Source organism: Polynucleobacter sp. AP-Nickl1-40-C4, from assembly GCF_035012665.1.
GTDB lineage: Bacteria > Pseudomonadota > Gammaproteobacteria > Burkholderiales > Burkholderiaceae > Polynucleobacter.
The window spans coordinates 346,029-403,699 of record NZ_JAYGQR010000001.1; the positions used below are offsets into that span (position 1 = coordinate 346,029).

A 57,671-nucleotide genomic window follows, 5' to 3' on the forward strand; every position below is an offset into this window, starting at 1 on the left:
ATCTTTTCAAACAGGCATCCGCTTCTATAAAACGAATTTGATCTAGCACCCCGAAGCAGTTGCCGTAGGGACGCTCACACTATTAGTGCCAGGCAAACTAGACCAGGCAGGATTAGATGAGGTTACGGGCAGCATATAAGCCCAGTGCGTGAGACCGGCTGCTCCATTTCCGGTTGACATCTGCATCAAAAATGCAGGTTGACCGCTAGATGTAGTTAACTGCCCAGAACCTACGGTTAGAGATGATCCATAAAAACCAATAGATACCGAATTATTGGCTGTTACAGACCCCACAATAGTTGATGCAGACCAAGTAGCGCCATTATTGGTGCTAGCAAAAGAGCAGCCCAATAAAAATCCCTGATTGACAGAAGTGATATGCCAAATAGTCTGATCGTTTACCGCACTAGTCTTTGGATTTCCGGAAGAGCTATAGGCATAGGCCAGCAAATAATCCGTAGGCACATACCAATACGTATCCACAAAAGCAGTAAGATCTTTTGTTGCCAAAGTAGATGGGGTTGATTGTGCTTGCACACTATCGCCAGCACCGCAACCAGATAGTCCGCCTGTAAGCATGATCAATAGGCAAACATAGAGCTTTCTCGTTATATGTTTTTTAATTATTTTTTCCATTTAGATAATGCCACTTCATCGGTAACGCGGGCATCAACCCAGCGAGCCCCTTCAGGGGTGTCTTCTTTCTTCCAAAATGGGGCCGCCGTCTTAAGGTAGTCCATGACGAACTCACAGGCAGCAAATGCTTCACCTCTGTGTGCGCTGGTGACCACCACTAATACGATTTGATCTTCGGGCAATAAGGGACCAACACGATGGATCACTAAGGCCTGATAAATATCCCAGCGCGCTTTGGCTTGATCCAGAATTTCCTGTAGCGCTTTTTCAGTCATGCCGGGGTAATGCTCAAGCGTCATGCCCTTTACTTGGCTACCGTCATTCATATCTCGCACGGTACCCAAGAAAGAAACTACCGCACCTACTCGCGGATCACCTTTACGTAATGCCGCTATTTCAGCGCTGACATCAAAATCGCTCTCTTGGATTTTGATTGGCATATCAGCCCCCAGTCACCGGAGGAAAGAAAGCAACTTCTGCACCATCTTGCAATGCTGTATTTGCATCAACCATGTGCTGGTTCAAGGCGCAACGCAAGACTTTGCCATCTGCCAAGACCTCAGACCATGGATTGCCACGTTCAATGAGGTGCGTTCTGAGATCGGCAATGGTTTTTACTGTCGCCGGGATAGTAATACTCTCTTGTGAGATGCCAAGCGCTTCACGTAGTGAGGCAAAGAATCGTAATTCGAGTTTCATGAGCTAATCGTAAACCGATTATTTGAGCAGCGCATCAAATGGGATGTACTTCACCAAATCGCCAGCTTTGATTGGCTGGTTTGGCGGGCAATCAACCAGGCCATCACCCCAAGAGGCGCTAGTGAGCACGCCAGAACTTTGATTAGGAAATAAATCTAAGCCGCAGTTGCTATTCAATTTGACACGCAGAAACTCATTACGTCGATCGGCTTTCAACCAATCAAAATCTGCGCGCATTAAATATGATTGAGGAAGACCCGCTTCACGGCCCTGCAACTTCAGAATAAAAGGACGTACAAACAATAGGAAAGTTACAAAACTGGATACCGGATTGCCTGGCAGACCAATAAACCAAGCCTCACCATCCTTAGGTTCGTCTGATTTTCGGACTGCACCAAATGCCAATGGCTTACCTGGCTTAATCGCGATCTGCCATAGATCCAATCTTCCTTCAGCGGTAACTGCTGGCTTGATGTGATCTTCTTCGCCAACTGAGACGCCACCAGAGGTAATAATTAAATCATGGTCCTTGCTGGCTTTACGCAATGCTGCACGGGTTGCTTCTAAGCGATCTGGGACGATACCCAAATCAGTGGCATCACAACCCAGAGATTTAAGGCAGGCCAATAAAGTGTCACGATTAGAGTTATAAATGCCGCCTGGTTTTAATGGCTCACCAGGAAGGGCTAATTCATCGCCAGTGAAAAAGGCGGCCACCTTGACGCGACGTTTAACGCTTAAGTGAGTCAAACCCGCTGAAGCAGCTACACCCAACTCTTGTGGGCGCAAGAAAGTACCTGCGGTGAGAGCAGTTTTGCCAGCAGTGAGATCTTCGCCTCTACGACGAATCCACTGACCTGCTATTGGAGCGGTATTGATAGTTACTTGACCGCTTTCACCCTCTAGCGCGCAATCCTCTTGCATCACGACTGCATCCGCACCAGGAGGTACGGGGGCTCCTGTGAAAATTCTAGCGGCAGTGCCTGACTCCAAGGGGGTTCCCATCGATCCAGCCGGAATGCGCTGAGTAATCTTGAGTGATTTTCCTGGAGTAGCAATATCAGCAGAGCGAACCGCATACCCATCCATCGCAGTGTTATCAAGTGGAGGCACATCAACAAGGCTATTGACGTTTTCAGCGAGCACACGGCCTAAAGCGGCCTGCATGGCAACTTTCTCACTCTCGCCAACAGTTTGAGCATGCGAAAGTAAGTGATCTAAAGCCTGCTGCGCAGTCAACATCGGTGGCTTTGTCATAGAGTAATTATTTATTGCTTAAATTTTCTAAGTTAAGAATTAACTTAGATGTGAAGTAATAAACGCTTTAACTTGATTCACGTCGGCATCGATATTTTCTACGCGCTGCGGCTTAGATTTAATGTCTTTAAATGCTGGTGGACATTCTGCTGGACGTCCTAAAGCAATTTCAATTGTTTCTTCAAACTTAATGGGGAGCGCCGTCTCGAGCACGATCATCGGGATTCCGGCTTGCAAATGCTCACGAGCCACTTTCACGCCATCAGCGGTATGGGTATCAATCATGACGCCATAGCGTTGATCAATATCACGAATAGTTTCTAAGCGATTCTCGTGAGTGCTACGGCCAGATTGGAAGCCGTATTTACCCAGCTCTTTAAAGACTGCCTCTTTTGAGATATCAAAACCACCTGCTTCATCTACTTGCTTGAACATAGCTGCAGTCGCTTTACCATCTTGACCCATAAAATCAAATACGAAGCGCTCAAAATTACTAGCTTTAGAGATGTCCATCGAAGGGCTGGAAGTATGCAAGGTCTCAGCAGACTTACGTGCACGATAGATGCCTGTGGAAAAGAATTCATCCAATACATTGTTTTCATTGGTAGCAACGATGAGATGCTCGATAGGCAAACCCATCATGCGGGCGATATGACCAGCGCAGACATTACCGAAGTTACCGGATGGTACGGTGAATGAGACTTTTTCGGAGCTGGACTTAGTGGCCAGTAGATAACCTTGAAAGTAGTACACCACCTGAGCCACTACACGACCCCAATTAATGGAGTTCACGGTACCAATTTGGTTCTTCGCTTTAAAAGCATGGTCATTGCTGACTGCCTTAACAATATCCTGGCAGTCATCGAAGACACCAGCTACTGCTAAGTTAAAAATATTAGGGTCTTGCAAGGAATACATCTGTGCAGACTGAAAGGCACTCATCTTGCCGCGGGGAGAAAGCATAAATACCTTCACACCCTCTTTACCGCGCATCGCATATTCAGCTGCGCTACCCGTATCACCAGATGTAGCGCCCAAAATATTGAGCTGCTGACCTTTTTTCTTGAGAGTGTACTCAAAAAGATTGCCCAGCAATTGCATGGCCATGTCTTTAAAAGCCAAGGTTGGGCCATTTGAAAGACTCAATAGCCCAATGCGTGTTCCCTGCTCTTCGCCCAACCAATGCAAAGGCGTGATGTCTTTAGCGTTATCTTGTGCACGGCCATTGCAATAGACCTGCTCGGTATACGTTTTACGCAAGATTGCACGCAAATCCGCCTCAGGAATATCGTCGCAATACAGACTCAATACTTCATAAGCGAGGTCTGCGTATGACAAGCCGCGCCAAGAATCCAATTGCGCTGCAGTGACTTGTGGGTATTGAGTAGGTAAATACAACCCGCCATCAGGCGCCAATCCACCCAACAAAATTTCTAAGAAGGATTGTTGTGGACTATTGCCACGAGTAGATTGGTAACGCATATATTTTGCTGAGTTTTACTTAAGACAGATTTTCTAAACGGATCTTCACCACTTCGCCAGTAACTGTCTTGAGATTCTGAATCTCATTAATCGCGGCAAGCATGTTCTTTTCTTTAGTCTCGTGAGTTAAAGCCACCAAATCAGTTTGACTTTCACCCTCATCAGCTTCTTTTTGCAAAAGTGCGTCAATAGAAACACCATGCGATGCCAAAATTTTAGTGATGTCAGCTAATACGCCAGCTTGATCAGCTACACGCAAGCGCAGATAGTAACTAGTAGTGATTTCGCCAATAGGGAGCACTGGTGTGTCATGGACAGCATCTGGCTGGAAGGCCAAGTAAGGCACACGATGCTCAGCGTCAGCGCTTAGCAAACGAGTGATATCTACTAAGTCAGCAATCACTGCGGAAGCAGTTGGCTCAGAGCCTGCACCTTTGCCGTAATACAAAGTTGTTCCAACGGCATCGCCAAATACTTGCACGGCATTCATGGCGCCCTCAACGTTTGCAATCAAACGCTTGGAAGGAATGAGAGTTGGATGGACACGCAACTCGACACCAGTTGACGTTTTCTTGGCAATACCAAGCAACTTAATGCGATAGCCTAATTGCTCTGCATACTTAATATCAATTGCATCTAATTTAGTGATGCCTTCGATGTGTGCTTTTTCAAACTGCATTGGAATACCAAATGCAATCGCACTCATGATGGTCGCTTTATGCGCAGCATCAACACCTTCGATATCAAAAGTCGGATCTGCTTCTGCATAGCCTAGGCGTTGCGCTTCTTTAAGCACTGTTGCGAAATCCAAACCTTTGTCGCGCATCTCTGACAGGATAAAATTCGTAGTGCCATTAATGATGCCTGCAATCCATTCGATACGGTTCGCTGTTAAGCCTTCACGCAACGCTTTAATAATGGGGATACCACCAGCAACAGCAGCTTCAAAGGCAACCATCACGCCCTTAGCATGCGCAGCCTTAAAGATTTCGTTACCGTGAACAGCAATCAATGCTTTATTAGCTGTAACTACGTGCTTACCTGCCGCAATTGCCTCAAGAACCAAGTCTTTAGCTATGCCATAACCACCAATAAGCTCAACAACGATGTCGATCTCTGGGTTATTGATCACGGCACGGGCATCACTCACCACTTGTGCGCGGTCTTTAACCAATTCTTTGGCACGTTCTACATTTAAATCAGCAACCGTATTAATACGAATGCCGCGCCCAGCACGACGAGTAATTTCATCTTGGTTACGCTCGAGAACAGTGAATACGCCACCACCAACAGTGCCAATACCTAACAGACCTACTTGAATCGGTTTCATGATGCCTTTGCTGCAGTTGAAGAAGCCTTGCGGCTGTGCTTATTACGATAACGCTCCAGAAAACGAGCAAGGCGGCCTATAGCTTCCTTGAGAACATCTTCGTGAGGCAAGAACACTACACGGAAGTGATCAGGTTTGCCCCAGTTGAAACCAGAGCCCTGCACTAACAATACTTTTTCTTCTTTTAAAAGATCAGCTACAAATTGCTGATCATCTTCAATTGGATAAACCTCAGGATCTAGCTTTGGAAATAAATACAAAGCAGATTTTGGCTTCACGCAAGTCACGCCTGGAATATCAGTTATGAGCTTCCATGCAAGATCACGTTGCTTTGCAAGGCGGCCACCCTCACCCACTAAATCATTAATGCTTTGATAACCACCCAATGCTGTTTGAATCGCATATTGACCTGGCACGTTCGCACACAAGCGCATTGAGGCCAACATATTGAGCCCCTCGATATAGTCTCGGACCATCTCTTTATCGCCTGAAACCACCATCCAGCCGGCACGGTAGCCGCAGGAACGGTAATTCTTAGAAAGACCATTGAAAGTAATGATGACTACATCAGTAGATAAAGAAGCTAACGAGAGATGCCTCTCACCGTCGTACAACATCTTGTCGTAAATCTCGTCCGCAAACAAAATCAAACCATGTTCACGAGCAATTTGAGTTAACTCCAGCAGCACTTCTTTGGAGTAAATTGCACCAGTAGGATTGTTTGGATTAATCACCACAATCGCTTTGGTACGCGGTGTAATTTTTTTACGGAGATCGTTTAAGTCTGGCGCCCACTCTTTGGATTCATCACAAAGATAGTGCACTGGTGTGCCACTCGACAAACTGACTGCAGCAGTCCAAAGCGGGTAATCTGGTGTTGGGACCAATACCTCATCACCATCATTTAAGAGTGCATTCATCGACAGAACGATGAGCTCAGAAACACCATTGCCGGTATAGACATCATCCAAGGTCACGCCTTGAATGCCTTTTTCTTGGCAATACTGCATGATGGCTTTGCGAGCAGCAAAGATTCCCTTGGAATCAGAATAAGCTGATGCATTGCTTAAATTGCGAATCATGTCCAACTGAATCTCTTCAGGCGGATCAAAACCGAAAACCCCTACGTTTCCGATGTTTAATTTGATGATTTTGTGGCCCTCTTCCTCCATGCGCTGAGCAAGCTCAAGCACCGGCCCACGTATGTCATAACAGACGTTATCGAGCTTTTGGGACTTTAGGATCGGTTTCACAATAAATTTAAGGGTAAGTTCTTGAAATATGAGAAAAAACAGCTAGCTATAATCCACATAATTATGACAGAGAGTCCACTTGAAGCTTCAATCTGACCCCCATTCCGGAGCGAATACGATCACTGGCTATGGCGATGGCTACGTAGAGATCAATAAGATCCCTTACGACCATGCGGTCCTACTCAGCTCGGACGGCGCCATCTCTAACTGGTCTGCGCAAACATTTGATAGCTTAGAAGCTAGTCATTTCGCGCAAATGGTTGATTTAAAACCAGAATTAATCCTCATCGGGACCGGTAGCCGCCAGCGCTTTCCTAAGCCAGAACTCCTTAAATCCTTGATTGAAGCCAAAATTGGCTTTGAAATCATGGATTCTCAAGCCGCCTGCCGCACTTACAACATCCTAGTCGGTGAGGGTCGTCAGGTCGTGCTTGCCCTGATTGTGGAACCCACTTAATGCAATTTGGCCAGATTCGGCAGTCATCAGCCCTGCACCCAGGCAAGATTTTGCTGCTGGTCATTATTTACGGCCTGCTTTGGTTTGGCACCCTCAATTACCGCCACCTCATCCCATCCGACGAAGGCCGCTATGCAGAAATAGCACGAGAAATGCTGGTTACCGGTGATTGGATTACTCCGCGTTACAACGGTTATAAGTATTTTGAAAAACCCCCTCTTCAAGCTTGGGCAACTGCCGCCGCATTTCAGGCATTTGGTATTGGCGATTGGCAAGCGCGCCTTTGGACAGCGCTAACGGGTTTCCTAACTATTCTTTTGGTCGGCTTTACTGGTGCGCGCATCTTCAACGCGAGAGCAGGATGGTTGGCTGCTGTTGTATTGGCATCGAGTCCGATGTGGATTATCAGTGGTCACTTCAATTCGCTCGACATGGGCTTGTCCTCATTTTTAGTGGCGGCTCTTTGTAGCCTCTTGCTTGCACAAACTTCGCATAACAAAAATAACTGTCGCAACTGGATGTGGGCTTGCTGGATTTTTATGGCGCTAGCAACACTATCCAAAGGTGTTATTGGCGTAGCGATTCCTGCAATGGTGTTTATTGCTTACTCCATTAGTACATGGGACTGGAAAATCTGGGCTCGCTTGCGTTTATTTAGTGGAACTATTTTGTTCTTAGCTATCACTGCCCCTTGGTTTGTATTGGTAGCGCAACGCAATCCCGAGTTTCTAGAGTTCTTCTTTATTCATGAACATCTACAACGCTTCACACAAGATGATCACAGTAGAAATGGCCCGATTTACTACTTTGTACCACTCCTCCTCATTGGCCTACTCCCCTGGATTCTGCAGGTCCCTGGGGCGTTTGCACAAGCATGGAGCGAGCGCCGTTGCGAATTCTCAGCGGGCTGGTTATTAGTCTGCTGGTTTGCTGTGATCTTTGCATTCTTTAGCGTATCGCACTCTAAGCTTCCGGGTTACATCATCCCCGTTTTCCCAGCGCTCGCTTTAATTATTGGCAATCGTTTAGATCGCTTACTTGGTCACACCAACACCATGGCATTACCATGGAAATTACAGACACTTTGCTTTGCAATTTTGGGGTGTGTTGGATTTTTCTTTTTAGATGCCATTGGTAAACAAGCAAGACCTGATGAGATTGAAGCTTATGCGCAATATACCTATTGGGTGATTGCTGCATTAGTAGCGCTTGTCAGTTTTAGCGCTTACGCTGCATGGCAAAGCAAGCGCAATGGCATTCAAAGCATCGTCAGCTTTGCTTGTGGGTTCTTTCTCTGCGCGATCATCACAGGAACAGGTCACGAGACATTGGGCCGCGCAGTTTCTGGTATCGACCTAGTCGAGCGAGTCAAAGCCTCTATTCCAGAAAAAGTGAACTTCTATTCAGTGCGTCTTTTGGATCACACCGTGCCTTTCTATTTAGGCAGAACGATGATCATGGTTGAATCACCCGATGAGCTTGAGTTTGGGGTTAATCAAGAGCCAGAACTTTGGATGCCGACATTAGACGCCTTTATTGCCCGCTGGCAAGAAGATCAAACAGCTTATGCCATGATGGTTCCAGAGCAATTTGATGCGCTTAATACTCAGGGCTTCCCAATGCAGGAAGTCGATCGTGATTCACGCAGGGTCATTGTCAAGCATCCAGATATCTCGCAGTAATATAGGACACCATGTCAAACTTCATCCCCTTCACGCGCCCTAGCTTCAATCAAGAAACCATTGACGCTGTTTCAGAGGTATTGCGCTCAGGATGGGTGACATCTGGACCGAAATTGGCCGAGTTTGAAGCTGCTTTAAGCCAATACTTTGGCGGTCGTCCGGTACGCTGTTTTGCCAATGGCACCGCAACCATGAAGATCGCTCTGCAAGTTGCCGGCATTGGTGATGGCGATGAAGTAATTACCACTCCAATTTCTTGGGTGGCAACTTCTAATGTGATTTTGGGTGTTGGCGCCAAACCAGTATTTGTGGATATCGATCCCATTACACGCAATATTGATCTAAATAAAGTGGCTGCTGCAATCACGCCAAAGACACGTGCGATCATGCCGGTCTATTTAGCTGGATTACCTGTTGATATGGAACAACTCTATGCGCTAGCCAAACAGCACAAGCTTCGTGTAATTGAAGATGCAGCGCAGGCCTTTGGCTCACAGTGGCAAGGCAAGAAGATTGGTAGCTTTGGTGACCTGGTGAGCTTTAGCTTCCAGGCCAATAAGAACCTCACCACTGTTGAGGGAGGCTGCCTTGTTCTCAATAATCTAGATGAAGCAAAACTGGCTGAGAAATTCCGTCTACAAGGATTAACTCGTCAAGGCATGGATGGTATGGATGTGGATGTATTGGGCGGCAAAGATAACTTGACCGATGTGAATGCAGCTATCGGTCTTGAACAACTTAAGCAACTTCCCTCTTATCAAACACGTCGTGCTGAACTCGCGCACCAATACTTTGATGTGCTTCGTGCCAAATTAAAATCGGCTGGATTGGAAGACTTACATTTAGAGCTTCCAGTAGAAAATTTCACGGATAGTAACTGGCACATGTTTCAAGTTGTTTTGCCACTCGAGCAGCTCAATACGGATCGCGCTCAAGTGATGACGGAATTAAAAGATATGGGCATTGGCACTGGCGTTCATTACCCCGCCATTACCGGGTTCACTCTTTATAAAAACCAGGGTTACAAAATTTCAGACACTCCGATTGCTGAGCGCATTGGTCGATCCATTCTCACCCTCCCCTTATTTCCGGCAATGGCAGATGAAGATATTGACCGTATAGCCAGTGGATTGGTCGGAATTTTGCTGAAATACCGCAAAAACTAGCGTTCTTGGGTTAAACCCAAAGAATCAGGCAAAATTGCAGCATGACCGCAAATTTAGTTGCCAACCCAACACTCAGCATTGTTATTCCCGTTTACAACGAGGAGGACGGATTAAAGGCTCTATTTGATCGCCTTTATCCAGCATTGGATACCCTGGCTGCCAAACGCAAGATCACCTATGAGATCGTATTTGTTAACGACGGTAGTAAAGATCGTTCCGCCGGCATTCTTTCAAAGCAAGTGGAGTTACGGCCTGATGTAACCCGTGCAGTTTTATTTCACAGCAACTTTGGTCAACATATGGCCATCATGGCTGGCTTTGAATACGCCAAAGGCGAACACATCATTACTTTGGATGCAGACCTACAAAATCCTCCCGAAGAAATTGATGCTTTAACTGAGCAGTTATTAAAGGGTCATGATTACGTAGGCACTATTCGCGCCGATCGCCGCGATAGCTTCTTCAGAAAATTCGCTTCACGCGCCATGAATCGCTTGCGTGAAAATATCACGCGCATCACGATGACCGATCAAGGTTGTATGTTGCGTGGATATAGCCGTCGCATTGTTGACTTAGTCCGCCAATGCGATGAAAGCAATACTTTTATACCGGCACTGGCGTATACCTTTTCTGCAAATCCAGTAGAGATCACCGTTAAACATGAAGAACGTTTTGCCGGTGAATCCAAATACAGCCTGTACCAATTGATTCGCTTGAACTTTGACTTAGTCACCGGCTTCTCTGTCATGCCGTTGCAGATCTTCTCAATACTCGGCATGCTGCTATCCCTTGCTGCTGGTAGCTTATTTGCCTACTTGCTAGTTCGCCGCTTCCTTCTGGGCGCTGAGGTTGAGGGGGTATTCACCCTCTTCGCCCTGACCTTCTTCCTGATTGGTGTGATGCTCTTTGGGCTCGGACTTTTAGGTGAATACATTGGTCGCATCTATCAGCAAATCCGCAAGCGCCCTCGTTATGTAGTGCAAACCGTTTTAGAGAAAAAATAATTGCGCGCAGTCGTCTTTGCTTATCACGATGTTGGCGTCAACTGCCTCAAGACACTTCTCAATGCGGGGATACAGATTGATCTAGTCGTTACCCATCAAGATGATCCCAATGAGAATGTTTGGTTTGGAAGCGTTGCAAAACTCTGCGAAGAAAAAAATATTTCTTACATCACTCCGAACGCGAATGAATTAGCAACTTTAATTCCGAAGTTTCAAGCGCTAGCGCCAGACTATATTTTTTCTTTCTACTATCGCTTCATGATTCCAGGGCAGATTTTGGATTGCGCCAAAATTGCCGCACTTAATATGCATGGCTCACTACTCCCAAAATATCGTGGGCGTGCGCCAGTGAATTGGGCCATTCTGCATGGCGAAACAGAGACCGGCGCAACTTTACACGTCATGGAAGCGAAACCGGATGCAGGAGATATTGTTGGGCAAGCAGCCGTCAGCATCGGCACAGATGAAACTGCTACGGATGTATTTGGCAAGGTCAGTCAGGCTGCTATCAGCGTGATCGATCAGGTCTTGCCCAGCCTTTTAAAGGGAATTGTTCCCCGCAAGGCAAATGAGCTCCAAAAAGGCAGTTATTTTGGCGGTAGAAAGCCTGCAGACGGGCAAATTCACTGGAATCAGACTGCTAAACAGGTCCACGACTTGGTTAGGGCTGTCGCACCCCCTTATCCAGGCGCCTTTTGCGACCATGATGGCAAAACCATGATTGTGGCCCGCACCAGCCTAAATGGGCCATTTCCAGACAAGCTCAATCTTGGGGTTTGCGGCATCCAAGTGGTTGATAATCGGGTATTCGGTATTTGTGGCGACCATCAAGCAGTTGAAGTTTTGGAATGGTTTCCAGCAAGCAAATAAGCAGAAAATTCAGCAATAGCAAATTAGATTAAAACGAGGCAGTAGAGATGAAAAAAATACTCATTCTTGGTGTTAATGGTTTTATTGGTCACCACCTTTCGAAGCGCATTCTTGAGACAACCGATTGGGATGTCTACGGCATGGATATGCAAAACGATCGTCTTGGTGATTTAGTTAATCATCCTCGCATGCACTTCTTTGAAGGCGACATCACAATTAATAAAGAATGGGTTGAATATCACATTCGCAAATGCGATGTCATCTTGCCTTTAGTGGCGATTGCAACGCCAGCTACGTATGTTCAGCAACCACTCAAGGTATTTGAGCTCGACTTCGAAGCCAATCTCCCAATCGTGCGCTCTGCTGTTAAGTACAAAAAGCATTTGGTATTCCCATCAACTTCGGAAGTGTATGGAATGTGTGAGGATGGTGAATTTGATCCTACTAAATCCAATATGGTTTATGGCCCAATTAACAAGCCACGCTGGATCTATGCTTGCTCTAAGCAATTAATGGACCGTGTGATCTGGGGTTATGGCATGGAAGGATTGCGCTTTACTCTCTTCCGCCCATTTAACTGGATTGGCCCTGGCTTAGATAGCATCTATACACCTAAGGAAGGCTCTTCCCGTGTTGTGACTCAGTTCTTGGGTCACATCGTTCGCGGCGAATCCATCAATGTTGTGGACGGTGGTGCCCAGAAACGTGCCTTTACTTATATTGATGATGGTATCGATGCTTTGATGCGCATTATCGATAACAAAGATGGTGTTGCTAACGGCAAGATCTACAACATCGGCAATCCAAAGAACAATCACTCCATTCGCGAACTCGCTAATCAGATGCTGGAAATTGCTCGCAGTATTCCTGAGTATGCAAAGAATGCGAATGAAGTAAAGATTGTAGAAACTACATCTGGCGCTTACTACGGCGAAGGCTATCAAGACGTTCAAAATCGTGTTCCAGCAATAGATAACACGATGAGTGAACTAGGCTGGAAACCAACTACTACGATGTCTGATGCGCTCAAGAACATCTTTGAAGCCTATCGTGAAGACGTAGAAAAAGCCCGCACTTTAGTTGATAAAGAATAAGCGAAAGTAAATTCAAAGGTACATGGCTAAGATTGCTCTCAAGGTTGATGTTGATACCTTACGCGGAACCAAAGAAGGTGTTCCCAATCTAGCTCGCACTCTAGAGCGTTTTGGCCTTAAAGCCACCTTTCTATTTAGCCTTGGCCCTGACCATACAGGGTGGGCCTTAAAGCGCGTCTTCCGCCCTGGCTTTCTGAAAAAAGTTAGCCGCACTTCTGTTGTAGAGCACTACGGTATTAAGACGCTCTTATACGGCGTACTTCTTCCTGGCCCCGATATCGGCAAGAAAGCTGCTGCAGAAATGCGTGCCATTGATAAAGCAGGTCATGAGACAGGTATTCATACTTGGGATCATGTTGCTTGGCAAGATGCAGTTCGTAATCAAGATGCACCCTGGACAAAAGCAATGATGCAAAAAAGCTGGGATCGTTTTGTAGAAATCTTCGGTCATGCACCGGTAACCTATGGTGCAGCTGGTTGGCAAATGAACGATGCCGCCTTTGAGCAACTCGATCAATGGGGTATTGCCTACTCCTCTGATGGTAGAGCTGAACCCAATCTCATGCCTTATCGCCTTGCGCTGCCTTCAGGAAAAGCGAAGCATGTTCAGTACCCAACAACACTCCCGACCTTTGATGAACTTATTGGCATCGATGGCGCAGATGAATTTGGCGCAGTCAAAAAGTTATTAGAGATCACCCAAAGCAATCCAAATGACCAAGTCTTCACACTGCACGCTGAACTAGAGGGGCAAAAGCTATTGCCTGCGTTCGAGCAACTATTAGCTGGATGGCTAAATCAAGGCCACGACCTCGTCACCATGGGCGAGCTTCACAAATCCTGGGAAGCCACCAAGCAACTCGATAAAATAGCTGTACTACCGCTGACCTGGGGAGAGATACCCAATCGTAGCGGTGATTTAATCATTCAAAATAACTAATTAATTTAATAAGCATTAGAGACAACCAACGAAGGATCATCATGACAGTAGCTATCGGTAAACCCATGCCGCAGTGTGCGATTCCAGCAACCTCTGGATTAACATTTTCGCCTGATTCCGCGAAAGGCAAAAAACTGGTCCTCTACTTCTACCCTAAAGACATGACTCCAGGCTGCACAGCTGAGTCCGGAGAATTTAGAGACAATATTGAAGCATTCACCAAAGCCAATACTCTGGTGGTAGGCGTTTCACGAGATAGCCTCAAGTCACACGACAATTTCCGCAGCAAACTAGAACTCCCATTTGAGTTGGTTGCTGATACCGAAGAAACGCTTTGTCAGATCTTTGGCGTCATGAAAATGAAGAATATGTACGGCAAGCAAGTTCGTGGCGTCGAGCGCAGCACCTTCCTATTTGACTCATCCGGCAAACTAGCAAAAGAGTGGCGTGGCCTTAAGGTTCCGGGTCATGTGACAGAGGTGTTACAGACTGCTCAAGCCACTAAATAATTTTTACAATAATTTGATCTGAGGTGCTTGCAAACCCCAAAATTTGGGGTAAAGTGGTTCATATGCACCGTAAACGACGGGAAAGTCTGACAATCCGTTTGAATCAGAAGCCTGAATATCTCAGATCAGGTACGGGGAGTAACCCCCTCCGTTTTTCAGACCTTAATACAACCAGTTTCGTAATAAACCGTCAATGCAATCCGCTTGGCGGTTTTTTCTTTTAGGAGAGTCCATGCCACTGCCCCCAATCCCCACTCAAATTGCTGATCAAGTCAAACTCAGTCGCAAAGATACTCCCGACTTAAAGAAACGCCCTGCTCAAGCAAAACCGATGGTAGTGGAAGCCGTTGACTGGACCAACGACGCAGAGGAAGATTTATCCGCTGCAGAAGTAGCTCTCGAGAAGATCAAAGCAGATCATCGCCCCACTTCTAATGTGCGAAACGAAAGCAAGGCGCCTACACCAGCAAAACCTAAACGTGTAATTCGTACTGGACCGCCGAGCTTATTTGTTCTCGATACCAACGTATTGATGCATGATCCAAGTTCCTTGTTCCGCTTCTCTGAGCACGACCTATACCTGCCGATGACCACTCTAGAAGAGTTGGACAATCACAAGAAAGGCATGACTGAGGTAGCCCGCAATGCTCGTACTGTTAGCAGATCCCTGGATCAACTGATTGCTGGTACTAGTGGCACTCTGGATGAAGGCATCCCCCTAAATAAGCTGGGCAACCAAGATGTGACTGGGCGCCTCTTCTTCCAAACCAAATTCTCTACACAAGCATTACCTGAAGGCTTACCTGAAGGTAAGGGTGACAATATGATTTTGGCGGTAGTGAGTGAGCTGCAAAAAACTCGCAAAGGTCAAGAAGTAGTATTGGTATCCAAAGATATCAATATGCGCATCAAAGCCCGCGCACTTGGCTTACCGGCTGAAGATTATTTCAATGACCAAGTTTTAGAAGATCGCGACTTGATGTATGCCGGAGTCATGCAACTAAATGCCGACTTTTGGCCCAAACATGGCAAGGATATGGAAAGCTGGGCTGACTCTAAATCCGGCACGATGTTCTATCGAGTGACTGGACCTTCCGTACAAAGCATGTTGGTCAATCAGTTCGTCTATCAAGAAAATCCCGATGGTTCCACGCCTTTCTATGCTCAGGTTAGAGAAATTAATGGCAAGACTGCTCTCTTGCAAACACTCAGAGACTTCTCTCATCAGAAAAATAATGTTTGGAGTGTGACTGCACGTAACCGTGAGCAGAACTTTGCCATGAATCTGCTCATGAATCCGGATGTGGATTTTGTGACTTTATTGGGTCAAGCGGGAACTGGTAAAACCTTGCTAGCACTGGCTGCCGGCCTCGAGCAGGTCCTCGACAGCAAACGCTATAACGAGATCATCATTACACGTGCCACTGTCCCTGTAGGTGAAGATATCGGCTTCCTCCCAGGTACCGAAGAAGAAAAGATGCAACCTTGGATGGGTGCATTTGACGATAACCTCGAGGTATTACAGCGCAACGAAGATGGCGGCGCTGGTGAATGGGGTCGTGCTGCAACTCAAGAGTTAATTCGCTCCCGCATTAAAGTAAAGAGCATGAACTTTATGCGCGGCAGAACTTTTGTGAGTAAATTTGTGATCATCGATGAAGCGCAAAACTTAACCCCAAAACAAATGAAGACTTTGGTAACCCGTGCAGGCCCTGGAACCAAAATCATTTGCTTAGGTAATATCGCCCAGATTGATACGCCTTACTTAACAGAAGGTTCTTCCGGTTTAACTTATGTGGTGGACCGCTTCAAAGGCTGGCGTCACGGTGGTCATGTGACATTGGCTCGCGGTGAGCGCTCACGTCTTGCGGATCATGCTGCTGACGCACTCTAAGCAATCCCTCTCATGCCGCACTCTTTTAGGGTGCGGCATTTTTATTTGCAGCTTACTCATCCTAAGCGGATGCAGCACATTCGGCAGTAAATCGGGATCCTCTTCGAAAGTTTCTCAATTTAAGCAAGACACTAGCGTCGGCACTGAAGATATCTCCATTGCAGCCGTAGGCTTGGTGGATGTGCCCTATCGCTATGGTGGCAATACCCCAAAGGGTGGTTTTGATTGCAGCGGTCTGATTGTGTATGTCTATAACAAAGCGGCTGGGGTAAAACTACCGCGCACGATTCAATTGATGAGCACCAAAGGTAGAAGCATTGAAGGGCAGCCTCCCGCACCAGGTGATTTAGTGTTCTTTAACACTACCGGTGAAAAATATTCCCATGCCGGAATCTATGTTGGGCAAGGCAGGTTTGTTCATGCCCCTAGTGCCGGTGGCACTGTGCGATTAGACTACATCACATCACCCTATTGGGCAGCTAAATTTACTGAAGCACGTCGTATGGTGCCCTGATATTGACATTCTTTAGGGTTAATAGCACTTTCCCCATGTTTCCTAATATCTTAATTTAGATTACAGTATTTTATTAAGTAGTCCACGAACTGAAGTACTCACAATTGGAGATGTCATGAAAAAAATCATCATCGCTTTAAGTATTGCATTTAGTTTTGCACTCTCTACTTCTGCTTTCGCTGACCAAGCGGCTTGCGAAGCTAAAGCAGTAAGCAAAGAAGGTAAGCCCCTCTATGGCGCAGCTAAAGATGCTTCCATTAAAAAATGCATGGGCGGAGCTCAAGCAAATGAATGTGAAGCTAAAGCAATTAGCAAAGATGGCAAACCACTTTATGGCGCAGCTAAAGCTGCTTCAATCAAGAAATGTGAAGGCGGTAAATAAGCTTTATCAATTCAGCTTAATTGCCGAATAAAAAAAGCCTCACAGTGTGAGGCTTTTTCTTTGGGCAATTTGTTTTCTTATTTGGATTTAAAAAGGCTCGTATCCACCAGAAGAGTAACCAACAGAGCCCATCGCTAAGTTATCAAACTTGGTATACGGACCTTGCCAGCTTAAGCGCACAGTTCCAATCGGACCGTTACGTTGTTTACCAATGATAATCTCAGCCATACCTTTATCGGTGGTAGTGTCCGGGTGATAAACCTCATCACGATAGATGAACATAATTAAGTCGGCATCTTGCTCGATAGCACCTGACTCACGTAAGTCAGACATGATTGGACGCTTATTAGGACGTTGCTCAAGACCACGATTTAACTGGGAGAGCGCCACTACAGGACACTGCAATTCTTTTGCGAGTGACTTGAGTGAGCGGGAGATTTCTGAAATCTCGGTTGCGCGGTTTTCAGAACCAGAGCCACTCATCAACTGCAAGTAGTCAATTACTACTAGACCAAGGGTGCCACCAAAGTTTCTGGCAATGCGACGTGCGCGTGCACGCAACTCTAAGCTTGATAAAGAACCAGTCTCATCAATCAGAATTTGGGTATTACTTAAGCGAGCAATTGCATCTGTGACGCGTGGCCACTCATCGTCTTGCAGCTTACCAGTACGCATACGACCTTGGTCTACGCGCCCTACTGATCCAAGCAAACGGGCAGCCAATTGCTCACCCGACATCTCCATAGAGAACACCACAACAGGCAAGCCTTCAGCAAGCGCAACGTTCTCGGCGATATTTAATGCAAATGCAGTGTTGTGAGTAACGACATAATCATTCGTTACGTAAGTTCTTTGGGGGTGACTAACTGAAATACATTGCGCTTGAGACATTCTGGATGGCTCAATACTTTTAAATGAAAGTCTACGTTGGCGATCCCAGCTTGCTCTTAATCTTTCAGTCTTTTCGGGCAGAGTAAAAGCTTGAAAACCGGGACCAAAACTCATATTTAAAACATAAGATAAGCGGCCTTGCTTCTTTTCACCCTTGTAGGTGTAGCTTGATTTTTTCTGTGCTGTTGAGCAAAAGCCACCCAAAGACCTGGCTAAAGCCGCAACGTCTTCAGACAATTGCTTACTCGCCGTACAGAAACGAATAGAACCCCACTTCTCAATCCACCCATCGGCATCCATCAATCCCTGGAATAATGCGAGACGAGAAGTCTTGTTCGCCTCTAGATAAGTAGCAGGAATATATTTATCAAAACTTCTGCAGCCAAGAACACCTATATCCTGCAATGCAGATCTGAAATAATTTGTTGGAACTGCTTGACGTGCACCATTGGCTGCAATTCTAGCTTTAGAGACTATTCTCCAGTCATATGCATTAGCATGCACCAACTGCATCTCATAGTTCGCAAGCAAATTCATGCGTTCTACAAGCTCAGGTGACTTAGTTGAAAACATAACTGATCCATGAGAAAGGGCTAGAGTGCCATCACCTAGCAACGCACCTAAAACCCATGGATGAATTGGCAATGCATTCGAGTGGCCAAAGTCACCCGAAACAGGATCAATCCACAATCTATTTTTATATCGAACACATTGCAGCATTTCCATTAATCGGGTGGTATTGACAACGCGTGGCTCGGACCAATCGCGATACATCACCCGCCAGAGATGCTCATCACAACACTCAGCTTGACGACCATCAGAAAATGTAACTTTGTATATCTGCTTAAGACCTTGCGGATAAATACCGGTAACCATTGAATGCTGGCCATCAACGGAAGCCAGGCGATCGCCAAAACGCAAATCACCCATCAACTTCCAGCCATCAACCGTTTTCACTTTTGCATCTAGAGGCTGAGCTTTACCCATAGAAGGACGACCCGCAACAATCACTAAGTCACCTTTTTGCAGGCCGCTAGTTTGCTTATCTAAATCTATGAAGCCAGTTGCAATACCGGTGATGTCGCTTCCACCTTGGCGGTTATAGAGCTCATCAATGCGGGCAACAACAGCCTTCAGCAAAGGTTCAATCTCTAGATAGTCGGCTTTGCGACTACCTTCTTCGCCAATCTGAAGAATGCGTGACTCAGCTTCATCCAACAGCGTTCTAACAGTACGTCCCTCAGGAACAAATGCTGAATTAACAATGCTGTCAGAAACTTCGATCAGGCGACGCAAAATACTGCGGTCACGAACAATATCGGCATAGCCTTTAATGTTCGCTGCACTGGGAGTGTTTTGCGCTAATGAATTTAGGTAATCAATACCAACCAAATCACCACCCTGCTCAGATTTAATTGCATCATGAACAGTAATGACGTCAGCGGGATGATTGTCGCCAACCAAACGAGCAATCGCTTTGTAGATCAAAGCATGTTCGGGGCGATAGAAATCTTTATCGTTTAATACTCCACCCAGGTTATCCCAAGAGGAGTTATCGATCAGTAGACCGCCGAGCAAAGATTGCTCGGCTTCTACAGAATGCGGCGGAACTTTTAAAGCCTGCACGACTGCATCCCCAGAACCCATCATGCCGGGATTCAGCGTAACGGAACGTGAACGGGATTCAGCCATGTGGCTTATTTACAGTTCTAAAACTTAAGCTTGCTCGCCAACTACACGAATAGTGATGTCTGCAACTACGTCGGTATGAACAGCAACCGCTACAGGGTGATCACCAACCATTTTCAATGGGCCAGTAGGCAAACGAACTGAAGACTTCTCAATTACAAAGCCTTTAGCTTTCAAGGCATCAGCGATGTCATGATTGGTTACAGAACCAAACAAACGACCGTCAACACCTGCTTTTTGACCGATTTCAAGAACCAAATCTTTGAGCTTGATGCCAACTGCTTCAGCGGCAGCCAATTTCTCAGCAGCTAATTTCTCCAACTCAGCACGACGAACTGCAAAGTCAGCAATCGCTGCTTCAGTTGCACGACGCGCTTTACGTTGTGGGATTAAAAAGTTACGAGCGAAACCGTCTTTAACGCGAACTACGTCGCCAAGGTTGCCCAGGTTAGTTACTTTTTCTAAAAGAATGATTTGCATTGAGGGCTCCCAATTATTTCTTATGTTGATCGGAGAATGGCAATAAAGCCAAGTAACGAGCACGCTTAATAGCAGTGTCTAACTGACGCTGATATTTAGCTTTTGTGCCTGTCAAACGAGCAGGAGTGATCTTGGCGTTTTCGCCAATGAAGTCCTTCAATGTATCTACATCTTTGTAATCAATCTGTTCTACACCAGCAACAGTGAAACGGCAATAACGCTTACGCTTGAACAATGGGTTCTGAGCTGGTTTCTTTTTGAAATCGGGTTTCTTTCCAAACGCCATGATGATTTCCTCTTTAATTTTTCAATTGAATATGGGTAATATGGAAAACAAGTCTTTGATTACGTAGAGTCTTGGGTGCTAAGAATCCCTCAAACACTGCCTCAGTTCCTAAATCCATTCGCTCTAAGTCCTTTTGTATTGGACCGATTGTGATGGCTTCAACGTTCATCTGAATTTTCCTTGCCACTCCTACCTCGTTTGCTTGGCCGCTATGTTCTAGCTGGCAATGCATCACCGGTATTCCTGCTGGTGTAAATCGAATTGCGTCTTTGGATACCAAGATTGCAGTGAGGGTGAAATGATTCAACGCCGCTCCGCTTCTCTCATACGTTTTCTAGTCTGTGTATTCCTCTTCAAATTTTTAACTTAGGCTGCCGCTACTGGAGCGTCGGCTTGAGCTGATTTGCGTGCTTCTTCACGTTGCACTTCTTTCATCATGATGGAAGGCTCTGTTTCAGCTTTCTTAGTCTTGATGATGAGGTGACGCAAAACAGCATCGTTAAATTTGAACGCATGCTCGAGCTCTTCCAGAGTTTTCTGGTCGCACTCAATGTTCATGCAAACGTAATGGGCTTTAGCAAGCTTGTCGATCATGTAAGCCATCTGACGACGACCCCAATCTTCCATACGATGTATTTTGCCGCCCGCAGCTGCTAATGTAGCTTTGTAACGATCGATCATCGCTGGCACTTGCTCGCTTTGGTCCGGATGGACGATAAAGACGATTTCATAATGACGCATCTAACACTCCTTAAGGATAGAGTCACCTGGGCGTCTTGCTAAGTTCTGATGGTTGTGAACTCAGCGCCAGTGTGACAAGGTAGTAACAAATTGTAGGTACTGCTAACAACACTTTTACAACTGCTTTTCAGCACTTACCGTATTACAGGCAAGACCGCTATTCTAGCAAAAAAATCCTGCCAAGTCAGGGATTTACCAGCTATTTGAGCCTGTTTTTCGGCATTCAACGCTAGCTGGAGTGCAATTCTGGCCCTAGGAGCAGTAAGACTGCCTGATGCCAAACACCCGCCAATGTCCTTTTCAGGCAAATCGGACAGGGTTTCACCCGCGCCCGTTCTAGTAGTTCTCACCAAGGCAATTCCATGCTTTACTGCTGCCCCCAGGGGATCTCTCCACGCATCATGAAAGCCCCCCATACCCGAACCCGCAAGGACCAAGCCCTTTACTTTGGAGTTTAGCCAATGGGTAATCGTTTCTGAGCGAGCGCCTGCATGGCTCGTCAATATCTCTACCCAAGGCCATTCACCCTCCTTAGGAATAGGCAAATCCTCACTCCAAAGCGCCTGAACTGCCTTCACGCCCGACAACCAGGATGGATTAATCAACCCAACTGAGCTGCTAGGAGAAGCTTGGATGGGCGCATTGAGGGCGCTACCGTGGCGTTTTGCTAGGTCCATGGCCAAACAACCTCTGCCATCCATTACGGCATATATGCCGCCTGGGCAATCATCTAATGGGCTAGATGCCCAACGAATAGCGTCTAGCAAGTTGGATGGGCCATCCGCCTTAGGTGCATTGGACGGCAACATGGCGCCAGTCAAGATGACTCTTTTGCCTAAATTTTGAGCATATTTACCGCAAGTCAGCTGCAAAAAGACACCCGTCTCCTCAATCGTGTCAGTTCCGTGAGTGACCACTATGCCTTTAACCAAGGTATTAGCAAGGGCCTCTCTCACAGTTTCACCCAAAATTGTTAATAAGGGCTCTGTCAGATTGCGACTATTGATGTTGGCAACCTGCCTTGAAACTAAGCTAATGCCTTCTGGAACGGCAGATTGAATATGGGCAAGCAAAGAGGAAACCTCGACCTGGCCAGCTTCATATTGCAGAGGTTTATCTGCTGGGCTCGGTGCCAAGCCGGCGATCGTGCCACCCATACCCAACACTAAAATGTGGGGTGAGGTTTCAGGAGTATTTTGTTGAGAGCTCATACCCCATTATCCCCCTTAAATAGCTTGATCTATCAAATACTGCTGTATACAATCCCAGTATGGACATAAACACAGTCGATTTTCCGGAGGGGCTGACTGCCCTCCCCAAGCTCACTCCACGTCAGAATGAGATTTTGGAGTTGATTACTAAGGCCATCGATGAAAGTGGTCTGCCGCCAACCCGTGCAGAGATAGCCACCCAACTCGGATTTGCCTCTGCCAATGCTGCCGAAGAACATCTGCGCGCACTTGCCAAAAAAGGTTATATCGAATTAACGCCCGGCACTTCACGCGGCATTCGGATTCCGCAACGATTTAATCAATCGCACAATAGCAATAAATACCGCCAGCTTTCTTTACCGTCAGGCGCATTACAACAACTCACGTTGCCATTAATTGGTCGTGTTGCCGCTGGATCCCCAATCATGGCTGTGGAACATATTGAAAAGCATGTTCCGGTTGATCCAAATTTATTTAGCAAAGGTGCTGATTACTTATTAAAAGTAAAAGGCATGAGTATGCGCGATGCCGGCATTCTGGATGGCGATTATTTAGCCGTAAGAAAGACAACCGAAGTTCGCAACGGTGACATTGTTGTTGCTCGCCTTGATGATGAAGTGACTGTGAAGCGTTGGCAACAAAAGAAAACTGCGAACGGCATGGTCATCGAATTGCAAGCAGAGAACCCAGACTTCAAAAACATTTTGGTTGACGATCGTCAGCCCAACTTTGCCATTGAAGGCCAGGCAGTTGGCTTGATAAGGGCTGAAGGGCTTTAAGCTCAAGCCCCTAAAGCAAAAGGCCTCTTGGTTAGAGGCCTTTTTTATTTACTACGTTACCCAGTCAAATCATTTACGAGTTGGAGCAACTACGTTTGCGTTCTTTGGTGAAGAGGTCACGATGATGACTGACTTAGGACCGCCAAGAGATCCATCCACGATTTCAACAGTAGCAGTTCTATCGCCTTTAGTGAAAACCAAAATACTCGTTTTTGCTTTCACAGCAGTCACTATTGTCCAGCCACCCTTTGGATATTCTGATTGGAAAAATGCGTAGACATCAGTTGCACCTTGAAGTGCATTGACTACCGCTCTACCAACCCATTCGTTGCCACGGCCAATAATGATGGAATCACCACCAGACAGTCGTGCGCCTTGCGGTAAAGGCATGTCACCCAAAAGTTGGGACTGCACCTCTTGAATCTCTTCTGCTGTACCAGTGGGAGAATCTCCCGAACTAGCGCATGCACCCAAGAGTGCTGATAAAAATAATGCGAGGGCACTGATTTTCAAAGTTTGAATTGTGATCATGTGGGTTGTGCTTGATTAAGGTGGTTGACACTTTTTACTTACGATAGTTAAAAGTATTTTAGGTGATGCACCTAATTCGTCAAGACAAATTACTGGAGGCGCGTGAGGGAATCGAACCCCCGTACGAAGCTTTGCAGGCTCCTGCCTAACCACTCGGCCAACGCGCCATACTCTTGAATCAAAAATGGGAAGCTTTTGAGGGCTTCCCATCGAACTTGGAGCGGGAAAGGAGGTTCGAACTCCCGACCTATACCTTGGCAAGGTATCGCTCTACCAGCTGAGCTATTCCCGCATAACAGGGCAGTAGTTTAACAAACAATCTGCAAGAAAGCATTATTCCCAGCAAAACCTAAAAGCCAAGGGAATTCAATCCCCCTGAAAAGCTTAACTGGCTGGGCTTTACAACACTTAGTCTATTTTTCCGGCGAGCTGAGGCAAGGCCTTTTTCATGTAATAGAACATCGACCAAAGCGTTAAAAAGGAGGCAATCCAAATTAACCAGGTACCTACTTGCGCACAATTTAACCAACCAAATAAGGTGTCATTGAGCAATAAAAAGGGAATGGCTACGAGTTGAGCAGTCGTTTTGAGCTTACCAACCATATGAACTGCCACACTTTTTCCGGCTCCCAATAAAGCCATCCACTCTCTCAGGGCGGAGATCGTGATTTCACGACCAATGATGATGAGTGCAACCCAAACTTGAACGCGATCCATATTCAATAAAACCAATAGTGCAGCTGCAACAATCAGCTTGTCTGCAACCGGATCTAAAAATTGGCCAAATGCAGACTCTTGTTTTAAACGGCGGGCCAAGAAACCATCCAACCAATCAGTAATGGCAGCAGAGATAAAGATGATTGCTGCAATCAGATTCTTATCAAACGGAGTAAGCCAAGAATTGGGAAGATAAAAAATAGCTACCAACAGCGGAATCGCTGCAACACGCAACCAGGTTAGAGCGATCGGAAGATTAAAAGGCATTGGATAAGCATAAACCAAGAACGGTCAATGCTCCTAGTGAAGCTGACGATATATCTGTTCAGCGAGCGTTAAGGAGACACCCTCAACACTGGCAATCTCTTCGATACTGGCATTAGAGACGCCCTTTAAGCCGCCAAAACGAGCCAACAACTTTTGACGTCGCTTGGCACCAATGCCCTCAATCTCCTCTAGACGGGAGATTGTCCTAGCCTTAGCGCGTTTAGCTCGCATGCCAGTAATCGCAAAGCGGTGCGCCTCATCCCGTATCTGAGCTACTAATAGCAATGCCGCACTATCTATACCCAACTCCAACGCCTTACGTCCATCTGCAAAAATGAGTGTTTCCAGTCCAACCTTACGGCCTTCACCCTTAGCAACGCCCACAATCAAACCAACATCCATGCCAAATTCAGAAAGAACTTGTCTTGCCGTTTCTACCTGGCCTTTGCCGCCGTCAATCAAAATCACTTGAGGAATCTTTTCAACAGGCAGTTCTTGAAAATTAGCGTAGCGTCTCTGCAAGACCTGGCGCATAGCTGCGTAATCATCACCTGGTGTGATGTCATTAATATTGAACCGTCGATACTCACTCGACTGCATTGCGTTTTTGGCATACACCACACAAGATGCTTGGGTTGCCTCACCAGAGGTGTGGCTAATATCAAAACATTCGATGCGCAGCTGCTCAAGACTTTCCAATTCGAGGCTCAAGATATCAGCCAATGCACGTGCCCTAGCCAACTGCCCACCCGTCTCAACTAAGCGTTTAGTAAGTGCAATCTTCGCGTTTCCCTCTGCCATTCCAAGCCAGTGACGTCTTTGACCTTGAGGTTGGTGCAAGAAAGTAATTTTTCTGCCAGCTTGTGCATTTAATAACTCGTGTAAATCTTCTGGGGGAGATTCATTGAGTTGAGTCAAATCATCACTTGCTGATTGCAGGGCATGATTTAGTACGAGAACCGGTGGAATTAAATTCGCAGCAGTCTCATCGGCATGCTCTTCTAAATAATGCTGAGTAATAAAGGCTTCTAGTATTTCTGCTGGGGATGGCAACTCGCCGGAAGTGGAGCGCAAACCTTTAGGGAAATAGGCTCTATCACCCAAGTGACGGCCGCCACGAATCATAGCTAAGTTCACACAAACCATACCCTCCATTTGTGCTACAGCGATCACATCCACATCACCCTCACCTTCGGCAACGGTATCCATCGACTGTTGCTGCAAGACACTAGATAAGTCAGCAATGCGATCTCGCAACACCGCAGCCATCTCAAACTCCATTGCTTGGCTATGCTTGTGCATTTCTTTTTCAAGCTCGGATAACACTCGGCTGTGATCACCCTCTAAAAAGCGGGTAGCTTGAGCAACATCTTGCCCATACTGCTCAACACTAAGGCGACCGACGCATGGGGCACTGCAGCGATGAATCTGATGCAAGAGGCAAGGACGGCTGCGATTCTTGAAAACAGAATCCTCGCAAGTTCTTAAGCGGAATACTTTTTGAAGAATCTGCACGCTATTGCGCACTGCCCAGCTATTCGGAAATGGTCCAAAGTAATGATTGCGCTTATCCACTTTTCCTCGGTACGAGGCTAGCCTTGGGAACTGATGCCCAGTTAACATCACATAGGGGTAAGACTTGTCATCACGAAAGAGAATATTGAATGGGGGAGCCAACTCTTTAATAAGATTATTCTCTAGAATGAGGGCTTCCGTTTCAGTCCGTGTTACCGTTGTCTCATAGCGGGCAATTTTGCCCACCATCAGCTCGATACGCGGTGATAACTGGGTGCGCTGGAAATAACTAGAGACACGCTTTTTGAGGTTGCGCGCTTTGCCTACATACAGAATATGTCCCGCTTCATCAAAAAAGCGATATACCCCCGGTAATCCGGGTAGCCGTTTAACATCCTGCTGAAGGGTTTCAAAAAGCGAATTACTCATGCGTTGGGATATTTTCTGCCAAATCGTCGATAACTATGGTGATGCCGGTGTTTGCTGGCGTCTAGCCCGAAGCTTATCAAGCATTCATGGGCAAGAGGTTCGTATTTTTTGCGATGATCTGCCAACCCTTAATTTACTCGCATCTGGAGTAGACCCATCCATTAAGCAAAAAATTGATATGCAGCCATGGGAGGCTAGCCATGCTAATGCTCGTCACCCAGTACAAATACCCGATGTTGTGATTGAGGCCTTTGGCTGTGAATTACCAGAACGTTACTTGGCAGGCCTATTTATCGCCCCGGTCAAACCTATCATCATTAACTTGGAATACTTGAGCGCAGAGCCCTGGGTAATTGATTTTCATGGTAAAGCGTCACCTCAGTCACACGGCATTCCGAAATATTTTTTCTTTCCCGGCTTTCAGGATGAGGTGGGTGGGCTATTGCTGGACCCCATTCCAGCAGAAGGTCATCTTGTGGCAAAAAATATTCCTGACGATCTGAAGGCTACATGGTCCAAGTTACGTCCTGGTGCAAAACGGATCAGCATCTTTTGCTACCCAGGTGCGCCACTTAAAAAATGGCTAGCTGACTTAGGTCGTCTTGGTGAAGATGTTGATGTCTTGCTTGCCCATGGTCATGCTGAGCAACTCAGTCTTTATGGAGAGCACCCCATCTCTCTACCCAACAATCTCCAACTGCTCTCAATGCCATTTGTATCTCAGGATGAATATGACTGGGCGCTATCGCAATGCGACTTCAACATTGTTCGAGGGGAAGACTCTTTTGTACGCGCTCAACTTGCTGGCAAACCATTTATTTGGCATATCTACCCTCAAGAAGACCGCGCCCATGAAGTGAAATTAGCAGCTTTTCTGGATCTCTATCTGGAAGAGGCCAACCAAGAATTGAGGCTAGCTACGATTGCCGCCATGACTTGGGCTATGCCCAGCGAATGGTTTAGGGACTTAAACCGCTGGAATGCGCATGCCAAGCACTGGCGCACCCATTTACTTGAAAAACAAGCAGATGGCGGCTTGCCAGCGCGTTTAATCCGCTTTGTCGCCTAATCCCAAGCAATAAAGGCTTGCGGGCGGTTACAATCTTGTTTTTGATAAAAACCGCAGAAAATTAGCTCTGCCCCCAGGAATAGCAAGATGAAAACAGCACAAGAACTCCGCGTTGGTAACGTAGTGATGATCGGCACCGATGCCCAGGTCGTTTTAAAGGCCGAATATAGCCGCTCTGGCCGCAACTCCTCTGTTGTGAAAATGAAATTTAAGAATTTGTTAACCGGCGCGCCAAACGAAGGTGTTTACAAGGCGGATGACAAATTTGATGTTGTGATTCTCGATAAGAAAGAATGCACTTACTCTTATTTCGCAGATCCGATGTATGTGTTTATGGATACTGAATACAACCAGTACGAGGTTGAAGCTGAGTTCATGGGTGATGCATTGAACTACCTTGAAGAAAGCATGCCATGCGAAGTGGTGTTCTACGAAGGTAAAGCACTCTCAGTAGCAATGCCTAACTCATTGGTTCGTGAAATCATTTACACAGAGCCAGCAGTTAAAGGTGATACCAGCTCAGGTAAGGTATTGAAGAACGCAAAATTAGCAACTGGCTATGAATTGCAAGTTCCTTTGTTCTGCAACACTGGTGACAAGATCGAGATCGATACTCGCACCGGCGAATATCGTAGCCGCGCTAACTAATTAGCTGGCTACAGATGTTAAAAAGCCCGGCATGCCGGGCTTTTTTATTTCTACAAATGAATTTAACTTACTCAGCAATCAAACCTAACTGCACAAGCAGGCCTTTAGCGTGCTGGTACTGAGCCTCGTTCTGCAATTCACTCCATATTGGCGCTGGCGCTAAAGGCATCAGACGATTTAAACGTGTTGCAGATTCAGATTGCTTTGTTTTTGAGACTTTTAATTTTGAGAGTAGTTGATCAGCAAGGTCTGGACGATTACAGATCAATACCGCATCGCAACCAGCATCTAGAGCCATTTCTGCACCCTTGACTACCGACCCTGCAACACTTGCGCCTTCCATAGAGAGATCATCACTAAAGATCACACCTTCAAAGCCTAATTCTTGACGCAAGATGGAATGGAGCCAAATCTTTGAAAATCCTGCTGGGTTCTTATCTACCTTTGGATAAATTACATGTGCAGGCATTACTGATGCCAGACTTAGATCTAACCACTCGTAAGGCTTGGCATCATCATTCAAGATTTCTTTTAAAGGACGCTCATCCACTGGGATGGCCACGTGTGAATCAGCCTCAGCCCAGCCATGCCCAGGGAAATGCTTGCCGCAGTTGGCCATGCCAGCAAGACGCAAACCTTCGTTCAAACTTTTCGACAAAGCAAAGACTATTTGTGGATCACGACTAAAAGATCGATCGCCAATCACGCCGCTTCTGCCAAAATCTAAATCCAGCACCGGAGTAAAACTGAAGTCAACTCCACAAGCACGCAGTTCAGTAGCAAGCACATATCCACAAGCTGTTGCTGCAGCCATTGCGATAGCAGCAGATTCTGCAGCATGAGTTGATTTATTTTTAGCACTCCACAATTCACCCAATTTACGCATAGCTGGTAAGTGGGTAAAGCCGTCTGTTCTTGCACGCTGCACTCGACCACCCTCATGATCAATGGATATAAGCACATCAGGGCGCAGCTTCTTAATGGCAGCAGTTAATTTAATGAGCTGCTGACGATTAGTAAAGTTTCTACCGAATAAAATAACGCCACCAGTCAGGGGATGCAAGATGCGTCGACGATCCTCGGCATTTAATTCCAGACCAACTACATCCAGAGTGACTGGGCCGGGGGCCATGGTTGACTTACTCATTTCTTCCTCTATTTCAACTGTATTTTTTATTTACTTTTGAGTAACGATGACATGCGCAATTGCCATATCCTGTTCATCACTCACAGTAACGTGAGCTTCCCAATTTTTTTCTATCATAAATAGCGCCAAAGCTCCTAAGTAAGAAGTAATTGGTTTGCCACTAGGCTCATTTAGGGTTTGGAGTGAACGCCAAGTCATAGGCATTCTCATTCCCAAACCAATCGCTTTTGAGAAGGCTTCCTTGGCAGCAAAACGGGTAGCTAAGAACGCAATCCCGCGCTTATGGTTTCTGGCAAGGCGGTGCTTAAACACCAACATTTCATCTGGCCCCAGAATTTTTTCAGCCAGGCGGCCATTGGTGCGATCGTATGCCGCCTGTAAGCGCTCAATCTGCAGAATGTCTGTGCCTATGCCGATGATCATATTTACTGTAATGGCTTTTTGTTATTTGCCGTTATTAATACTTAAGCACTGGCTCTGCCCTGATCCATCAAGGCTTTCATATCGATGATTGCTTTTTGCCAACCCTTAAATAAGGCCTCAGCAACAATAGCATGGCCAATATTGAGTTCAGATAATTCAGCAATGGCGGCTACTGGTTTGACATTGCCCTCATGCAAACCATGACCCGCATTGACTCTGAGCCCAATACTTTTCCCAAAGATTGCAGCCTTACGAATACGCTCTAACTCTTTAGCCTGGTCGACGCCAGATAAATCGGCGTAACGACCGGTATGCAATTCCACTACAGTTGCACCAACTTCTTTAGCTGCTTGAATTTGTTTTTCTTCTGGATCAATAAATAGAGATACCCGAATACCAGCATCAACTAATTTTTTTGTGGCAGCCCTCACCGCCTCAAAATGCCCTAAGACATCCAAACCACCTTCTGTTGTGACTTCTTCACGTTTCTCTGGGACTAAACAGACGTCGTGCGGCTTTACTTGGCACGCAATATCAATCATCTCAGGCGTTACCGCACACTCTAAATTCATACGGGTTTTGATGAGCGGGCGAAGTGCCAGCAAGTCTGCATCTTTAATGTGGCGACGATCTTCTCGTAAATGCAGAGTAATTAAATCAGCGCCAGCCTCCTCAGCAAGGGCTGCTGCTCTCAGTGGATCAGGATAGACCGTACCCCTTGCATTACGCAAAGTGGCGACGTGATCGATATTGATACCTAGTTCAAGGCTTGGATGGCTGCTCATCTCTGTAGATTACTAGATTTTCTTCAGATCAATCAAAATTTGGCGAGTCGTCAATACCTGATCCTGCAAGTGCAGGCCAAGAAGAAAACGCATTAATTGCTTACTCTCAGAAAGAGTCTCAGGGTCTGAGAAATCTCCCGCTGCAATCGCCAAAAGGGATTTACCAGTAAGAACGGGCCAGTGCCCAGGATCATCGGCCTGAACAGGGCGTACCCCTCGCTCTGGTTGATAGACATATTGTTCTTGAGCTAGAGGCACTTCATTCGTTTCAACGCAGCGATCCAAGGCGGCTGCATACCCCGTCTCCTGCAGGAGTGATAACTCAAACGGACGCAAAATCTCTTCTAAGCCTTTAGACTCAAACTCCAGATTCGATAAAGCATTAATAGTCTCGGAATAGCGATCGTAGAGTTTTTCGTAATCATCTTCACGCGCTAAAAACTTGACGAGCAATTCATTGAGATAAAAGCCACAGAGCAAAGCATCGCCAACCAAAGAAGGCGTACCCCCCACCCATTCCGACTTCGTTAAAGTGCGGAGCTCTGATTTACCACTCCAAGAAACTAGTAGCGGTTGAAAGCGCTGCAATACCGGTCTTAGAGTGGAGTGTGGACGCTTAGCGCCCTTAGCAATCAAAGCCATGCGGCCATATTGCCGAGTAAAGACATCCAGAATTAAGCTGGTCTCTTTATAGGGAATGCTATGCAATACAAAAGCAGGCTCGTCAGCAATACGAATCGAGGCCATGAAACTTATTCCAGACCCTGAGCCCGCAATTCAGCACGATCATCCGCCCAGCCGCGCTTCACTTTGACCCAAGTCTCTAAAAAGACTTTGCCATCAAAGAGTTTTTCCATATCAATACGGGCATCTGTCGAAATCTTCTTGAGACGCTCACCCTTTTGACCAATGATCATTGCCTTGTGACTATCGCGATCAACCAAAATGGTTGCCGCAATACGACGCATCTTGCCATCCATCTTGAACTGGTCGATTACTACCGTGCTGGTGTAAGGCAGTTCTTCACCGGTAAAGCGGAATACTTTTTCACGCAGAATCTCAGCAGCTAAGAAGCGCTCGCTGCGATCGGTAATAGTGTCGCCATCATAGACAGCCTCAGCCTCAGGCAGGTAGCCCTCAAAAACATCTAACAATCTTTCAATATCACCAGGACTCTTGGCGCTCATCGGCACGATCTCAGCAAACTCACACTTCTGATCTTCATGGCCACCTAGTTCGCACCAAGGGCGAGCCATTTCTTTAATGAAGCTAAGGAGTGCTTGGTCACGTTCTGATGGAGTCTGAAAGCGACTATTAAACAAATCTAATTTATTTAAAACCAGTACAACCGGCAAGTCATCTGGCAGTAGCTTTAATACCTTTTTATCATCTTCACCAAAGTACCCAGCCTCAACCACGAAGCAAGCGACATTCACGTCCTGTAAGGCAGTGGTGACAGTACGATTTAACGCCTTGTTTAATGTATTCATTAAACGCGTCTGAAAGCCTGGGGTATCGATAAAGATAAACTGCGCTTCTTCGCGATTCTGAATTCCCAAAATACGATGGCGTGTAGTTTGCGCCTTACGAGAGGTAATGCTGATCTTCTGACCAACCAACGCATTCAGAAGAGTTGATTTACCCATATTAGGACGCCCAACAATGGCGATGGTGCCGCATCTAAACACGATTAGCCCTTCAGCTTAAGATTGAACTGCTCTTCGGTCACTTCTTTTTTGGCTGCCTTCTTTTTAGCCGACCGAGTCTTCTTGGGTTTACGAGATTCTTGCGGCAAAGCCTTGAGCATAGCAATCAAGGCTAACTTTGCCGCGGCTTGCTCAGCAGCACGACGCGAAGCACCCTCACCTTTGACCGCCACTTTATGGCTAGGGATCAAGCACTCCACCTCAAACTGCTGGTTGTGTGCAGCACCAGTAGTGCCGGTAACGTTATAGGTCGGCAATGGCAATTGATAGCCTTGCAAGCATTCTTGCAATAAAGTTTTGTCGTCCTTACCTAAGGTTTTAGGATCTACGTTTGCCAAGATAATGGAATACAGCTTACGCAAACTGGCCTTAGCCGCTTCAAAACCACCATCCATAAAGATTGCGCCAGTCACTGCCTCTAAGGTATCAGCAAGAATAGAAGGGCGACGAAAGCCACCGCTCTTCAACTCACCTTCACCCAAGCGCAAGTAATCCGACAAGGATAAAGTTTGGGCAATTTCGTATAAAGCTTGTTGCTTTACTAAGTTTGCACGTACGCGAGAGAGGTCGCCCTCATCTAAGTCTGAATAACGCTCATAGAGCATTTCAGCAACAACGCAATTCAGAATAGAGTCCCCCAAAAATTCCAAGCGCTCGTTATTTTTCTTACTATGACTGCGATGAGTCAAGGCTTGATTTAGTAGCTCCGGCTTCTTGAAGGTATAGCCGAGGCGCTCTTGCAGCGGTCCAGTTTCGATAACGGCGCGCGCATTCATAATATTTACTCGAATCCGCCAATGCGGCCAAGATTACCCAGGTTCAACCACACAAAGAAGGCCTTACCGACAATGTTTTTATCCGGTACAAAGCCCCAATAACGTGAGTCTGCACTGTTGTCACGGTTATCGCCCATCGCGAAGTAATGCCCTGGAGGTACTTTGCAAGTCACGCCAGACTGCTGGTACTGGCAGAACTCAGAACCCGGAAAACGCTCAGTCGGAAATACAGTAGCCGGACGATCAGGGTCATTCAAGATGTCATGACGATTACCGCCCAAGTCTGCTGGGAAAGTCTCTGTGAAACGTTTGGCATAGCGCATATTCTCAGGATCGAGATACGGCTCGCCACCGCTATATTGCAGAGGCTGACCATTAATAGTCAGACGCTTATTTTCATAAGTGATTTCGTCACCTGGCAAGGCCACTATGCGCTTGATGTAATCCACCGATTCATCACGTGGATAGCGAAACACAACAACATCACCGCGTTTGGGTGAGCCCAAGTCAACGACTTTTTGATTGAGCACCGGTAAACGAATTCCATAGGTAAATTTATTAACCAAAATGAAGTCGCCGATTTGCAATGTAGGGATCATTGAGCCAGAAGGAATCTTAAAAGGCTCAGCGATAAAAGAGCGTAATACAAATACGGCACAAATTACTGGGAAGAAACCTGCTGTGTATTCAAGCCACAAAGGCATACGGTCAATACCAACCAAACGTCTTTGCGGGGCAAAGTGCAATTTGTCAGCAACCCAAGCGATTCCAGAAACAATCACCAATATAAAAAGGACTAAAGCAAAGTTCATTAATCCTCCACCTGCAGAATAGCCAAGAAGGCTTCTTGTGGAATTTCTACGTTACCGACTTGCTTCATACGCTTCTTACCTTCTTTTTGCTTCTCTAATAACTTACGCTTACGGGAAATGTCACCACCGTAGCACTTAGCCAAAACGTTTTTACGCAAAGCTTTGACGTTTTCACGCGCAACGATATTGCTACCAATTGCCGCCTGAATCGCTACATCAAACATTTGACGAGGAATAATGCCGCGCATCTTGGCAACTACTTCGCGCCCACGATGTTGGCTATTGCTTCTATGAACAATCACTGAGAGGGCATCAACCCGCTCACTATTAATGAGGATGTCGACCTTAACTACGTCTGCCGGGCGATATTCTTTGAACTCGTAATCCATTGAGGCATATCCGCGTGAGATGGATTTCATTTTGTCAAAGAAGTCCAAAACAATCTCGGCCATCGGCAACTCATAAGTGAGTTTGACCTGACGACCTAAGTAGTTCATGTCCATCTGAATGCCGCGCTTACCTACGCACAAAGTAATCATCGCCCCTACATACTCTTGCGGCATGTATAAATTGACCGTCACAATCGGCTCAAGAATGGTATTGATCTTGCTAGCCTCGGGCATCTTCGACGGGTTATCCACCATCATGAGCGTGCCATCAGACTGCTCCACTTGATACACCACCGTTGGAGCGGTCGTGATGAGATTCATGCCGTACTGACGCTCTAAACGCTCTTGCACAATCTCCATGTGGAGCAAACCCAAGAAGCCGCAGCGGAATCCAAAACCTAGAGCCTGTGAAACCTCTGGCTCATATAAGAGTGAGGCGTCATTTAACTTGAGCTTTTCAAGGGACTCGCGCAGCTGATCGTATTCACTCGCCTCTACTGGATATAAGCCAGCAAAAACTTGGGGCTTCACTTCTTTAAAACCAGGTAGTGGCTCAGCCGCAGGAACGCGCCCTTGCTGCCCAGGAGTATGTGTCACGGTGTCGCCAACCTTGGCAGCTTTTAATTCTTTAATGCCGGCAATCACAAAACCCACTTGACCAGCAGATAGCTCTGGACGATCTAATGACTTCGGACTAAACACGCCTACATGCTCGACTAAATGGCTTGAACCATTAGCCATCAAGGTAATTTTTTCTTTTGGTTTTAGAGTGCCATTCACAACGCGCACCAACATGACAACGCCTACATAATTGTCAAACCAGGAGTCAATAATCAAGGCTTGCAATGGATCCTCTGCATTACCCTTTGGCGGCGGCACTCTGGCGATCATTTCCTCGATGACATCTGCAACACCCAAACCTGTTTTGGCTGAGCAGGTGACGGCCTCAGAAGCATCGATACCAATGACGTCTTCAATTTCTTTTTTAGCACGCTCAGGATCGGCTTGAGGTAAGTCAATCTTATTGAGCACTGGTACAACCTCAACGCCCAACTCAAGCGCCATGTAACAGTTGGCAACTGTTTGCGCCTCAACACCTTGACTGGCATCTACGACTAACAAGGCACCTTCACAGGCAGACAAAGAGCGACTGACCTCATAAGAGAAGTCAACGTGTCCTGGGGTGTCAATCAGGTTGATGTGGTAAATCTTGCCGTCTTTGGCTTTGTAATTTAACGCTGCGGTTTGCGCCTTAATAGTGATGCCGCGCTCACGCTCAATATCCATTGAGTCTAGAACTTGGGCTTCCATTTCACGATCAGAGAGACCGCCGCAGAGTTGAATAATACGATCGGCAAGCGTCGATTTGCCGTGATCGATATGGGCGATGATAGAAAAATTGCGGATTAAATCCATAGCGTCTTAATAGGTCATTCAAAAAACGCCTTGTCAGAACGCACCACGATGATGCGCTGCAAAAAGTCGTCTTAAAGTGATTGTAATGGGTGGCGCCTAAAAGGCGCCAAACCCCTTTTTTAGACCCAAAATGGGGTTATTTAGGCCTTACAGGAACGACTAAAGTGCTGTCAGCGCGGCGGATAAAGACCGGTACAGCCTTATTAGCGTCCAAACCCTTAACTAGAGCCTCAAACTGCTTAACGCTCGTAATATCGGCATCTGCCACCCGAATAATGACGTCACCTGGTCGAATCCCCGCTTTTGCCAAGGGGCCATCACCTAAACCAGTCACTTCAACTCCACCTTTAATATTTAAGTCCTTCTTTTTGCCATCCGATAACTCGCCTACAACAACTCCAAGGGTATTGACGCTATTGCCACTGGTTGCGGGTGCATCAGGCTTCTTGTTGACCACCTGACCGGATTCGGTATCAGTTACGGTAACCGTTAAATCACGGGTTCCGCCTTTACGCCAAACTTGCACAGGCACAGAAGTACCTGGCTTGGTTTCACCTACGACTCTAGGCAAATCGGTGGACTTAGAAATATCTTTGCCATTGAAGCTCAGAATCACATCGCCCGCCTCAATTCCACCGGCGGCTGCAGGGCCACCTGGTTCAACATTGCGCACATAAGCGCCACGAGGTTTTCCTAAACCAAGACTCTCAGCTACCTCTTTCGTCATCTCACCCAAAGCAACACCAATACGCCCGCGAGAAATCTTTCCGGATGTACGCAATTGATCTGCAACACGCATTGCTTCATCAATCGGGATCGCAAAGGAGATACCCATATACCCACCAGAGCGACTAAAGATTTGTGAGTTGATACCAATTACTTGACCAGCCGTATTTAAAAGCGGCCCTCCAGAGTTTCCTGGATTCACAGCAACGTCAGTCTGAATAAAAGGTAAGTAGTCGCCTGTATCGCGACTCTTCGCCGACACAATACCTGCAGTCACCGTGTTCTCAAGGCCGAACGGGGAACCAATTGCAAGCACCCATTCACCTACTCGCACCCTCGATGAATCACCTAAAGGTAGCTTTGGCAAATCACGCGCTTCAATTTTGACGACTGCAACGTCGGTACGCTTATCCATGCCAAGTAACTTTGCTTTGAACTCGCGCTTATCAGTCAGGGTTACATAAATAGTGGTGGCACCCTCAACAACGTGAGCGTTAGTCAAAATCAGACCATTGGATTCGATAATGAAACCAGAGCCTACTCCACGATCCGCTTCTTGCGGCTTGCCTAAATTAGGTTGCGCTGGTTTAGGTCCATTTGGGATTCCTGGAATTGGTACACCAAAGAAACGGCGGAAAAATTCCGCCTGATCTTCTGGGATTCCCGGAATGCCACCTTGCGCTTGCTGCACTACTACTTTTTCAGTGGTACGAATATTGACAACTGCAGGACTTGCGCGTTCAACCAAATCCGCAAAGTCAGGAATCGTGACCCGGGGATTTTGCGCAGAAGCAAATGGAATAAAGGCGACTTGTCCCAGACTAAATATAGCCAAGAGTGCAATGAAGTACTTTTTCATGATGCTATAGACCTACTTGGTGAAAACCAATAATGAAGATATTAAGAATATTAGGTCAGTTTGCCAAAAATCAAGGTACCGTTAGTACCCCCAAAGCCAAAATTGTTTTTGACTGCATGGTCAATCTTCACATCCCTAGCGGTATTGGCGCAGTAGTCCAGGTCGCACTCAGGATCTTGATTGAAAATATTGATAGTAGGTGGTGATTTTTGGTTATGAAGAGCCAAAATCGTGAAAACAGACTCCAGGCCACCTGCACCGCCCAAGAGGTGACCAGTCATAGACTTGGTGGAGTTAATTAAAGTCTTCTTAGCGTGGTCGCCAAGAGCAGCCTTAATAGCGCCAGTTTCATTCTTATCACCCAAAGGCGTGGAAGTGCCGTGAGCATTAATATATTGAATCTGATCAGCATTTAGGCCTGCGTCGCGCATTGCATTAAGCATGCAACGACGGGGGCCATCCATATTTGGGGCAGTCATGTGATAAGCGTCACCACTCATGCCGAAGCCCAGTAATTCGCAATAGATTTTTGCGCCACGGGCTTTAGCGTGCTCATACTCTTCAATCACCACTACGCCTGCGCCCTCACCCAGAACAAAACCATCGCGGTCTCTATCCCAAGGGCGTGATGCAGTTGCAGGATCATCATTGCGAGTAGAAAGCGCTCTTGCAGAAGCAAAGCCACCAACCCCTAATGCGGAGATAGTCGATTCAGCACCGCCAGCAACCATGACATCAGCATCACCGTACTGAATTAAGCGTGCAGCCAATCCAATGCTGTGTAAACCCGTTGTACAAGCTGTTACCGCAGCCACGTTTGGACCTTTGAGACCAAACAAGATGCTGAGGTGGCCAGAAATCATATTGATGATGGAGCCTGGAACAAAGAAAGGGGAGATACGACGAGGACCACGAGCCAATAACTCAGCACCCGTTTCTTCAATCATTGGCAAGCCACCGATGCCGGAACCAACCATGACGCCAATGCGCTCAGCGTTTTGTTCGGTGATCTCTAAACCACTGTCGCGAATGGCTTGTGTACCAGCAGCAATGCCGTAATGGATAAAGGTATCCATGTGGCGCGCTTCTTTGGCAGAAACATATTCTTCGACATTGAAATCTTTCACCTCTCCAGCGAAATGAACGCTAAGCGGAGTGTGGTCAAACTTAGTGATGGTAGCAATACCTGATTTGCCCGCAAGCAAATTAGACCAAGCTACATCAACTGAATTACCAACAGGTGAGATAAGGCCAAGGCCGGTGACTACTACCCGGCGTCGGCCATTTGATGCTGACACAGTAATACCTAGGCTAGGGAATTAACCCTGAGCTTTTGATGTAGCGAAGTCGATCGCGAGCTGAACTGTGGTGATCTTTTCAGCTTCCTCATCAGGAATTTCGATGCCGAATTCATCTTCCAAGGCCATAACTAGCTCAACAGTGTCAAGAGAGTCAGCGCCCAAGTCGTTCACGAAAGAAGATTCATTCTTGATGTCTCCTTCTGCGACGCCTAATTGCTCAGCGACGATTTTCTTAACGCGTTGTTCGATGTTGTCCATTAATTTCCCCAGGGGTTGTAAAAAACGATGAAAGGATTTTATCAGTTTGGCGGACCGAATTAGCAAATTCGCCTAAAAATGACCAAATCCTGGCTTTGCCGTTAGGCTAAATAGAGTCCGCCATTGACGTGCAGGGTATTACCCGTAATGTAGCCAGCCGCTGGAGAGGCCAAAAAGGCCACCGCTTGGGCAACATCCTCAGGACTACCCAAACGCGCCAAAGGAATGTTCACTTTTAGGGCATTTTGCTGTTCTTCGCTCAAGGCGCGGGTCATATCAGTGTCGATAAATCCAGGAGCTACGCAATTCACAGTGATATTGCGGCTACCAATTTCACGGGCTAAGGCACGGGTCATTCCAGAAACGCCTGCTTTTGCAGCTGCGTAGTTTGCCTGACCAGGATTACCCATATGACCAACAATTGAAGTGATATTAATAATGCGGCCACCACGGGCCTTCATCATGGGACGCATTACTGCTTGAGAAAGACGGAAGACTGAACTGAGGTTGGTATCAATCACATCAGTCCACTCTTCAGACTTCATGCGCATTGCTAAATTGTCACGAGTGATGCCGGCGTTATTCACCAAGATGTTGATGCCGCCATACTCTTTGACGATCAGATCAATCATTTCTTCACAAGCATTTGGGGCAGTCACATTCAATACTTTGCCAGCACCGCCTGAAGCTTTTAAACGCTCATCAATCGCTTTAGCTCCACTCTCGGATGTAGCCGTTCCAATTACCTTGGCGCCACACTTGACTAGCTCATCCGCGATTGCCTGACCAATACCGCGTGAGGCGCCAGTTACTAAAGCAATTTGTCCGCTTAAGTCGAGATTCATTTTTATCTTCCGCTATAACGTTTGTTTTATTGAAAGCTTGCCAGAACTTCATTCAAGCTGACTTCATCAAATACCGGCACACCAGTGACCTGATCATTAATGCGCTTGGTAAGGCCTGCCAATACTTTGCCAGGACCGCACTCTACTACCCGAGTAATGCCTTGAGAGGCCATAGCCTGAACGGTTTCTTGCCAACGTACAGGCTTAGCAGCTTGACGCACTAAGGCATCTTTAATTGCAATCGGGTCATTCAAGATTTGAACATCCACGTTATTAATCACAGCAATGGTTGGTGCTTTAAATTCAATGCTGGCTAAGTAGCCTTTCAATTTTTCAGAGGCTGGCTGCAGCAAAGAAGAATGAAATGGTGCAGATACTGGCAACGGCAAGGCACGCTTAGCGCCAGCAGCCTTTAATAATTCACATGCCTTAGTAACGGCATCACTTGCACCAGCAATCACCACTTGGCCGGGGGCATTGAAATTGACGGCTTCAACAACACCACCAGAAACAGCACTTGCTTCAGCACACACCTGAATCACGATTGCATCATCCAAGCCGAGAATCGCAGCCATGCCGCCTGTACCTACCGGCACAGCAGTTTGCATTGCTTCAGCACGAAAGCGCACCAATGGAACAGCATCTTTAAAAGAAATAACGCCAGATGCAACCAAGGCAGTGTACTCACCAAGACTATGACCTGCCATTACCTTAGGCGCAGATCCACCTGCTGCCAGCCAGGCTCGATAAAAAGCAACGCCTGCAGTCAACATCACAGGCTGAGTATTCGTGGTTAATGACAGCACCTCTGCAGGGCCTTCAGAAATCAGCTTTGCAACGTCCTCACCTAATGCCTCAGAAGCCTCTTGCAATGTTGCGCGTACTTCTGGACGCTCAGAAATGGAATTGAGCATGCCAACGGATTGAGAGCCTTGACCAGGAAATACAAATGCAAATGTCATGTGATTAATTCGCTGAAAAGAAATTAAAGAGATGAATGAATAAAAATAGTGTGCCGCTCTTAGTATTTAATCGCAACCGCACCCCAAGCGAACCCGCCGCCAACACCCTCTAGCAAGAGATGTTGTCCACGCTGAATCTGCCCAGAGCGCACGCCAGCATCTAATGCCAACGGAATGGATGCAGCCGAAGTATTGCCATGCTCATGCACAGTAACAATGACTTTATCCATGGACATACCCATCTTCTTAGCCGTGCCTTCCATGATGCGAATATTGGCTTGATGCGGTACTAGCCAGTCGATTTGCTCAGCCTTGAGGTTCGCTTTTTCGAGCGCCTCGTGAGCTACCTGCTCTAAGACCTTCACAGCAAGCTTAAAGACCGCTGGACCATCCATAGTCATAAATGGGGAACCATGCACTTCGCCATTACCTGCACGCCCAGGAACACACAAAATATCGCGTTGACTACCATCGGCATGTAATGCAGTAGAGAGAATGCCGGCTTCTTTAGAAGCCTCAAGTACAACAGCTCCAGCACCATCGCCAAACAAGACGCAAGTGCCACGGTCTTGGAAATTTAGAATACGGGAGAATGTTTCTGCGCCAATGACCAATACTTTTTTGTATGAGCCACATCGAATAAATGCATCTGCAATGGCAAGCGCATAAGTAAAACCAGCACACACTGCTTGCACATCAAAAGCAGCACAAGCAGTGTGTGCGCCCAATTTGTCTTGTACAACGCAAGCGGTACTTGGAAAACCGCCCAAATGATCTGGAGTAGAAGTGGCCAAAATGATGAGGTCCAAATCTTCAGAGGTAATGCCGGCACTAGTTAATGCAGCTTGTGCCGCCTTGGCAGCCAGATCACTAGTTAACTCATTTTCAGCGGCAAAGTGACGTGCGGAAATACCGCTACGCGTTTTAATCCACTCATCACTGGTCTCTAAGCCAGTTTTAGCAAGACGCTCCACTAAGTCTTGGTTAGTTAAGCGCAACTCAGGAAGATAACTTCCGGTACCCGCTACTCTTGCAAAAATACTCATACTTTTGTCTCCACTACAAAGGCTGCAGCAATGCGCTCCACCATGCGATTCTTAGCCGCCTCATAGGCGCGATCCAAGGCAAAGCCAAAAGCAAACCGATCAGCAGAACCATGGCTCTTAATTACACAACCACGTAAACCCAACAATACTGCGCCGTTATAACGACGATGATCAACACGCTTACGTACTCTTAGCAATGGCACCATTGCACAGATCGCCATTAACTTGGTAAGCCATGAGCGATTAAATTCTTGGCGAATCAAACCACTCATCATTTTTGCCAAGCCTTCACTGGCTTTCAGAACGACGTTGCCAACAAAACCATCGCACACCACGATATCCGTAGTACCCTTGAAAATATCGTTGCCTTCTACGTTGCCGTAAAAGTTTAAAGAGGTTTGACGAAGTAACTCACTGGTTTGCTTAACAACTTCATTCCCTTTAATCACTTCCTCACCAATATTGAGAAGGCCAATTGAAGGGTTTTGTTTGCCATCCACCACTTGCACCATCACGTTTGCCATCTGAGCAAACTGCACCAAGTGCATTGGTTCACAGTCGGCATTTGCGCCGAGGTCCAGCATAGTTGTCCCGCGCCCTAATTCATTGGGGATCGCGGTAGCAATCGCAGGGCGATCAACGCCATCAAGCGTTTTGAGAATGTAGCGAGAGATCGCCATGAGTGCGCCAGTATTGCCAGAAGAGATCACTGCATCTGCAGCGCCCTCCTTTACCTGCATGATGGCAACGCGCATAGAAGAATCTTTTTTGCGACGCAGAGCAATCTCAATGGGATCATCCATTAAGACAACTTCGCTAGCGGAAATAATTTGAATTCGCTCCATAGGAGCTTTAGGAGATTTACTCAAGACTTGCTTGATTAAATCGGGATCACCAACGAGGGTAATCTTCACGTCAGCGTGTTTTTCTAAAAAATCGCAGGCAGCCGGAACCGTCACGACGACTCCATGATCTCCGCCCATGGCATCAATAGCAAGAGTAACGCTCATAAGCTCATTGATTGCTGCAAGTGATTTATCCAAGAAAAAAGCGGCTTTTACTGGAGCCGCTTCTATCTGTTTAGACTAAAAAATTAGTCGTTTTTAGTTTTAACAACTTTACGACCACGATAGTAGCCGTTAGGTGAAATGTGGTGGCGCAAATGAGCCTCACCAGTTGTGGCTTCAACAGCCGTAGCAGGTGCGGTCAAGAAGTCGTGCGCACGGTGCATGCCACGTTTGGAAGGTGATTTTTTGTTTTGTTGAACGGCCATATTGAACTCCTAAGCAAGGCGATATTCTAGCATGGAAATGCGCCTAAATGCTTGATTTATTGACAAAAGATACTTAAAACAACAACTGAAATCAGGCCCCTAATTTCAGTTTTTCTTCATATTTTTCAATATGTTAAAGGGGTTTTCCCGCTCATTTGACGGCTCCTCATCAGCCTCATCCCCAAAGGTAGATGCATGAGGTTCACAAAACCCATCTGGATGCTTTGGAATCAGGGGCAAAGACAGCAAAACCTCATCCTCCATCGTTTCCAGGAGGTTGAAGTGCTGATTTACGACCAGAGGATCTTGCTCCTCATCCTCCAAAGGGTATTCATCTGCTTCAGAATCTGTCAAAACCAGAATAAATCGACGTTTTTCGTCCAAATCCACCGCGCAATCTTGCAAACAGCGCTGACAAACCAGGTGCAGACGTCCTTTTAGCCCTAATTCGAGGATTTGATGGGGTTCACTCCCCGGGGAATCCTCAAAATGGGTCCTCACAGACCAATTAAAGCCATCGGCTGGGTTAACGGTTGACGCCTCCTCGGCCACCCTTGGCATATCTGACAAGCTTAAAAAACCGGTGCCTGCATAAGATTGGGGGGCACAAAAATCTACCCTCTTTAAGGCGCTAGGCTCGGGAGATAGTTCGACTTGAGGTAAAACTTGATTACGATTCATGGCATCAGTCTAAATGAAGGCGCCTTAGAAAGCACAGCAAAAATGAGTACATCCACAAATACACCTAAAAATCCAAGACTCATCTTGGCATCCACTTCGGTGTACCGACGTGAACTTTTAGAACGCCTACGCATCCCCTTTGAAATCATCTCACCAAAGGTAGATGAAACCCCACTTACTGGAGAGAGCACTCTTGATTTGGCACTACGACTTGCTCAAGCAAAAGCAGCTGCAGTTGCTAAAGAGCATCCCGATGCTTGGGTCATTGGCTCCGATCAAGTCGCCGATCTTTGTGGTGCAGCGATTGGTAAGCCTGGTAATTTTGAAAGAGCCTTAGCGCAGCTACAACTCATGCGTGGTCAAGTGGTGACCTTTCAAACGGCGCTATGTTTGATGAAGGGTGATACCCAAACCACTTTATGTGTTCCTACTGAAGTGACTTTTCGCAAACTTCCAGACAGCACCCTAGAGGCTTACCTACTGGCTGAAGAGCCTTATGATTGCGCTGGCAGCGCCAAGTCAGAAGGCCTAGGCATCAGCCTGCTAGAGTCGATCAAGAGCGATGATCCAACCGCTTTAATTGGCTTGCCGCTGATTGCATTAACCAGCATGCTACGCGATGCTGGCTATGCAATTCCATCAAAAAAATAAAGCAAAAATTAATAACTAGATTCATTAGAAAAAAATAATTCATGAGCAAACTCGGCACCTTGTATTTAGTTCCCAATACCTTGGGTGATGATGGTCGTGTTGAGCAATTGCCTTGGGTTCTTCCATCTGAAACGATTACACAAACAGCCAGGCTAAGGCACTGGATTGTTGAAGATGCCAAGACGGCGCGGGCGTTGTTAAAGGCAATCGATTCTGTCTCTCCATTGGCATGCACTATTCAAGAAATGCAAATGAGTGAATGGCGTGGTGCTGCGCGTAATGCAAAGTATGGCGATGCGGTCAAGCCAGCCGATTTACTCAAGCCTTTGCTTGCCGGAAACGATATGGGCTTGATGTCTGAAGCAGGGGTCCCTGGCGTTGCAGACCCCGGTGCAGAGTTAGTGCTAGCTGCACATAAGCTAGGCGCCCAAGTGAAGCCACTGGTTGGACCGAGCTCTATCTTGTTAGGCCTGATGGCAAGCGGACTCAATGGCCAACGCTTTGCTTTTCAGGGGTACTTGCCTCATGAAACCCATGAGCGCACTGCCAAACTTAAGCAACTCGAAGTTGAGTCTCGTAAATTACAACAAACTCAAATTTGGATTGAGACACCCTATCGCAATAGTGCCATGCTCATGGCCTGTATCCATTCGTTGGCGCCGCAAAGTCTGCTATGCCTCGGTGTGGACCTTAGCCTGCCATCAGAAATGATTACCACCCTTTCAATTGCAGATTGGCGTAAACGCTATCCGAATGAATCTGCTTGTGCATCATTACAAAATAGGCCAACGGTATTTCTACTGCTGGCCTAAGTCTTCAATGCTTTAGTTTTGCTTTTTTCTTATTTCTATTTAAGGTCAGATGTCTTTACCAACGCCTTGCCAGCAGCAGTTCCAGCTTCAGCACCAAAGCGTTTAGCAACACGCTCAGCGAAATTCTCTTTCATGGTGTAGTCGAGAATATCCGGTGCCTTAAAGATGTCGCGGGCAACGGTATCTACCGTGCCATACCCATCAGCCAAACCAATCTTGACTGCTTGCTCGCCATTCCAGATGCGGCCAGAAAATAAATCTGGCACGTCTTTTAAGCGATCGCCACGACCCTCTTTCACCACTGCAATAAATTGCTGGTGAATCTCATCAATCATGGTCTTAACCATTTCGACTTGCTTTGGATTCTCTTTACTGAACGGATCCATCATGCCCTTATTGGAGCCCGAGGTAATCATGCGACGAGTAACCCCCAACTTATCCATGAGGCCTGTAAAACCAAAACCTTCCATGATCACGCCAATGGATCCCACTAAGCTGGCTTTATCAACCAAGATTTGATCCGCAGCGACTGCCACGTAGTAACCACCAGATGCGCAGATGTCTTCGACAACGACATAAAACGGTTTTTTGGGATAGAGCTTGCGCAAGCGGTGGATCTCATCATTGATCATGCCAGCTTGAACTGGAGAGCCTCCAGGACTATTAATGCGCAACACAACACCAGCGCTGTGCTCATTTTCAAATGCAGACAATAAAGAGGAGTTGATATCCATCGCATTAGCCATCGAGCTGGAAGAAATTTCTCCTTCAAGCGTTACCAATGCAGTGTGCTTTTCTACCCCCATGCCCTTGCCTGGAAGGTGAAAGTCAAATATCGAAAGCAGAGCGCCAACAATGACTAGCAAGGTGAGTACTCGCAGTACCGCTTTCCAACGACGTGCTTTACGAGTTTCTTTTAAATTCTCCAACAAGAGATGTTCGAGAGCTTGACGTTCCCAATTCGGGTTTGGGTTGTTTTCCATCTTTTTTCTTCCTTAGTGTTGCAGGTTATTTTTAAGCCATTGCGAGAGTTGCGCGACATCATCCACATGCGTTAATGATGGTGAAGCTTTTAAAGTATCAGGTGGGTGAGCGCCATAAGTCACAGCTACCGCATCGACCCCAGCATTTGCTGCCATATCGAGGTCGTGGGTTGTGTCGCCAATCATCAGCATGCGACGAGTCGGCACTTGAGTCACATCAGATAGCTCAAGCAACATTCCTGGATGAGGCTTAGAAAAAGATTCGTCCGCTGTACGAGTCTCATGAAAGAGATGGCCGATCTGATGATGGCCAAGCGAGCGATCTAATCCGACACGCGACTTTCCAGTGGCAACAGCTAGTAAATACTGTTTAGCATGCAGCTCCTCTAAGAGCTCTCGAATGCCAACAAACAAATCGAGCTCATGATCTTTGGCCAAATAGTGATAACGAAAACGCTCTGTTAGTTTTTGAAAATGTATCGGCTCAACCCAAGGGACTGCTCTGCGTAATGAGTCCTGAATTCCCAAACCAATGACTGAGCTTGCCAGAGTGTCATCGGGGGCCTTAAAACCCAAATCGCGACAGGCTTGCTGAATACAATGCACGATGGTTGGCGTGGAATCCATAATGGTTCCATCCCAATCCCACACAATCAGGTCATAGGGTCGATTTGATTTATCCGTTTGAGGCATTTTTATTGATTCTTATTTTTAGTGCTCAAAAGTTTTCATCATGGCGGTAAATTCTGCTGGCAATGGGGACTCAATCCGCATCTTTTCGCCAGTACGCGGATGAGTAAAACCAGCCAGATGAGCGTGTAGATATAAGCGTTTGGATTTAACTACTTTATCCAAATCTTCAAAGCCATACTTATCATCACCCAAAATTGCGTGACCCAATTTTTGCAAGTGCACCCGAATCTGATGAGTGCGCCCCGTCTTGAGTTGCGCCTCAGCGAGGGTAATTGATGCGCCCTCGTGCTTGAGCACTTTAGTCACTCTTAAAGAAGTATGGCTTGGTAATCCATCTGGATCAACGCGAACGCGACGCTCGCCATTAGGCAGAAGATATTTATGCAGCGGATATTTGAGTTGCATAGTTTGAGCGCCCTGGACAATTTCACCATGTGCAAGCAAGTAATAGCGCTTATCCGTTTGACCCTCACGAATTTGACGATGCAGCTCCACCAAAGCGCTCCGCTTTTTAGCCAAGAGTAAAACGCCTGATGTGTCACGGTCTAAGCGATGAACTAATTCCAAAAACTTGAGCTCTGGACGGGTAATGCGCAGGGTCTCAATGACACCAAGTGCGATGCCTGAGCCACCATGCACCGCTAGACCCGTTGGCTTATTTACTATTAAGAGTGCTTCGTCTTCAAAAAGAATCGGCATTTTGTCTGAGTAGCCATGTGCCCGAGATTTGGTTTGAGCGCTATTGACAGCAGCCATTTGGGCAGGTTCAGCAATTCGAACCGGGGGCAGCCGCACCACATCCCCCTCAATCAGACGGGTTGTTGGCTCAGCCCGCTTTTTATTGACTCGGACCTCGCCAGATCGAATAATTCGGTAAACATGGCTTTTGGGAACTCCTTTAGCCCAACGCAACAAATAGTTGTCTAGGCGTTGACCGGCCTCTTCGGGACCAATGGTCTGAAGATGCACTGCAGCAGGCGCTGCAGTAGTGGGTGTTTTCGCCTTTAAGGGCTTGGAAATGGGTTCGGATTTCATGATTTATCTCTCTTGTGACCCCACCAGGGGATGACAAGGGACTCAACAATACCCCATTGTCACGCAACTTGTGCCGTATAATCAACGCTCTAGCCAATTTATTGGCCCGAGACCAGCCTGAAGTCAGGTTTGAATCGTGGAGCTTGGAGTCGCCCTTTAAAAGACTCCCGGGGTTGCCCCTCCCCCGTTTAATGAGGCGCAGGGTTGGTGTGCCGTATGCCGCGACCCGCGATTAGAAGACAGTTTTCAGGCGCGCGCCTGCATTGATGACCTAAAGGAGGTCTCTGCGGCGATTGTCAGGTGTGGCACCAAATTAACCAACAGTTAAGCTGGTGAACTAGGCAAAAAATGTCTAGATTTGCATGATCCACACCCATAAACCGCCTTGGGCTTAGTCCCAAGTGGTATCTAACTTGTCCCCTAACGCAGCGCGCAACGACGCCCTCCCCCATAGGAGAGTGTTATGAAACGCATGTTGTTTAATGCAACTCAACAAGAAGAGTTGCGAGTTGCCATCGTTGATGGTCAAAAACTCATTGATATCGATATCGAAGCTGCCGGCCGTGAACAACGCAAAGGCAATATCTACAAAGGTGTCATTACCCGTATTGAACCTTCACTTGAGGCCTGCTTTGTTAATTACGGCGAAGAGCGTCATGGCTTCTTGCCGTTTAAGGAAGTAGCTCGCAGTTACTTTAAAGAAGGTATCGACGTCCGCAATGCTTCCATTAAGGATGCTTTGCGCGAAGGTCAAGAAATCATTGTTCAAGTAGAAAAAGAAGAGCGCGGCCAAAAAGGCGCAGCCCTCACATCCTTTATCTCCTTGGCAGGTCGTTATTTGGTTCTCATGCCGAATAACCCACGTGGAGGTGGCGTTTCCCGCCGTATTGAAGGTGAAGACCGTCAAGAACTCCGCGAAGCGATGGCTCAATTGGAAGTGGCAGATGGCATGAGCATCATTGCTCGTACCGCTGGTATTGGTCGTGACGCTACTGAATTGCAGTGGGACTTAAGTTACCTCATGCAATTGTGGAAAGCGATTGATGAAGCTGCTAAAGGCAACTCTGCTCCATTACTGATCTACCTCGAATCTAGCTTAGTGATTCGTGCGATTCGGGATTACTTCCAGCCTGATATTGGTGAGATCCTCATCGATACCGATGACATCTACGAACAAGCTGCAGCATTTATGTCTGTAGTGATGCCTGACAATTTGCCACGAGTAAAGCGCTATCAAGACGATGTGCCTTTGTTCTCTCGCTTCCAAATTGAGCATCAAATTGAAACTGCTTACTCACGCACTGTGCCATTGCCATCTGGCGGCGCAATCGTGATCGACCATACCGAAGCCTTGGTTTCAGTCGACGTCAACTCAGCACGTGCAACCCGTGGCTCTGATATCGAAGAGACTGCAACTCGTACCAACTTAGAAGCTGCTGATGAAATTGCCCGTCAAGCACGTTTACGTGACTTGGGTGGCTTGATCGTGATCGACTTCATTGATATGGAATCGAGCAAGGCCCAGAAAGATGTTGAGAATCGCTTACGCGATGCTCTGCGTCATGACCGTGCTCGTGTTCAGATGGGTAAAATCTCCAAGTTTGGCTTGATGGAAATGTCTCGTCAGCGCTTGCGCCCTGCGCTATCTGAAGGTAGCCATGTCACCTGCCCACGTTGTAACGGCACTGGCCACATTCGCGATACTGAATCTTCTGCCTTGCAAGTTCTGCGCATCATCCAAGAAGAAGCGATGAAGGAAAACACAGCAGCGATTCATACACAGGTACCAGTCGAAGTGGCTGCCTTCCTCCTGAATGAAAAACGTGCTGAAGTCATCAAGATCGAGACTCGCTTCAAAGTGAACGTCTTGATGGTTCCTAACAAGCATTTAGAAACTCCACATTACAAACTAGAGCGTTTGCGCCATGACGACCCACGTCTTGATGACCAAAAGGCTAGCTATGTAATGGCGGAAGAAGCTGCTCGCGAACTCGAGACAGACACAACAGTTAGCAAAAAAGATGCGGATGTAAAAGTACGTCCAGAAGCAGCGGTTAAAGGCATCACTCCGACACAACCCGCACCAGTCAGTCAGCCACGTCCTGCACGTACTGAAAAAGTGGTGACTGAAAGTTCTGGCGGTCTCTTTGGATTTATCAAGAAGCTGTTCTCCTCATCCCCAGCAGTTGAAGAGAAGCCTGCACCAAGCAACCCGCGTGGCCGTAATCAAGGCCGCAATGGTAACGATCGCAATCGTGGTCGCAACCGTCGTGGCGAGCGTACTGAGCGCCCAGCAGCGGCTGCAGCTGAAGGTACTCCAACAGAAGGTGCTAACAACAATCGCAACCGCAACAACCGTAACGGCAATCGTAACCAGGGCAATCAAAATGGTCCGAAGCCAGAACGTCAAGATGCGAACCGCAATCAAGCTAATCCAGCAGCAGTAACGCCTGCAACTGAAGCCGCTCCTGGTAGCGAAACTACTCCAGGCGCTGAGGGTGAAGAGCGTCGCGGTCGTGGTCGCAACCGTCGTGGTCGTGGTCGTGGTCAACGTGGCGAGCTTTCTGAAGGTGGCAATGATGTTGCTAATACACCAGCAACAGCTGTGGCAGCAAGCCCATTTGCAGGCCCTCCAGTAGGTATGGCTGGTGCATCTGCAAGCATGCCTATTCAGAACATTGCGAACAGCTTTGGTAACGCAAAACCTGTAGCAGAGAAACAAGAAAGACAAGAGCGCGCACCACGTGCTCCACGTCAATCAAATCGTCCTGCACAAAACTCTGCTCCCGCATCTACTCCAGCACCAGTTGCTGTTGCGGCTGCCCCGTTAGAAGTAATTGCCAAACCTGCACCAGAGCTTCCTAAGGTTGCCTTCCAGGCGCTTGAAGAAACTCCATTGCACAGCGTTGTGCAATCAGCCGGCATGATTTGGGTCGCTACCGACTCTTCAAAGCATGCTGATGCTCAAAGTCAGATTCAGGCAGAGCCTGTTGCTCATAACTTGGGTAGGGCACCTAAACCGGCCGTTAGTCTTCACGATGGTCCAATGGTTTTAGTAGAAACCGGCGGCCAAGAAAAAACGGTTTAACGCTTATTGAAGCTTTTTCTCCAGACTGCCATTTATCCCAAAAGGATATTTGGCGGTTTGGCAGAAACCCCGTTTCACAGCCATAATTACGTATATGGTTGAAAAAGTAATCCCCATCCGAATAGACGAAGGCAAAGGCCTAACGCCACCCATTGGTGTCGAACTCGTCACTCCTCACGGTCATACGAAAGACACTCGGGGACGTACCCTAAGAGATCTCCGCATCTCAGTGACTGATCGCTGTAACTTCCGCTGTACCTATTGCATGCCCAAGGAAGTGTTTGACCAAAACTATCCTTACTTAGCTCATAAAGAATTACTGAGCTTTGAAGAAATCACTCGCCTCACTTCTATCTTTGCCACATTAGGCGTTGAAAAAATTAGATTAACCGGTGGCGAGCCTTTGCTGCGCAAGAACTTAGAAGTGCTGATTGAGATGTTGGCCAAAGTGCGCACACCAGAAGATAAAGCGCTGGACCTTACTCTGACTACTAACGGTAGCATCTTGCGCAAGAAAGCCGTTGCTTTAAAAACAGCCGGCCTGCAAAGATTGACAGTGAGTCTTGATGGTTTGGATGACGCGATCTTTAAGAAAATGAATGATGTCGATTTCCCAGTTGCCGATGTACTTGACGGAATTGCCGCAGCACAAGAAGCAGGCTTCCAGAACATCAAAGTAAATATGGTGGTGAAAAAAGGTACCAACGATCATGAGATTATTGCAATGGCTAAGCACTTTAAAGGTAGCGGCGTCATTCTGCGTTTTATTGAATTTATGGATGTGGGCAGCTCTAATGGCTGGAATATGGAGCAGGTTCTTCCATCCAAAGAAGTCATTGCCAGAATTCATGAAGCTTTTCCTCTGGAGCCTGTTGAAGCCAACTATACCGGCGAAGTTGCACAGCGCTGGCGCTATGTCGATGGCTCTGGCGAGATTGGCGTGATCTCCAGTGTTACTCAAACTTTCTGTCACGAATGCTCTAGAGCGCGCATCTCGACAGATGGGCAAATGTATCTTTGTCTTTTTGCCAATGAAGGTTTTGATTTCAAAACCCTATTGCGCTCTGGCAAGAGTGATTTAGAAATCGCTAATGCGGTAATGAATACCTGGTCAACTCGCGACGATCACTATTCAGAAATTCGGGGTTCGCATACCGCGAATCTGTTATCTGGTAACCGCAAGGTTGAAATGTCTTACATTGGTGGTTAATGATCTCTACTAAAGACATTACTGGACTCATACTTGCTGGTGGACGTGCGCAACGCATGGGTGGCATTGATAAAGGTCTTATTCCTTTCCATGGCAAACCGCTCATTGAGTCAGCCATCACAAAGCTCAAGCCCCAGGTGCAAACTATTATGATTAATGCCAACCGCAACATCACAAAGTATGCGAGCTATGGGTATCCAGTGATTATGGATGAAACGCCAGATTTTTCAGGGCCATTAGCGGGCTTCTCTGTAGGACTGAAGTCTTGCAAGACGGCTTATCTCCTTACCTCACCTTGCGACTCCCCCTTGCTACCCAATAATCTCGCAGAGTTATTAATTGCCGAGATGGGGCGAGGTGACTTTCAATTGGTGTACGCCTCCACCAAAGAGGCAGATGGCAAAGTATGGGCACAGCCTGTTTTTTGCCTTATGCGCAGTAACTTGCAAGATTCATTGAATCAATTTCTCCAAAAAGGGGATCTCAAAATTGATCGCTGGTTTAAAGAGTTGCATAGCAGCACAGTCATTTTTGATGACCCTCAACTATTTGCCAATGTAAATACTCCTGAAGAGCTAAAGTCACTAGAAGAAGTATCGGCATGAGTCACTCTCCAAACCAAGCAATTCTCTTGACCTCGTCACTACATGTTGATGATGCACGCAAGGCAATTGCTGCGTTGGTAGAAGATCTCATTGAAGAATCTAAGAGGATTAATGATCCTGCAGATGTTGAAACTGCTGCATTGGATCAAGCGATTAATCGGATATTGGCAGCCGATTTACTCTCACCTATTGATGTTCCGGCTGCAGACAATTCAGCTATGGATGGTTTTGCATTTGATGGCAAATGTCTCGACACCAACAGCACGGCCATCACCCTAAGAGTAGTTGGTACGGCGCTTGCTGGCAAACCCTTTGAAGGCAGCATTGGTCCTGGGGAATGCCTAAAGATCATGACGGGTGCCGTGATGCCTGCTGGCTGTGATACCGTCATTCCACAAGAATTCACAAGCGCCAAAGATGAGAATGTAATTGAATTCAAACAAGATCAATTAAGACCAGGTGAGAACAGACGCCTACGTGGCGAGGATCTTAAAAAGGGTAAACCTGCAATTGCTGCGGGTCGCTTACTGCGCCCTTCTGATCTAGGTCTAGCTGCATCACTTGGTATTGCCTCCTTACCAGTAAAGCGCAAACTCAAAGTAGCCATTTTGTCTTCCGGTGATGAATTGTGTGCGCCAGGCCAAGCATTAGATGCAGGCAGCATATATGACAGCAACCGCTACAGTCTTACTGGTTTACTCAATCGCCTGAATTTAGAGATCATTGACTGCGGAATTGTGCACGATGATCCCGTCTCTTTGAAGCAAGCCTTTATTGAGGCAGCTAGCAAAGCAGATGTATTGATTTCTTCTGGGGGCGTTTCGGTTGGTGAAGCAGATTTCACGAAACAGATCATGCAAGAGTTGGGTGATGTCGGTTTCTGGAAAATCGCTATGCGCCCAGGACGCCCTATGGCGTTTGGAGTTCTCAAACCAGTCTCTGGAAAATTCCCTGCTCGCAAAACACTCTTCTTTGGCTTACCCGGAAATCCAGTGGCGGTCATGGTGACCTTCTATCAATTTGTTCGAGCAGCACTTTTACAGCTCAATGGTGCCAATCAAACTGAACCACCTCTTACCCAGGCTATTGCCGAAGCACCCATTCGGAAAAAGCCAGGCCGAACAGAATTTCAGCGCGCTATTCTGGGGCGTGGAGCCGATGGCAAGCCAACGGTACTTCTGACTGGCAGCCAGGGCGCTGGGATTTTGCGCTCGATGAGTGAAGCTAATTGCTTTGTGATCCTAGCTCACGAACAGGGAAATGTTGCCGCTGGAGACTGGGTAGATATAGCACTTTTTGATGGACTGCTTTAAGATTGCGTCATCATGAAACTTAGCAAAAAAGAACTCGTCTTTCTCGACCCAATGCATACCGCCAAAACTTTGGTTTTGGTTTACCTCTGCTTCTCCGTTCCAATCGTTTTGTTGGCACTATTTGTCGCCTTCATTCGTGACGGCGCTATCCCTGGATTCACTGTGCTCTCGGCACTTATTCTCAATGCCCTGCTCGGGTTTGGATTGTTGTGGATTGCCTGCAAAGTCTATAACTGGGTTGCTGGAAAATTCGGCGGTATTGAATTAGCGTTACGCGAATTGCCAGAAGAAATTGACGCCGAGTAAAAATTCAATATTCGGAGCTATTTCCAAGCAATAAAGCCGAGTAATGCTCGGCTTTATTTTTTTACTAAGCTTTGTAGACTTCTGCATTAATAAGACTGGGTGGTTTTTTTCCTTCAAGCACTGCACGTAAATTATCTACCGCTAAATCCACCATCGCTCTACGTGTTTTTTCTGTAGCGCTAGCAATGTGTGGAGCAAGTACTACGTTATTCAATTTCAATAGCTCGGGATGCACTTTGGGCTCGCCTTCGAATACGTCTAAGCCGGCTGCAAAGATTCTTTTTTCCTTGAGAGCTTGAGCCAGAGCCGCATCATCCACAATGCCACCACGGGCAATGTTTATCAGGGTTGCCGTTGGTTTCATGAGAGCAATTTCTTTGGCGCCAATCGTATGATGACTCTCGGCGCTATAAGGCAACACCAGAACTACGTGATCAGCGGTGCGAAGCAATTCTTCTTTAGAAACATATGTAGCGCCACAGGCTTTTTCATCAGCTTCTGATAAATGACTGCGATTGTGATAAATCACATTCATCCCAAAACCCAATGCGCGCTTTGCAATGCCTTGACCAATTCGACCCATACCAATAATGCCTACTGTACTGTGATGCAAATCCATGCCAAGGGGGTTATTCACAATCGACCATTTGTCCCACTGCCCTGCCCGCACCCAGTGCTCAGATTCAGTTATGCGCCTTGCGGTTGCCATCAATAAAGCAAATCCGAAGTCAGCCGTTGTGTCAGTTAAAACATCTGGCGTATTCGTTGCCATCACACCAGCAGCAGTCATTGCTGGCACATCAAAATTGTTATACCCCACAGAAATATTGGCCACAATTTTCAGATCTTTGGCATGCATTAGGGCGTTTGCATCAATTCTTTCGCTACCGGCAACTAAAGCCCCTACAACCCCAGAGAGTTCTTTTTGCAACTCTTCAGAGCTAAAAATCCGATCCCCCTGATTAGATCTCACCTCAAAAGATTCCTCTAATTTGGCTAATGCCTCTGGAAAAATGGCTCTTGCTACCAAAATCTTGGGTTTTTGCTGATTAACTGTGCTATTGGGCTGTGTATTCATAGTGGGAACTTTACCTCAACTAAATAGACCCTTTCGCCTGAAAAATAGGCTATTTCAGCTAAAATTGAGGTTTTATAACTAAGCACCCGGCTTTTTGGGGCTCTTGAAACAAAACCACCATGACTTACGTTGTTACCGAAGCCTGTATCCGTTGCAAATACACCGACTGCGTTGATGTTTGCCCAGTTGACTGCTTTCGCGAAGGTCCTAATTTTTTAGTGATTGATCCAGATGAATGCATCGATTGCGCAGTTTGCGTTCCAGAGTGTCCTGTTAACGCTATTTACGCTGAAGATGATGTCCCTGGTGACCAACAGGCATTCATCAAACTCAATGCTGAACTTTCCCCTTCTTGGACTTCGATTACTAAGTCCAAAGCAGCTCTTCCGGATGCCGAAGAATGGAAAGATGTTAAAAACAAACTTGATCAGCTAGTAAAGTAATTTTCTAGCCAAAGAAATTGGTGTCGAATAAACCTATAGAAACCGATGCTGTCATCATTGGAGCCGGTCCTGTGGGTCTCTTTCAGGTTTTTGAATTAGGCCTTCTGGAAATCAAAGTACATGTCATTGATTCACTTCCAGAGGTTGGCGGTCAATGCATTGAGTTGTATCCCGATAAACCCATTTACGATATCCCCGCTATTCCAATTTGTACTGGACGCGAACTCACTAACAATTTACTAAAGCAAATTGCACCCTTTGGCGCTCAATTTCATTTGGGTCAAGAGGTTACCAAGGTTGAACCCCAAGCCGATGGCCGCTTTCTCATTAGCACCTCGCAAGACAATCACTTTCTAAGTAGATCTGTATTCATTGCTGGTGGTGTTGGGGCCTTTCAGCCACGTACCATCAACCTTGAGGGCATTGATGCCTTTGTGGACAAACAACTCTTCTATCACGTTAAAAATCCCGAGCAATTTGCGAGGAAAAGAATTGTGATTTGTGGTGGTGGAGATGCGGCTTTAGATTGGGCAATTCATTTTTCTGAAATTGCGGCTAGCGTTACCTTAATTCATCGTCGTGATGACTTCAAGGCTACGCCAAAATCGATTGCTAGAATGCGCGAACTTTGCGCTAATAAACAGCTGCACCTTCTCATCGGACAAGTGACCGGCTTCGAAGCAAAAGAGGGTCGTCTCACTGAAATAGTCTTCACCAACATTGGTGGCGAATCTAGACATATTCCCCTAGATGATCTTTTGGTATTTTATGGACTCTCTCCTAAGTTAGGCCCGATCGCCGAATGGGGTCTAAATATCGATCGCAAACAAATCTGCGTTGATACCGAGAAATTTCAAACCAGTACTCCTGGGATTTACGCTGTTGGCGATATCAATGTCTACCCCGGTAAGAAAAAATTGATCCTGTCTGGATTTCATGAGGCAGCTCTTGCCGCCTTTGCTGCGGCAGCATACCTAAACCCCGAAAAACAGATTCAACTCCAGTACACAACCACCTCCCCCAAGCTTCACAAAGCCTTGGGAGTGAAGTCGCCCACATTCGAGTAAGCTATCCTTAATTCATTAATACATAACCACTTTTAGCCAATCTATATGCGTCAATATCACGATCTCATGAAAGAAGTCCTCGCCAAGGGGGTTCAAAAGTCCGACAGGACCGGAACCGGCACGGTCTCCGTATTTGGCCACCAGATGCGCTTTAACTTAGCCGATGGCTTCCCCATGGTGACCACCAAAAAGCTTCACTTGAAGTCAATCATCTATGAATTACTCTGGTTCCTCAAAGGCAGCACGAACAATAACTGGCTGAAAGAACGCGGCGTATCCATCTGGAATGAATGGGCAGCACCCGATGGTGATTTGGGTCCTATCTATGGTTATCAGTGGCGCTCATGGCCTGCGCCGAATGGTCAGCATATCGATCAAATCTCAGAAGTAGTAGAGACCATTAAAAAGAATCCAGACTCGCGTCGCATTATTGTTTCTGCTTGGAACGTGGCTGATATTCCTCGCATGGCTTTAGCACCTTGTCACGCCTTCTTTCAGTTTTATGTGGCCGATGGCAAGTTGTCATGCCAGCTCTACCAACGTAGTGCGGATATCTTCTT

General features: G+C 46.8%; 60 protein-coding genes, 2 tRNA genes and 1 pseudogene (1 of these 63 only partly in view). 24 read left to right on the forward strand and 39 right to left on the reverse strand.

Annotation, left to right across the window (positions count from 1 at the left end):
* Positions 1–42 precede the first annotated feature (42 nt).
* The 7 genes from VC182_RS01610 to VC182_RS01640 are packed head-to-tail and all read right to left on the reverse strand — an operon-like array spanning position 43 to position 6,657.
* Positions 43–636 carry a hypothetical protein gene (locus VC182_RS01610; RefSeq protein WP_323484275.1) on the reverse strand — a complete coding sequence of 198 codons (594 nt, stop codon included), beginning with the start codon at positions 634–636 and terminating at the stop codon, positions 43–45.
* On the reverse strand, positions 624–1,076 hold the full coding sequence (gene moaE / locus VC182_RS01615; RefSeq protein ID WP_216122149.1) for a molybdopterin synthase catalytic subunit MoaE: 453 nt from the start codon (positions 1,074–1,076) through the stop codon (positions 624–626). The genes VC182_RS01610 and moaE overlap by 13 nt, the downstream gene beginning before the upstream one ends.
* Before the next feature lies 1 nt (position 1,077).
* The gene (gene moaD / locus VC182_RS01620) at positions 1,078–1,335 is read right to left on the reverse strand and encodes a molybdopterin converting factor subunit 1 (protein ID WP_216157463.1); all 258 of its coding nucleotides are present in this window, start codon (positions 1,333–1,335) and stop codon (positions 1,078–1,080) included.
* Between the two features lie 18 nt (positions 1,336–1,353).
* Positions 1,354–2,577, reverse strand: coding sequence for a gephyrin-like molybdotransferase Glp (gene glp, locus VC182_RS01625; protein ID WP_416350564.1), 1,224 nt, complete (start codon positions 2,575–2,577; stop codon positions 1,354–1,356).
* A gap of 54 nt (positions 2,578–2,631) precedes the next feature.
* On the reverse strand, positions 2,632–4,074 hold the full coding sequence (thrC, locus tag VC182_RS01630) for a threonine synthase (protein WP_216122145.1): 1,443 nt from the start codon (positions 4,072–4,074) through the stop codon (positions 2,632–2,634).
* Between the two features lie 19 nt (positions 4,075–4,093).
* Entirely contained in the window at positions 4,094–5,404 is a 1,311-nt protein-coding gene (locus VC182_RS01635) for a homoserine dehydrogenase (RefSeq protein ID WP_323484277.1), read from the reverse strand.
* Entirely contained in the window at positions 5,401–6,657 is a 1,257-nt protein-coding gene (locus VC182_RS01640) for a pyridoxal phosphate-dependent aminotransferase (protein WP_072583106.1), read from the reverse strand. The genes VC182_RS01635 and VC182_RS01640 overlap by 4 nt, the downstream gene beginning before the upstream one ends.
* 79 nt (positions 6,658–6,736) lie before the next feature.
* Here VC182_RS01640 and VC182_RS01645 point away from each other — a divergent pair, with 79 nt between their 5' ends.
* From VC182_RS01645 to VC182_RS01695, 11 genes and pseudogenes are all read left to right on the forward strand, one after another.
* The gene (locus VC182_RS01645; RefSeq protein WP_072583107.1) at positions 6,737–7,114 is read left to right on the forward strand and encodes an Mth938-like domain-containing protein; all 378 of its coding nucleotides are present in this window, start codon (positions 6,737–6,739) and stop codon (positions 7,112–7,114) included.
* Entirely contained in the window at positions 7,114–8,796 is a 1,683-nt protein-coding gene (locus VC182_RS01650; RefSeq protein WP_323484278.1) for a glycosyltransferase family 39 protein, read from the forward strand. The genes VC182_RS01645 and VC182_RS01650 overlap by 1 nt, the downstream gene beginning before the upstream one ends.
* 11 nt (positions 8,797–8,807) lie before the next feature.
* Positions 8,808–9,962, forward strand: a complete 1,155-nt coding sequence (locus VC182_RS01655; RefSeq protein ID WP_323484279.1) for a DegT/DnrJ/EryC1/StrS aminotransferase family protein — start codon at positions 8,808–8,810, stop codon at positions 9,960–9,962.
* A 41-nt stretch (positions 9,963–10,003) separates the two neighbouring features.
* Positions 10,004–10,966 (forward strand): glycosyltransferase, encoded by a 963-nt coding sequence (locus tag VC182_RS01660; RefSeq protein WP_323484280.1) that lies wholly within the window; start codon positions 10,004–10,006, stop codon positions 10,964–10,966.
* Positions 10,967–11,836 carry a formyltransferase gene (locus VC182_RS01665; RefSeq protein ID WP_323484281.1) on the forward strand — a complete coding sequence of 290 codons (870 nt, stop codon included), beginning with the start codon at positions 10,967–10,969 and terminating at the stop codon, positions 11,834–11,836.
* 47 nt (positions 11,837–11,883) lie between these two features.
* Positions 11,884–12,930 carry a bifunctional UDP-4-keto-pentose/UDP-xylose synthase gene (locus VC182_RS01670; RefSeq protein WP_323484282.1) on the forward strand — a complete coding sequence of 349 codons (1,047 nt, stop codon included), beginning with the start codon at positions 11,884–11,886 and terminating at the stop codon, positions 12,928–12,930.
* A gap of 22 nt (positions 12,931–12,952) precedes the next feature.
* Positions 12,953–13,870: a polysaccharide deacetylase family protein gene (locus VC182_RS01675; RefSeq protein ID WP_323484283.1), complete on the forward strand. Its 918-nt coding sequence runs from the start codon at positions 12,953–12,955 to the stop codon at positions 13,868–13,870.
* A 41-nt stretch (positions 13,871–13,911) separates the two neighbouring features.
* Complete coding sequence (locus VC182_RS01680) at positions 13,912–14,379, forward strand: peroxiredoxin (RefSeq protein ID WP_323484284.1); 468 nt, start codon at positions 13,912–13,914, stop codon at positions 14,377–14,379.
* A 232-nt stretch (positions 14,380–14,611) separates the two neighbouring features.
* Positions 14,612–16,273 (forward strand): PhoH family protein, encoded by a 1,662-nt coding sequence (locus VC182_RS01685; RefSeq protein WP_072583115.1) that lies wholly within the window; start codon positions 14,612–14,614, stop codon positions 16,271–16,273.
* Positions 16,274–16,400: 127 nt separating this feature from the next.
* A pseudogene (locus VC182_RS01690) lies at positions 16,401–16,784 on the forward strand (C40 family peptidase); the annotation flags it as partial.
* 118 nt (positions 16,785–16,902) lie between these two features.
* On the forward strand, positions 16,903–17,169 hold the full coding sequence (locus tag VC182_RS01695) for a hypothetical protein (RefSeq protein ID WP_072583117.1): 267 nt from the start codon (positions 16,903–16,905) through the stop codon (positions 17,167–17,169).
* An 87-nt stretch (positions 17,170–17,256) separates the two neighbouring features.
* On the opposite strand, the gene dnaB is transcribed toward VC182_RS01695, so the two are convergent.
* The 6 genes from dnaB to VC182_RS01725 all read right to left on the reverse strand — a co-directional run bounded on the left by dnaB (position 17,257) and on the right by VC182_RS01725 (position 22,467).
* A complete protein-coding gene (gene dnaB / locus VC182_RS01700) occupies positions 17,257–19,752 on the reverse strand; it encodes a replicative DNA helicase (protein WP_323484285.1) in 2,496 nt (831 codons plus the stop codon).
* 24 nt (positions 19,753–19,776) lie between these two features.
* Complete coding sequence (rplI, locus tag VC182_RS01705) at positions 19,777–20,229, reverse strand: 50S ribosomal protein L9 (protein ID WP_215362772.1); 453 nt, start codon at positions 20,227–20,229, stop codon at positions 19,777–19,779.
* Between the two features lie 13 nt (positions 20,230–20,242).
* The gene (gene rpsR, locus VC182_RS01710; RefSeq protein ID WP_011902267.1) at positions 20,243–20,515 is read right to left on the reverse strand and encodes a 30S ribosomal protein S18; all 273 of its coding nucleotides are present in this window, start codon (positions 20,513–20,515) and stop codon (positions 20,243–20,245) included.
* Between the two features lie 13 nt (positions 20,516–20,528).
* Positions 20,529–20,822 carry a primosomal replication protein N gene (priB, locus tag VC182_RS01715; protein WP_072583120.1) on the reverse strand — a complete coding sequence of 98 codons (294 nt, stop codon included), beginning with the start codon at positions 20,820–20,822 and terminating at the stop codon, positions 20,529–20,531.
* Between the two features lie 59 nt (positions 20,823–20,881).
* Positions 20,882–21,256: a 30S ribosomal protein S6 gene (rpsF, locus tag VC182_RS01720; RefSeq protein ID WP_215361101.1), complete on the reverse strand. Its 375-nt coding sequence runs from the start codon at positions 21,254–21,256 to the stop codon at positions 20,882–20,884.
* Between the two features lie 134 nt (positions 21,257–21,390).
* On the reverse strand, positions 21,391–22,467 hold the full coding sequence (locus VC182_RS01725; RefSeq protein ID WP_216122118.1) for an asparaginase: 1,077 nt from the start codon (positions 22,465–22,467) through the stop codon (positions 21,391–21,393).
* Between the two features lie 59 nt (positions 22,468–22,526).
* On the opposite strand from VC182_RS01725, the gene lexA reads away from it, so the two are divergent.
* Positions 22,527–23,246, forward strand: coding sequence for a transcriptional repressor LexA (gene lexA, locus VC182_RS01730; RefSeq protein WP_216122116.1), 720 nt, complete (start codon positions 22,527–22,529; stop codon positions 23,244–23,246).
* A gap of 69 nt (positions 23,247–23,315) precedes the next feature.
* Here the strand turns inward: lexA and VC182_RS01735 are convergent, their stop codons facing one another.
* From VC182_RS01735 to uvrC, 5 genes are all read right to left on the reverse strand, one after another.
* Complete coding sequence (locus VC182_RS01735) at positions 23,316–23,777, reverse strand: hypothetical protein (protein WP_072583124.1); 462 nt, start codon at positions 23,775–23,777, stop codon at positions 23,316–23,318.
* A 93-nt stretch (positions 23,778–23,870) separates the two neighbouring features.
* Positions 23,871–23,944: transfer RNA gene (locus VC182_RS01740), tRNA-Cys, on the reverse strand.
* A gap of 49 nt (positions 23,945–23,993) precedes the next feature.
* Positions 23,994–24,069, reverse strand: a tRNA-Gly gene (locus VC182_RS01745).
* Between the two features lie 116 nt (positions 24,070–24,185).
* Entirely contained in the window at positions 24,186–24,761 is a 576-nt protein-coding gene (gene pgsA, locus VC182_RS01750; protein ID WP_215359402.1) for a CDP-diacylglycerol--glycerol-3-phosphate 3-phosphatidyltransferase, read from the reverse strand.
* Positions 24,762–24,794: 33 nt separating this feature from the next.
* On the reverse strand, positions 24,795–26,705 hold the full coding sequence (gene uvrC / locus VC182_RS01755; protein ID WP_216122114.1) for an excinuclease ABC subunit UvrC: 1,911 nt from the start codon (positions 26,703–26,705) through the stop codon (positions 24,795–24,797).
* Between uvrC and earP the strand changes: the two genes are divergently transcribed.
* Together earP and efp are read left to right on the forward strand one after the other, a co-directional pair.
* Positions 26,704–27,774, forward strand: a complete 1,071-nt coding sequence (gene earP / locus VC182_RS01760; RefSeq protein ID WP_323484286.1) for an elongation factor P maturation arginine rhamnosyltransferase EarP — start codon at positions 26,704–26,706, stop codon at positions 27,772–27,774. The genes uvrC and earP overlap by 2 nt on opposite strands.
* An 87-nt stretch (positions 27,775–27,861) precedes the next feature.
* Positions 27,862–28,422, forward strand: a complete 561-nt coding sequence (efp, locus tag VC182_RS01765; RefSeq protein WP_072583128.1) for an elongation factor P — start codon at positions 27,862–27,864, stop codon at positions 28,420–28,422.
* Between the two features lie 67 nt (positions 28,423–28,489).
* On the opposite strand, the gene nagZ is transcribed toward efp, so the two are convergent.
* The 17 genes from nagZ to VC182_RS01850 all read right to left on the reverse strand — a co-directional run bounded on the left by nagZ (position 28,490) and on the right by VC182_RS01850 (position 43,827).
* Positions 28,490–29,569: a beta-N-acetylhexosaminidase gene (gene nagZ, locus VC182_RS01770; RefSeq protein WP_323484287.1), complete on the reverse strand. Its 1,080-nt coding sequence runs from the start codon at positions 29,567–29,569 to the stop codon at positions 28,490–28,492.
* 30 nt (positions 29,570–29,599) lie between these two features.
* Positions 29,600–29,992, reverse strand: a complete 393-nt coding sequence (acpS, locus tag VC182_RS01775) for a holo-ACP synthase (RefSeq protein WP_323484288.1) — start codon at positions 29,990–29,992, stop codon at positions 29,600–29,602.
* A gap of 41 nt (positions 29,993–30,033) precedes the next feature.
* Entirely contained in the window at positions 30,034–30,777 is a 744-nt protein-coding gene (gene pdxJ / locus VC182_RS01780) for a pyridoxine 5'-phosphate synthase (RefSeq protein ID WP_323484289.1), read from the reverse strand.
* Positions 30,778–30,789: 12 nt separating this feature from the next.
* Positions 30,790–31,524: a DNA repair protein RecO gene (recO, locus tag VC182_RS01785; protein WP_323484290.1), complete on the reverse strand. Its 735-nt coding sequence runs from the start codon at positions 31,522–31,524 to the stop codon at positions 30,790–30,792.
* Positions 31,525–31,529: 5 nt separating this feature from the next.
* On the reverse strand, positions 31,530–32,423 hold the full coding sequence (gene era, locus VC182_RS01790; protein ID WP_416350562.1) for a GTPase Era: 894 nt from the start codon (positions 32,421–32,423) through the stop codon (positions 31,530–31,532).
* A gap of 44 nt (positions 32,424–32,467) precedes the next feature.
* The gene (rnc, locus tag VC182_RS01795; protein WP_072583134.1) at positions 32,468–33,259 is read right to left on the reverse strand and encodes a ribonuclease III; all 792 of its coding nucleotides are present in this window, start codon (positions 33,257–33,259) and stop codon (positions 32,468–32,470) included.
* A 5-nt stretch (positions 33,260–33,264) separates the two neighbouring features.
* On the reverse strand, positions 33,265–34,071 hold the full coding sequence (gene lepB / locus VC182_RS01800) for a signal peptidase I (RefSeq protein WP_072583135.1): 807 nt from the start codon (positions 34,069–34,071) through the stop codon (positions 33,265–33,267).
* On the reverse strand, positions 34,071–35,876 hold the full coding sequence (gene lepA, locus VC182_RS01805) for a translation elongation factor 4 (RefSeq protein WP_072583136.1): 1,806 nt from the start codon (positions 35,874–35,876) through the stop codon (positions 34,071–34,073). The genes lepB and lepA overlap by 1 nt, the downstream gene beginning before the upstream one ends.
* Before the next feature lie 136 nt (positions 35,877–36,012).
* Complete coding sequence (locus VC182_RS01810) at positions 36,013–37,461, reverse strand: DegQ family serine endoprotease (protein ID WP_323484292.1); 1,449 nt, start codon at positions 37,459–37,461, stop codon at positions 36,013–36,015.
* Between the two features lie 50 nt (positions 37,462–37,511).
* On the reverse strand, positions 37,512–38,759 hold the full coding sequence (fabF, locus tag VC182_RS01815; RefSeq protein WP_323484293.1) for a beta-ketoacyl-ACP synthase II: 1,248 nt from the start codon (positions 38,757–38,759) through the stop codon (positions 37,512–37,514).
* Positions 38,760–38,780: 21 nt separating this feature from the next.
* Positions 38,781–39,020 (reverse strand): acyl carrier protein, encoded by a 240-nt coding sequence (gene acpP / locus VC182_RS01820; RefSeq protein WP_011902246.1) that lies wholly within the window; start codon positions 39,018–39,020, stop codon positions 38,781–38,783.
* Positions 39,021–39,121: 101 nt separating this feature from the next.
* On the reverse strand, positions 39,122–39,865 hold the full coding sequence (gene fabG / locus VC182_RS01825; protein WP_072583139.1) for a 3-oxoacyl-ACP reductase FabG: 744 nt from the start codon (positions 39,863–39,865) through the stop codon (positions 39,122–39,124).
* Positions 39,866–39,891: 26 nt separating this feature from the next.
* Positions 39,892–40,827, reverse strand: coding sequence for an ACP S-malonyltransferase (gene fabD, locus VC182_RS01830; RefSeq protein ID WP_072583140.1), 936 nt, complete (start codon positions 40,825–40,827; stop codon positions 39,892–39,894).
* 59 nt (positions 40,828–40,886) lie between these two features.
* Positions 40,887–41,873, reverse strand: coding sequence for a beta-ketoacyl-ACP synthase III (locus VC182_RS01835; protein WP_072583141.1), 987 nt, complete (start codon positions 41,871–41,873; stop codon positions 40,887–40,889).
* Positions 41,870–42,883, reverse strand: a complete 1,014-nt coding sequence (gene plsX / locus VC182_RS01840; RefSeq protein WP_323484294.1) for a phosphate acyltransferase PlsX — start codon at positions 42,881–42,883, stop codon at positions 41,870–41,872. Before plsX ends, VC182_RS01835 begins: the two co-directional genes overlap by 4 nt.
* Positions 42,884–42,966: 83 nt before the next feature.
* On the reverse strand, positions 42,967–43,146 hold the full coding sequence (gene rpmF / locus VC182_RS01845) for a 50S ribosomal protein L32 (RefSeq protein ID WP_011902241.1): 180 nt from the start codon (positions 43,144–43,146) through the stop codon (positions 42,967–42,969).
* A 105-nt stretch (positions 43,147–43,251) separates the two neighbouring features.
* Positions 43,252–43,827, reverse strand: a complete 576-nt coding sequence (locus VC182_RS01850) for a YceD family protein (RefSeq protein ID WP_216242414.1) — start codon at positions 43,825–43,827, stop codon at positions 43,252–43,254.
* Between the two features lie 42 nt (positions 43,828–43,869).
* Between VC182_RS01850 and VC182_RS01855 the strand changes: the two genes are divergently transcribed.
* Complete coding sequence (locus VC182_RS01855; protein ID WP_072583199.1) at positions 43,870–44,478, forward strand: Maf family nucleotide pyrophosphatase; 609 nt, start codon at positions 43,870–43,872, stop codon at positions 44,476–44,478.
* Positions 44,479–44,519: 41 nt separating this feature from the next.
* Positions 44,520–45,290, forward strand: coding sequence for an SAM-dependent methyltransferase (locus tag VC182_RS01860; RefSeq protein ID WP_072583143.1), 771 nt, complete (start codon positions 44,520–44,522; stop codon positions 45,288–45,290).
* Positions 45,291–45,325: 35 nt separating this feature from the next.
* On the opposite strand, the gene sppA is transcribed toward VC182_RS01860, so the two are convergent.
* The 3 genes from sppA to VC182_RS01875 are packed head-to-tail and all read right to left on the reverse strand — an operon-like array spanning position 45,326 to position 48,001.
* Positions 45,326–46,273 carry a signal peptide peptidase SppA gene (sppA, locus tag VC182_RS01865; RefSeq protein ID WP_072583144.1) on the reverse strand — a complete coding sequence of 316 codons (948 nt, stop codon included), beginning with the start codon at positions 46,271–46,273 and terminating at the stop codon, positions 45,326–45,328.
* A 12-nt stretch (positions 46,274–46,285) separates the two neighbouring features.
* Entirely contained in the window at positions 46,286–46,966 is a 681-nt protein-coding gene (locus VC182_RS01870; RefSeq protein WP_323484295.1) for an HAD-IA family hydrolase, read from the reverse strand.
* Positions 46,967–46,984: 18 nt separating this feature from the next.
* Positions 46,985–48,001 (reverse strand): RluA family pseudouridine synthase, encoded by a 1,017-nt coding sequence (locus VC182_RS01875; RefSeq protein WP_323484296.1) that lies wholly within the window; start codon positions 47,999–48,001, stop codon positions 46,985–46,987.
* A 463-nt stretch (positions 48,002–48,464) separates the two neighbouring features.
* Between VC182_RS01875 and VC182_RS01880 the strand changes: the two genes are divergently transcribed.
* The 5 genes from VC182_RS01880 to VC182_RS01900 all read left to right on the forward strand — a co-directional run bounded on the left by VC182_RS01880 (position 48,465) and on the right by VC182_RS01900 (position 54,523).
* Positions 48,465–51,089 carry an Rne/Rng family ribonuclease gene (locus VC182_RS01880; RefSeq protein WP_323484297.1) on the forward strand — a complete coding sequence of 875 codons (2,625 nt, stop codon included), beginning with the start codon at positions 48,465–48,467 and terminating at the stop codon, positions 51,087–51,089.
* A gap of 94 nt (positions 51,090–51,183) precedes the next feature.
* The gene (moaA, locus tag VC182_RS01885) at positions 51,184–52,299 is read left to right on the forward strand and encodes a GTP 3',8-cyclase MoaA (RefSeq protein ID WP_072583148.1); all 1,116 of its coding nucleotides are present in this window, start codon (positions 51,184–51,186) and stop codon (positions 52,297–52,299) included.
* Positions 52,299–52,904 carry a molybdenum cofactor guanylyltransferase MobA gene (gene mobA / locus VC182_RS01890; protein WP_323484298.1) on the forward strand — a complete coding sequence of 202 codons (606 nt, stop codon included), beginning with the start codon at positions 52,299–52,301 and terminating at the stop codon, positions 52,902–52,904. The genes moaA and mobA overlap by 1 nt, the downstream gene beginning before the upstream one ends.
* Positions 52,901–54,217: a gephyrin-like molybdotransferase Glp gene (gene glp, locus VC182_RS01895; protein WP_323484299.1), complete on the forward strand. Its 1,317-nt coding sequence runs from the start codon at positions 52,901–52,903 to the stop codon at positions 54,215–54,217. The genes mobA and glp (VC182_RS01895) overlap by 4 nt, the downstream gene beginning before the upstream one ends.
* 12 nt (positions 54,218–54,229) lie before the next feature.
* Positions 54,230–54,523: a hypothetical protein gene (locus VC182_RS01900; protein ID WP_072583151.1), complete on the forward strand. Its 294-nt coding sequence runs from the start codon at positions 54,230–54,232 to the stop codon at positions 54,521–54,523.
* Between the two features lie 64 nt (positions 54,524–54,587).
* Here the strand turns inward: VC182_RS01900 and VC182_RS01905 are convergent, their stop codons facing one another.
* Complete coding sequence (locus tag VC182_RS01905) at positions 54,588–55,601, reverse strand: D-glycerate dehydrogenase (protein ID WP_323484300.1); 1,014 nt, start codon at positions 55,599–55,601, stop codon at positions 54,588–54,590.
* Positions 55,602–55,720: 119 nt separating this feature from the next.
* On the opposite strand from VC182_RS01905, the gene fdxA reads away from it, so the two are divergent.
* The 3 genes in view from fdxA to VC182_RS01920 are tightly spaced (at most 45 nt apart) and all read left to right on the forward strand, a layout consistent with a single transcriptional unit that may run on beyond the window.
* Positions 55,721–56,044, forward strand: a complete 324-nt coding sequence (fdxA, locus tag VC182_RS01910) for a ferredoxin FdxA (protein ID WP_216122099.1) — start codon at positions 55,721–55,723, stop codon at positions 56,042–56,044.
* Positions 56,045–56,064: 20 nt separating this feature from the next.
* Positions 56,065–57,111 (forward strand): NAD(P)/FAD-dependent oxidoreductase, encoded by a 1,047-nt coding sequence (locus tag VC182_RS01915; RefSeq protein WP_323484301.1) that lies wholly within the window; start codon positions 56,065–56,067, stop codon positions 57,109–57,111.
* Between the two features lie 45 nt (positions 57,112–57,156).
* Positions 57,157–57,671: the 5' portion of a thymidylate synthase gene (locus VC182_RS01920; RefSeq protein WP_072583155.1), read on the forward strand. 280 nt of this gene lie beyond the right edge of the window; 515 of the gene's 795 nt are visible here — the first part of the coding sequence; the start codon lies at positions 57,157–57,159; its stop codon lies beyond the right edge, outside the window.

Coding starts and splice junctions, on each gene's coding strand:
- VC182_RS01610 (WP_323484275.1), bottom strand. CDS start 636: ATGGAAAAAATAATTAAAAAACATATAACGAGAAAGCTCTATGTTTGC.
- moaE (WP_216122149.1), bottom strand. CDS start 1,076: ATGCCAATCAAAATCCAAGAGAGCGATTTTGATGTCAGCGCTGAAATA.
- moaD (WP_216157463.1), bottom strand. CDS start 1,335: ATGAAACTCGAATTACGATTCTTTGCCTCACTACGTGAAGCGCTTGGC.
- glp (WP_416350564.1), bottom strand. CDS start 2,577: ATGTTGACTGCGCAGCAGGCTTTAGATCACTTACTTTCGCATGCTCAA.
- thrC (WP_216122145.1), bottom strand. CDS start 4,074: ATGCGTTACCAATCTACTCGTGGCAATAGTCCACAACAATCCTTCTTA.
- VC182_RS01635 (WP_323484277.1), bottom strand. CDS start 5,404: ATGAAACCGATTCAAGTAGGTCTGTTAGGTATTGGCACTGTTGGTGGT.
- VC182_RS01650 (WP_323484278.1), top strand. CDS start 7,114: ATGCAATTTGGCCAGATTCGGCAGTCATCAGCCCTGCACCCAGGCAAG.
- VC182_RS01655 (WP_323484279.1), top strand. CDS start 8,808: ATGTCAAACTTCATCCCCTTCACGCGCCCTAGCTTCAATCAAGAAACC.
- VC182_RS01660 (WP_323484280.1), top strand. CDS start 10,004: ATGACCGCAAATTTAGTTGCCAACCCAACACTCAGCATTGTTATTCCC.
- VC182_RS01670 (WP_323484282.1), top strand. CDS start 11,884: ATGAAAAAAATACTCATTCTTGGTGTTAATGGTTTTATTGGTCACCAC.
- VC182_RS01675 (WP_323484283.1), top strand. CDS start 12,953: ATGGCTAAGATTGCTCTCAAGGTTGATGTTGATACCTTACGCGGAACC.
- VC182_RS01680 (WP_323484284.1), top strand. CDS start 13,912: ATGACAGTAGCTATCGGTAAACCCATGCCGCAGTGTGCGATTCCAGCA.
- VC182_RS01685 (WP_072583115.1), top strand. CDS start 14,612: ATGCCACTGCCCCCAATCCCCACTCAAATTGCTGATCAAGTCAAACTC.
- VC182_RS01695 (WP_072583117.1), top strand. CDS start 16,903: ATGAAAAAAATCATCATCGCTTTAAGTATTGCATTTAGTTTTGCACTC.
- dnaB (WP_323484285.1), bottom strand. CDS start 19,752: ATGGCTGAATCCCGTTCACGTTCCGTTACGCTGAATCCCGGCATGATG.
- rplI (WP_215362772.1), bottom strand. CDS start 20,229: ATGCAAATCATTCTTTTAGAAAAAGTAACTAACCTGGGCAACCTTGGC.
- rpsR (WP_011902267.1), bottom strand. CDS start 20,515: ATGGCGTTTGGAAAGAAACCCGATTTCAAAAAGAAACCAGCTCAGAAC.
- rpsF (WP_215361101.1), bottom strand. CDS start 21,256: ATGCGTCATTATGAAATCGTCTTTATCGTCCATCCGGACCAAAGCGAG.
- VC182_RS01725 (WP_216122118.1), bottom strand. CDS start 22,467: ATGAGCTCTCAACAAAATACTCCTGAAACCTCACCCCACATTTTAGTG.
- lexA (WP_216122116.1), top strand. CDS start 22,527: ATGGACATAAACACAGTCGATTTTCCGGAGGGGCTGACTGCCCTCCCC.
- VC182_RS01735 (WP_072583124.1), bottom strand. CDS start 23,777: ATGATCACAATTCAAACTTTGAAAATCAGTGCCCTCGCATTATTTTTA.
- pgsA (WP_215359402.1), bottom strand. CDS start 24,761: ATGCCTTTTAATCTTCCGATCGCTCTAACCTGGTTGCGTGTTGCAGCG.
- earP (WP_323484286.1), top strand. CDS start 26,704: ATGCGTTGGGATATTTTCTGCCAAATCGTCGATAACTATGGTGATGCC.
- uvrC (WP_216122114.1), bottom strand. CDS start 26,705: ATGAGTAATTCGCTTTTTGAAACCCTTCAGCAGGATGTTAAACGGCTA.
- efp (WP_072583128.1), top strand. CDS start 27,862: ATGAAAACAGCACAAGAACTCCGCGTTGGTAACGTAGTGATGATCGGC.
- nagZ (WP_323484287.1), bottom strand. CDS start 29,569: ATGAGTAAGTCAACCATGGCCCCCGGCCCAGTCACTCTGGATGTAGTT.
- acpS (WP_323484288.1), bottom strand. CDS start 29,992: ATGATCATCGGCATAGGCACAGACATTCTGCAGATTGAGCGCTTACAG.
- pdxJ (WP_323484289.1), bottom strand. CDS start 30,777: ATGAGCAGCCATCCAAGCCTTGAACTAGGTATCAATATCGATCACGTC.
- recO (WP_323484290.1), bottom strand. CDS start 31,524: ATGGCCTCGATTCGTATTGCTGACGAGCCTGCTTTTGTATTGCATAGC.
- era (WP_416350562.1), bottom strand. CDS start 32,423: ATGGGTAAATCAACTCTTCTGAATGCGTTGGTTGGTCAGAAGATCAGC.
- rnc (WP_072583134.1), bottom strand. CDS start 33,259: ATGAATGCGCGCGCCGTTATCGAAACTGGACCGCTGCAAGAGCGCCTC.
- lepB (WP_072583135.1), bottom strand. CDS start 34,071: ATGAACTTTGCTTTAGTCCTTTTTATATTGGTGATTGTTTCTGGAATC.
- lepA (WP_072583136.1), bottom strand. CDS start 35,876: ATGGATTTAATCCGCAATTTTTCTATCATCGCCCATATCGATCACGGC.
- VC182_RS01810 (WP_323484292.1), bottom strand. CDS start 37,461: ATGAAAAAGTACTTCATTGCACTCTTGGCTATATTTAGTCTGGGACAA.
- acpP (WP_011902246.1), bottom strand. CDS start 39,020: ATGGACAACATCGAACAACGCGTTAAGAAAATCGTCGCTGAGCAATTA.
- fabG (WP_072583139.1), bottom strand. CDS start 39,865: ATGAATCTCGACTTAAGCGGACAAATTGCTTTAGTAACTGGCGCCTCA.
- fabD (WP_072583140.1), bottom strand. CDS start 40,827: ATGACATTTGCATTTGTATTTCCTGGTCAAGGCTCTCAATCCGTTGGC.
- VC182_RS01835 (WP_072583141.1), bottom strand. CDS start 41,873: ATGAGTATTTTTGCAAGAGTAGCGGGTACCGGAAGTTATCTTCCTGAG.
- plsX (WP_323484294.1), bottom strand. CDS start 42,883: ATGAGCGTTACTCTTGCTATTGATGCCATGGGCGGAGATCATGGAGTC.
- rpmF (WP_011902241.1), bottom strand. CDS start 43,146: ATGGCCGTTCAACAAAACAAAAAATCACCTTCCAAACGTGGCATGCAC.
- VC182_RS01850 (WP_216242414.1), bottom strand. CDS start 43,827: ATGAATCGTAATCAAGTTTTACCTCAAGTCGAACTATCTCCCGAGCCT.
- VC182_RS01855 (WP_072583199.1), top strand. CDS start 43,870: ATGAGTACATCCACAAATACACCTAAAAATCCAAGACTCATCTTGGCA.
- VC182_RS01860 (WP_072583143.1), top strand. CDS start 44,520: ATGAGCAAACTCGGCACCTTGTATTTAGTTCCCAATACCTTGGGTGAT.
- sppA (WP_072583144.1), bottom strand. CDS start 46,273: ATGGAAAACAACCCAAACCCGAATTGGGAACGTCAAGCTCTCGAACAT.
- VC182_RS01870 (WP_323484295.1), bottom strand. CDS start 46,966: ATGCCTCAAACGGATAAATCAAATCGACCCTATGACCTGATTGTGTGG.
- VC182_RS01875 (WP_323484296.1), bottom strand. CDS start 48,001: ATGAAATCCGAACCCATTTCCAAGCCCTTAAAGGCGAAAACACCCACT.
- VC182_RS01880 (WP_323484297.1), top strand. CDS start 48,465: ATGAAACGCATGTTGTTTAATGCAACTCAACAAGAAGAGTTGCGAGTT.
- moaA (WP_072583148.1), top strand. CDS start 51,184: ATGGTTGAAAAAGTAATCCCCATCCGAATAGACGAAGGCAAAGGCCTA.
- mobA (WP_323484298.1), top strand. CDS start 52,299: ATGATCTCTACTAAAGACATTACTGGACTCATACTTGCTGGTGGACGT.
- glp (WP_323484299.1), top strand. CDS start 52,901: ATGAGTCACTCTCCAAACCAAGCAATTCTCTTGACCTCGTCACTACAT.
- VC182_RS01900 (WP_072583151.1), top strand. CDS start 54,230: ATGAAACTTAGCAAAAAAGAACTCGTCTTTCTCGACCCAATGCATACC.
- VC182_RS01905 (WP_323484300.1), bottom strand. CDS start 55,601: ATGAATACACAGCCCAATAGCACAGTTAATCAGCAAAAACCCAAGATT.
- fdxA (WP_216122099.1), top strand. CDS start 55,721: ATGACTTACGTTGTTACCGAAGCCTGTATCCGTTGCAAATACACCGAC.